The organism is Halomonas sp. B23F22_10, from assembly GCF_043496975.1.
Lineage (GTDB): Bacteria > Pseudomonadota > Gammaproteobacteria > Pseudomonadales > Halomonadaceae > Halomonas > Halomonas smyrnensis.
The window spans coordinates 228,522-284,710 of sequence record NZ_JBIEKF010000001.1 but is presented as its reverse complement, the minus strand read 5'-3'; the positions used below and the strand labels follow the sequence as shown (position 1 = coordinate 284,710).

The window sequence follows — 56,189 nt, the reverse complement described above, 5'->3', positions numbered from 1 at the left end:
GCCACCGGCTGGAACAAGGACGACGCCCTGGTGGCGGTCTCCGCCGGCCTGCTCAACCGCATGCGCCCGGAAGAGGTGCGGGCGGTGCTGGCCCACGAGATCGGCCACGTAGCCAACGGCGACATGGTGACCCTGGCGCTGGTTCAGGGCGTGCTGAACACCTTCGTGATGTTCTTCGCCCGCGTGGTGGCCCAGCTGGTCGACAGCTTCCTGCGCAAGGATGACAACGAAGGCCTGGGCTTCTTCGGCTACTTCGCGGTGGTGATCGTCGCCGAGATCGTGTTCGGCCTGATCGCCTCGGCCATCGTCGCCTGGTTCTCGCGCTTCCGCGAGTACCGCGCCGATGCCGCGGGCGCCAAGCTGGCCGGCAGCGGCGCCATGATCAACGCCCTCGGCCGGCTCAAGGCCGAGACCCAGATGGCCGACCAGATGCCGGACACCCTGACCGCGTTCGCCATCACCACCGGCCAGACCCGCAAGCTGATGGAGCGGCTGTTCGCCAGCCACCCGCCCCTGGACGACCGCATCCGCGCGCTCAAGGAAGCGGCCTACCGGCAGTAAGCGGCAACTCGACTGCGTGAACCGACCGAAGCAAACGAAAACCCGAGGGCCTTGGCCTTCGGGTTTTCTTGTAGCTCGGCGCTTGTAGCTCGGCGCTTGTAGCTCGGCGCTTGTGGCTCGGAGCTAGGCGCTTGTGACCACCCGGAAGCCGGCGGCGGCGAGCGGCGCGGCCAGGGCCGCGGCCGCCGGGCGCAGCTCGACGGCCAGGGTCGAGAACTCCCGACGCAGCGGGTAATTCGCGCGGCAGTCGTCGAAGCCGACCGCCATGCCCTGGCGGCGACTCTCCCGGTGCAGGGCATCGTGGTCGCGGCGCACATCATAGACCGCGCGCATGCACAGCCGCAGCGCCTCCTCCAGCGACAGGCCGCCGTCGAGGGTCAGCGAGGCCAACGGCGGCGCAGGCGACAGGTCCGCCAGGGTCAGCCGCGCCGGCAGGCCGAAGCGCTGGGTCAGCGCCTGATAGATGGCGTGGGTGCCACGCAGCTTGCCGTCGCGGCTGTGGCCGGCGATATGCGGCGTGGCGATCGCCGCCAGGTCGCACAGCGCGGCATCGATGCCGGGCTCGTCCTCCCAGACATCGAGCACCGCCGTGATGTCGCCCCGCCCCGAGAGCCGCGAGCGCAGCGCCTGGCCGTCGAGGCAATCGCCCCGCCCGGCGTTGAGCACCACGGTGCCCGGCGCCAGCTCGGCGATGCGCCGGGCATCGAGCAGGTGCCGGGTGGCGTGGCGGCCGTCGCGCACCAGCGGCGTGTGCAGGCATAGCACGTCGCAGGCGTCGATCAGCGCATCCAGCTCATGAAAGCCCGCCTCGCCCTCCGCCTCGATGCTCTCTGCTTCCACCCTGGGCGGGTCGCAGGCCAGGCAGGCGATGCCCATGGCCTCCAGGCGCGCGCGCAGCCGGCCGCCGACGTTGCCGACCCCGACGATACCGACCGTGCGCTCGGCAAGCGAGAAGCCCTGGCGCTCGGCCAGGGTCGCGAGGCTCGTCAGCACGTAGTCGACTACCGCCTCGGCGTTGCAGCCCGGGGCACTGGCGAAGCCGATGTCGCGCGCGGCCAGGGCCGCCTGATCGACGTGGTCGGTGCCGATGGTGCAGGTGCCGACGAAGCGCAGCTGGGAGCCGGCCACCAGGGCCTCGTCGACGCGGGTGATGGAGCGCACCACCAGCGCATCGGCGCCGCGCACCGTGTCGGCATCGATCTCGCGGCCGGGCACCCGGACCACCTCGCCCAGCGGCCCGAAACAGGCCTCGGCGGCCGGCACGTTGGCGTCGACGACGATTCTCATGGGTCCTTCCTCTCGATTGACTTGTCCATGGAAACTTGTCCATGGAACACAAGGCCTTACAATACAGGTCATGTTACACGAGCGGTGCGCGTCGCGCCGCCGCCGACCTCGGGAGTCGCCGTGATCGTCCGCTGGGAAACCGACCATGACTATGTGCTGGTACATGTCCATCAGGACATGTTCGGCGACTGGATCTTCAGCCGCGCCTGGGGCCAGATCGGCACCCAGTTCGGCGGGCTCAAGCATCGGCTCGCCGACGACCACGGCCAGGCCATGATGTGGCTCGAGGACGAGGCCACCATCCAGACCTCGCGCGGCTTCCACAAGGTACTGGAAGCCGACGATCACAGCCCGGAAGGGCGCGATGCGGTCAACCAGCTGTCGCTGCTCGACCCGCTCTGACCCGCCCCTGACGTCGGCCCGACTTCAACTCGTCCCTCGACGCCTATCCGAGGTAGCGCCGCCCCCGGCGCATCACCGCGCCGACCGGCTTCGACGGCGCCTCGCTCTCACCATCCTGCATCACCTGCCAGGCGTTTTCGTCCAGCCAGCCCCGCGCGGCCAGCCACTCGGCCAGCCCCGCCGGGGAGACGGCGCCCTCCAGCGCCGCCCCCGTCTCGTCCACCAGCACCGGAATGCGCTCGCCGAAGCGCGCCAGCAGCGCCTCGTCGTCGCCGATCTCGACCCGCGTCAGGCGATACTCGACGCCGGCCAGGCGCGAAAGCCCGGCCTCCAGCGTCTCGCACAGGTGGCAGCCGAGCGTGGTGTAGAGCGTCAGCTGGATCATGCCTCGGCGGCATCCCCCTTGTGGCGAATCAGGAAGACGTGATGCAGGTCCGGGCGACGATTGAAGTCCGGGTCGAACGTCTTCGCCGAGATGTCCTCCACCGCGTAGGCCTCGGCCAGCTCGGCGTCGAGCTTGAAGCGGCGCTGGTTGTTGGAGAACACCAGGGTGCCACCGGGCGCCAGCCGCGCCATGGCCAGGCGCACCAGTCGGCCGTGGTCGCGCTGCACGTCCAGGGTGTCGGCCATCTTCTTCGAGTTCGAGAAGGTCGGCGGGTCCATGAAGATCAGGTCGAAGTGGACACCGGCGGTCTCGAGCCACTGGAAGCAGTCGTCGCGCACCACGCGGTGACGCGAGGGATCGAGCCGGTTCAGGGCGAAGTTGTCCCGGGCCCAGTCGAGGTAGGTGTTCGACAGGTCCACGCTGACGCTGTCCGAGGCGCCGCCGAGGGCGGCCTGCACGGTGGCCGTGGCGGTATAGCAGAACAGGTTCAGGAAGCGCTTACCCTGGGCCATCTCGCCGAGCATGCGCCGCACCGGTCGGTGATCGAGGAACAGCCCGGTGTCGAGGTAGTCGCGCAGGTTCACCCACACCCGGGCCGGCCCTTCCCGGACCTCGAAGCGCTCGCCGCTGGCGGCCTGCTTCTGGTACTGGGCGCGACCGCTCTGGCGCTCGCGGCGCTTGACCACCACCCGGCTGGCATCGACCTCCAACTCTTCCGGAATCACCGCCAGCGCCTCGAACAGCCGCTTCTGGGCCTGGCCGGCATCGATCGACTTCGGGGGCGCGTACTCCTGCACGTGCACGTGGTCGCCATAGACGTCGATGGCCAAGGCGTATTCCGGCATGTCGGCGTCATACAGCCGGTAGCAGGTCTCGCCGGAGCGCTTGAGCCACTTCTTCAGCCGCTTGCGATTCTTGGTCAGGCGATTGGCGAACATCTGCGCGCCCTCGGAGCGCGGCGGCGGCGTCGGCGACGCGGCCCTGCCCTCGCCTCCCCCCTGAGCGACCTCAGGCACGTCCATCAGCAGCAGCTTGGCGTCCAGCGGGCCGTTCTTCAGCGAATACTGCTTGTGGGCGCGCAGCCCGGTGCGATGGCCGAGGTCCGGATTGCCGGTGAACAGCGCCAGGCGCCAGCCGGGGAAGGCCTGGCGCGCCCGCTCGCCGAGATCGGCGTAGAGGCCGACCAGCTCGGGCAGCTCGCCGAGACGCTCGCCGTAGGGCGGGTTGGTGATCACGAGGCCCTTCGCCTCAGGGTCGAGATCCTCGGGGCGCTTGAGCTCGGTAAGGCTCGCGCCCTGCAGGGTGATCAGCGCCGGAATGCCGGCGCGCATGGCGTTGGCCTTGGCCGACGACAGCGCCGGCGGGCTCTGGTCGAAGCCGTAGATCCGGCAGCGGCAGCGCTTGCGGCCGATGCTGGCCCGGGCCTCGGCCTCGCGCTTGATCTCCTGCCAGCGGGCCTTGTCGTGGCCGGCCCAGCCCTGGAAGCCGAAGCGCTCGCGATTGAGATTGGGCGCCATGTCGGCGGCCATCATCGCCGCCTCGATCAGCAGGGTGCCGGCGCCGCACAGCGGGTCGACCAGCGGCTGGCCCTCGCGGGCCCGCTCGGGCCAGCCGGCGCGGATCAGCAGCGCCGCGGCCAGGTTCTCCTTGAGCGGCGCGTGGCCCACGTCGCGGCGATAGCCGCGGCGATGCAGGCTGTCGCCGGCGAAGTCGATGCCCAGGGTCAGCCGGCCGCGATGCAGGTGGGCGTAGAGGCGCAGGTCCGGCTGACGGGTATCGACGTTCGGCCGCGGCTGGCCGTCGGCCTGCAGGCGATCGACCACGCCGTCCTTGACGGTCTGGGCGCCGAAGCGGGTGTGGCGAATCTCGGTGGAGCGGCCGTGGAAGTCCACCGCCAGGGTCGCGCCCCGCGGCAGGTGCTCGCCCCAGGCCACGGCGGTCGTGGCCGCGCGCAGCTGGTCGGGGGTCTCGATGCCCTCCTCGCGCACCAGGCACAGCACCACCCGGTTGGCCAGCCGCGACCACAGGCAGGCCCGATAGGCCGTCTCGAGATCTGCCTGGAAGTGCACCCCGGCCAGGGTCGTCTTGCCGGGCGTGGCGCCCAGCGCGGCCAGCTCGTCGGACACCAGCAGTTCCAGCCCCTTGGGACAGGTGGCGAGGAAGGCCAGAGAGTCGGTAGCTCGTCGTTCGGTCATGAGAAATCCATCGGGTGGCTTCAGGCCCGCCACGTCCGCGTGACGCCTGAATGTACGCTTTGTTACAAATCACCTGTCGACGGCATCGACCAGGTTGCGCTATGAATAAAGTGGTAGCTACCAGACAACGCATGCGTTCCTGTCATGAGGGCAAGGACCTGTCGACACAGTACGCGCTGTGCCGTATCGACACCCTCAAGTCACGGTCGTGACGCCCAGAGCGTCGCTGCCATCGGTGCCTTTAGCAAGAGGTAGACCAATGAAACGACAGAAACGTGATCGCTTCCAGCGTGCCTTTGTTCACGGGTACAAGGCGGGTGTCTCAGGTCGTTCCCGCGATGATTGTCCAAACCAGGACATCAACCTAAGAGAGTACTGGATGAGCGGTTGGCGTGAAGGTCGTGGAGACCAATGGTCCGGAATGACAGGGGTCTCCGGTATTCACAAGAACCCCATGGTGATCTGACCCCGATCAGGCAGATCGTCCCTTCGTTCCCCAGACGAACCCAACCTCCCAAGCCCGCGCCCAGCGCGGGCTTTTTAATGCGCCGCCCGCCTCAGCGACGACGGTCGCGCAGCGCCCGGGCGCATTCCCCGACCAGCGCCGGCCCGCGGTAGATGAAGCCGGAATAGAGCTGGACCAGGTCCGCCCCGGCCTCGCTCTTGGCCGCCGCCGTCTCGCCGCTGTCGATGCCACCCACGCCGATGATCGGCAGGGTCGGCAGATGACGGCGCAGCTCGCGAATCACGGTGTTGGAGGCCTCGAACACCGGCCGGCCCGACAGCCCGCCCTGCTCGTCGCCGTGGGTCAGCCCGGCCACCGCCTCTCGCGCGATGGTGGTATTGGTGGCAATCACCGCGTCGATGCGATTGGCCTCGAGGCTGCGCGCCACCAGGGCGACCTCCTCGGCGTCCATGTCCGGCGCGATCTTGACCGCCAGCGGCACGCGACGCCCGCTGTCGCGATCGAGCCGGTCCCCCGCCTCGCGCAGCGTGCCCAGCAGCTCGTCCAGATGCTCGCCGAACTGGAGGTTGCGAAGCCCGGGGGTGTTGGGCGAGGAGATGTTCACGGTGATGTAGTGGGCGTGGGCATGCACCTTCTCCAGGCAGTGGAGATAGTCGTCGACCGCCTGCTCCACCGGCGTGGTCAGGTTCTTGCCGATGTTGATGCCGATCACGCCCCGGTAACGGCTGGCCTTCACCTTGGCGATCAGGTGGTCGACGCCGGCGTTGTTGAAGCCCATGCGGTTGATGATGGCACCGGCCCCGGGCAGGCGGAACAGCCGCGGCTTCGGGTTGCCGTCCTGGGGCTTGGGCGTCACGGTGCCGACCTCGACGAAGCCGAAGCCGAGCGCGCCCAGGGAGTCCAGATGGTCGGCGTTCTTGTCGAGCCCGGCGGCCAGTCCCACCCGGTTGGGGAAACGCAGCCCCATCAGCTCCACCGGATCGTCGACGCGCTCGCCCATGGCCTTCGCCAGGCCGAGGCGGTCCGCCAGATCCAGCCCCGACAGCGCCAGGCCATGGGCCTTCTCGGCATCGAGACGGAACAGCAGCGAACGGGCGAGGGAATACATGGCGGCTCCTGAGACGGCGGCGGAAAATCGGGCGCGAGTATAGCGCAGCCGACCCGCCACGACGAACGCCAATGCCAACGACCGGCCGGCACTTCTTGTATGATGGACTGACCGGACATCGGAATGTCCGACACGGAACAGACCGCGGGCGACGCCGCCCCGCCAGGGAGACGCCATGACCGAAACGACCGAGACGCTGGAACACCGCCTGTCGCGCATTCACCTGGCGCTGGAGAAGGAACACCTGGAATGGGTCGACGACGTGATCGCCGACCTGGAACCCGCCGAGGTCGCGCTGCTGCTGGAGTCGCTGCCGCTCGACGCGCGCATCCGGCTGTGGGAGCGCGTGCCCCAGGAGGTCGATGGCGAGGTGCTGCTGCACGTTCACGACGAGGCGCGCAGCACCCTGATCGACGACATGGACCACGCCGAGATCGTGGCCGCCACCGCCGGGCTCGACACCGCCGACCTGGCCGAGCTGTTCGAGGACCTGCCGCAGCAGGTCGCCGAGGACATGCTGCGCTCCATGGACGAGCTGCAGCGCGCCCGCCTGCAGGAGACCCTGGCCTTCGAGGAGGACTCCGCCGGCCGCCTGATGCGCACCGACACCATCGCCGTGCGCGCCGACGTCAGCCTGGAGACCGTGCAGCGCTTCCTGCGCTGGAAGCAGGAGGTGCCCGACAACACCGACAGCCTGATGGTGGTGGACCGCAACGGCCTGTTCATGGGCGTGCTGCCGCTGGCCCGGCTGGTGGCCAGCGATCAGGAACAGGCCGTGGCCGACCTGATGGACAGCGACGTGGACAGCATCCAGGTGACCATGAAGTCCCTCGACGTGGCCACCCTGTTCCAGACCCACGACCTGGTCTCGGCGCCGGTGGTGGACGGCCGCGGCCTGCTGCTCGGCCGCATCGTGATCGATGACATCGTCGACGTGATCCGCGAGCAGTCCGAGCAGGCGCTGATGAACATGGCCGGCCTCGACGAGGAGGAAGACCTGTTCGCCCCGGTGCTGCCCAGTGCCAAGCGCCGCGCCGTATGGCTCGGCATCAACCTGCTGACCGCCTTCCTGGCCGCCTGGGTGATCGGTCGCTTCGAGGCGGCCCTGGATCAGCTGGTGGCGCTGGCCGTGCTGATGCCGATCGTCGCCAGCATGGGCGGTATCGCCGGCAGCCAGACCCTGACCCTGGCGATCCGCGGCCTGGCCCTGGGCCAGATCAGTCGCACCAACAGCAACTGGCTGCTGCGCAAGGAAGTCGGCATCGCGGTGCTCAATGGCCTGCTGTGGGCACTGGTGGTGGCGGTGCTGGCGGTCATCTGGTTCGGCAGTATCGGCATCGGCGTCATCATCGCCGCCGCCCTGGTGATCAACATGCTCGCCGCCGGCGTCGCCGGCATCGTCATCCCGCTGCTGCTCAAGCGCCTCGGCATCGACCCGGCGCTGTCCGGGTCGGTGGTGCTGACCACGGTCACCGACGTGGTCGGCTTCATGTCCTTCCTGGGCCTGGCCACCCTGTTCCTGCTCTAGCCGCTCGTCGAGAACAGGCGCGTCGCGTTTCGCCCGCGGCGCGCGCTGCCCCTCCACAATGTCGCCGATCAGCGACATACGGCGTCTCCGCCGCGCCACTCTTGCCCGGCACCGTGACACCGCTAGCATAGGCATCACGACAGGCCACCGAGCCAGACGGCCATCGTCGACACAGGAAACGGCTTTGCCCGCACGGATCGTGCAAGACGCAAAAGGAGAGACCCATGTTGACCAAGACAGCGCTCACCAAGACACGCCCCCTGATGATCGCGGCCAGCGCCATCGCCGTGATGGGCATTACCGGCTGCGCCAGCGACAGCGCCTCCATGGAGATGAAGAGCACCGACTACGTGGTGACCGGCCTCGGCGACGATCGCCAGGAAGCCCTGGAAGAGGCCAAGGAGCGCGCCCTGGAGGTCTGCGAGGCTCGCGACCGGGACGAGTTCATCATCCAGGACCAGCAGGTGCTGGGGCCCGACGCCAGCGACGAGAAGCGCGACAAGGCCGAGGCCATGGTGGAAGGCGGCACCGTCAACGAGGACACCAACCTGGCGGCCCTGAACGACGACGGCGAGCACTACAAGGCCATCTGGAGCATCAGCTGCCGCTGATCGCCGCTGTCTCGGCCGACCGGCATCGCAAGGAAGTCACAGGCAGGTAGGCAACAAGAAAGGGCGCCCCGCGGGGCGCCCTTTCTCGTGTCGGCAGGGGTCAGCAGCGTGCGGCCGACCCGACATCGGGTCGGCACGCTGCCTGGCTAGGCCTCGCTGTTGCTCTCGGCCAGGTCCACCAGCTCGCGCACGGCCACGGCGAACAGCGGGAAGCCACCCTGGCTGCCGCCGCCGACCTCCTCGAGCAGGCGTCCCCAGCGCTGGTGCATGCTCTCGTGGAGCGACAGCCAGCGCTCGACGCGCTCGGCGCTGTCGCGCGGCCCCCCTTCCATGCTCAGCACGCTCGAGGTCAGCGCCAGCTGCTGACGCTCGATGTCGTCGCGGAAGGTCTCGCGGGCCTTCACCTGCCAGCCGTCGCGCACCTCGAGCCGCGTGACCTGCTGCAGCAGCCAGGGCAGCTCGAGGCGGGCGCCCACCTCGTAGAACACCTCGGCGACGCGCTGCGGCTTGTCGTCGTTCTGGCGCGCGGCATGGATGATGCCCAGCGCCGCATAGAGGCTGTTGGCCGCGGCCATCGTGGCGGCCAGGGCCTCGGGCACGCCGGCCTCGACCAGCTCCTGGCGCCGCGCTTCCCACTGGGCCTTCTCCTCGCCGCGCAGGCGCTTGCCGATGCCCTCCTGCAGCTGGGCCAGGCGCGGGCCGAAGTACTCGATGGCGTCGCGGGTGCTCATGCTGGTGCGATGGCGCAGGAACCAGCGGGTGGAACGGCGCAGCATGCGCATCAGATCGAGCATCATCGCGTACTGGACGTCGCTGGCCACCTTGTTGTCCAGCGCCTCGACCTGCTCCCACAGCTTGGGCAGCTGGAAGCTGTCGCGGGCGATCACGTAGGCCCGGGCGATATCGGCGCGACCGGCACCGGTGGAGTCCATCAGCCGACGCATGAAGACGATGCCCATGTGGTCGATGATGTCGTTGGCCAGCTGGGTGGCGACGATCTCGCGCTTCAGGCGGTGATCGTACATCTCGTCGCGATAGCGCTCGGCCAGCATGGTCGGGAAGGCGCGTTCGACGAAGCGGATGATGGTCGGATCATCCGGCACGTCGGAGGCGATCAGGTCGCCCTTGAGCACGCTCTTGGCGTAGGAGATCAGCACCGACAGCTCGGGCGGCGTCATGCCCTGTTCCTGCTGGGCACGCTCCTGGAGCTCCTCGTCGCTGGGCAGGAACTCCAGCTCGCGATCGATCTGGCCGGCGGCCTCCAGCTCGCTGATGAAGCGGCGGAAGGGGCCGATGCCCTCGCGGGTCAGTCGCTCGGCCAGGTCGAGGGCCTGGGTCTGGCGATAGTTGTCGAGCAGCACCAGCTCGCTGACCTGGTCGGTCATGTCGGCGAGCAGCTGGTTGCGCTGCTTCTCGGTCATGTCGCCGCGGGCCACCACCTCGTCGATGAGGATCTTGATGTTGACCTCATGGTCGGAGCAGTTGACGCCGCCGGCGTTGTCGATGAAGTCGGTGTAGACCCGCACGCCCCGGGCCGCGGCCTCCATGCGCCCACGCTGGGTGAGACCGAGGTTGCCGCCCTCGCCGACCACCCGGCAGTTGAGCTCGCAGCCGTCGACGCGCAGGGCGTCGTTGGCCTTGTCGCCGACCTGGGCATGGGTCTCGGCGCTGCCCTTGACGTAGGTGCCGATGCCACCGTTCCAGATCAGGTCGACCCGGGAGACCAGCATGGCGCGGATCAGCTCGTTGGGCGACAGCTTGTCCTCGCGGATGCCGAAGGCCTGCTTCATCTGCGGCGTGATGGCGATCGACTTGGCGCTGCGCTTGAACACGCCGCCGCCCTCGGAGATCAGCGACGCGTCGTAGTCCTCCCAGCTCGAGCGCGGCTGCTCGAACAGGCGCTGGCGCTCGGCGAAACTGGCCGCGGCATCCGGGGTCGGGTCGACGAAGATGTGCAGGTGGTTGAAGGCGCCCTTGAGCTGGATCCTGTCGGACAGCAGCATGCCGTTGCCGAACACGTCGCCGGCCATGTCGCCGACGCCGACCACGCTGAACTCGTCCTCCTGGGTGTTGATGCCCAGCCCACGGAAGTGGCGCTTGACCGACTCCCAGGCGCCCTTGGCGGTGATGCCCATCTTCTTGTGGTCGTAGCCGTGGGCGCCGCCGGAGGCGAAGGCATCGCCCAGCCAGTGGCCGTACTCGACGGAGATCTCGTTGGCGATGTCGGAGAAGGTCGCCGTGCCCTTGTCGGCGGCCACCACCAGATAGGCGTCGTCGTCATCGTGGCGCACCACGCGCTCGGGCGGCACCACCTCGCCGCCCACCAGGTTGTCGGTGACGTCGAGCAGCGCACGGATGAAGGTCTGGTAGCAGGCGATGCCTTCCTTCTGCACGGTCTCGCGGTCCGCGCCTTCCGGCATGCGCTTGCAGACGAAACCGCCCTTGGCGCCGACCGGCACGATCACCGCGTTCTTGACCTGTTGCGCCTTGACCAGCCCCAGCACCTCGGTGCGGAAGTCCTCGCGACGATCGGACCAGCGCAGTCCGCCGCGGGCCACCTTGCCGCCGCGCAGGTGCACGCCCTCGACCCGGGGCGAGCAGACGAAGATCTCGAAGGCCGGACGCGGCTTGGGCATGCCGGTGACCTTCGACGGCTCGAGCTTCAGGGCAATGTAGTCCTTGACGCCGCCATCCTCGGTGCGCTGGTAGTAGTTGGTGCGCAGGGTCGCCTGGATCAGCTCCATGTAGCGACGCAGCATGCGGTCGTCGTTGAGGCTCGGCACCTCGTCGAGCATGGCCCGGATGCGCGCCTCGCAGTCGGCGATGTCGTCGCCCTCGGGGCGATCGGCGGGGTCGAAGCGCAGCTCGAACAGGGTCACCAGCTCGCGGGTGATCTCGGGATGATTCACCAGGGTGGTGGCGATGTAGTTCTGCGACATGCCGAAGCGGATCTGCTTCAGGTAGCGCGCGTAGGCGCGCAGCATCGCCACTTCCCGCCAGTCGAGGTTGGCGCCGATGATCAGCCGGTTGAAGGGATCGTTGTCGGCCTGGCCGGTCCAGATGCGCTGGAAGGCCTCGATGAAGGGCTCGCGCATCTCCTGGAGGTTCACCTCCACGCTGGTGTGGTGCTCCAGGGTGAAGTCGTGGATCCAGTACTCGCGGTCCGTGGCGCTGACCTCGTAGGGACGCTCGCCGAGCACCCGCAGGCCCAGGTTCTCCATCATCGGCAGCACGTCGGACAGCGGGATCGAGGCGTCGGGATGGAACAGCTTGAGGTTGACGCCGCTGCCCTCCTCCTCGATCAGCCGGTACAGCGACAGCGCCAGCGGCGCGCCGTCGTCGAGCTCGCCGAGGTGCTGCAGGTCGTAGACCGCGGTGCGGGCGCTGAAGTCGTCTCGATAGCTGGCCGGGAAGGCATCGCGGAAGCGTCCCAGCATCAGGTTGGCCTGCTCCTCGCCGAAGCCCTCGATGGCGGCGTTGAGCAGGTCGTCACGCCAGTTGCGGGCCAGCTTGACCAGCTTGTCCTCGAGGCGCTTGATGTCGTAGTCCGCCGGGCCGTCGCCGTTGAAGCGCAGGATGAACTGGATGCGCGCCAGCACCGACTCGGAGAGATAGGTGTTGAAGTCGCCGAAGGTGGCGTCGAGCTCCTCGCACAGCAGCTCCTGCAGGCGCAGGCGCAGCTCGGTGGAGAACACGTCGCGCGGCACGAACACCAGGCAGGAGAAGAACTTGCCGAAGCGGTCCTCGCGAATGAACAGCCGCACCCGGCGGCGCTCGCGGATGTCGAGAATGCCCAGCGCCGTCTGCGCCAGCTCGTCGACGTCGATCTGGAACAGGTCGTCGCGGGGGTAGACCTCGAGGATCTGCAGCAGCTGCTTGCCGTTGTGGGCCTTGGGATTGAAGCCGGAGATCTCCATCACCGAGCGCAGTTTGCGGCGCAGGATCGGCACGTGGCGCGGCGAGTCGTTGTAGACGGTGGCGGTGAACAGCCCCAGGAAGCGCCGCTCGCCGACGATGTTGCCCTCGGCGTCGTAGCGATCGATGGAGATGTAGTCCGGGTAGGTCGGCCGGTGGATGCGCGCGTGATGGGCGCTCTTGGCGAACGACAGCAGCTGGGGCACCAGCACGAAGCGGTCGCCCTCGACGCCGAGGTCGGTGCGGATGCGTTCGCGATAGCGCGGCTGATCGAGGCGGAACACGCCGAGCTCGCTGTCCTCGACCTTGTCCAGGCGCTGCCGGCTGCCGTCCTCGTGGACCTCGTACTCGTCGTAGCCGAAGAAGGTGAAGTTGTCCGCCAGCAGCCACTCGAGGAAGGCGATCGCCTCCTGGTGATCCTCGACCTCGACCTGCTCGGGACAGCCGGACTCGAGCTCGGTGATGGCCTCGCGCACCTTGTCGCGCATGGGGTCGAAGTCGGCCACCGCGGTGCGCACGTCGCCCAGCACCTCCTGCAGGCTGGCCTCGATCTCCTCGAGCTCGGCCAGGTCGGAGTGGCGATCCACCTCGATGGCGATCAGCGATTCTCGGGTGTCGGAAGCGCCGGGCGTGCCGGGATCGCTCACCCGGGCCAGGCGATGCTCGGCGTCGCGCTCCACCGCCAGCACGGCGTTGTGGATGGCGTGCACGGTCATGCCGCGGCGGTTGAGCTCCACGCGCACCGAGTCGACGAGAAACGGCATGTCCTCGTGCAGCACGGCGATGAAGGTGTGGGTGGACTGCCAGCCATGCTCCTCGAAGTCCGGGTTGAAGACCCGCACCTTGGGCGCGCCGGGATCGAACTGCTGGATGAAGTGCCACACCGAGAGGGTCGCGCCGTAGAGATCGTCGAGGCGACGGTCAGCGAGGTCCTCCAGGGGCACCGCGGCGTAGAAGTACCGCGAAAAGGCCTCGACCGCCTCGGCCTTGCCCTGTTCCAGACGGCTCTGCAGCCGTTCCTCGAGCTGCTTGAGGAGATCCTGACGGCTCTCCTCGTGTGCGACTTGTAGCATCCATCACCTCGACTGCCAGCGGCCGCCTCATGCGGCCGGATCATTGGACCGGATCGACGGGTCCCGGCACGCCGTGACGCGCCTCGACTCGCGAGGCGCCACGGTCCTGGCCAAAGACCTGCATTGCCAACAGCTTACGCCTCTGACACGAAACACCCCAGCCACATGCCGGTTCCCTCATGTCCATGTCGGTTGCGCATCGCCCTTGACAATCCTTCTGGCAGCGAGGCGTCCCTTTCAGGCGGGCCGGACTAGCGGCGCCGCTCCAGCAGGACGCCGCATTCGCAGTGGTGCGTCCAGGGGAACTGGTCGAAGAGCGCGAAGCGCACCACCTGATGGGTGCGGGTCAGGGTCTCCAGGTTGTCGGCGAGCGTATCCGGGTTGCAAGAAATATAGACGATACGCTCATAGTCACTGAGTTGGCGACAGCTGTCCTCGTCGAGCCCGGCCCGCGGCGGGTCGACCAGCACGGTGGAGAAGTCGTAGTCGTCGAGGCCGAACTCGGCGACCCGGCGGCCGCCCTTCTCGCCGCGCAGCGCCTGGGAGAATTCCTCGGCGGACATGCGACCCACGACGGCGTTGTCGACGCCGTTGGCGGCCAGGTTCTCGCGGGCGCTGGCGACCGAGGTGCGCGAGATCTCGGTGGCCAGCACGCGGCGGAAGTTCTCGGCCAGGGCGATGGTGAAGTTGCCGTTGCCGCAGTACAGCTCCACCAGGTCGCGCTCGGCGCTGCCGGCGGTGACGTCCCGGGCCCAGGACAGCATCGAGCGGCAGATCTCGGCGTTGGGCTGGGTGAAGCTGTTCTCGACCTGCTGGTAGACGAGCTCGCGGCCGTCGACGCTGAGCCGCTCCCAGACGTGGTCGCGGGTCAGCACCAGGCGTTGCTTGCGGGCCCGGCCGATGATCATGATGCCCAGCGCCTGCTCCAGCGCGCGGGCCTCGGCCTCCCACGCCTCGTCGAGCTGGCGGTGATAGATCAGCGTCACCAGCGCCTCGCCGGTCAGGGTGGTGAGAAATTCCACCTGGAACAGCCGATGGCGCAGGGTCGGGTTGTCGAGCAGCCGCTCGCGCAGCGCCGGCATCAGCTCGTTGATGCGCCGGCCGGCCACCGGGTAGTCGTCCAGGCGCACCACGGTCTTGTGCTTGGGGTCGTCGGGATCGACCTCGAACATGGCGTAGTAGAGATCGTCGCCCTCGTGCCAGACCCGGAATTCGCAGCGCTGGCGGTAGTGGCTCGGAGGCGACGGATACACCTCCAGCGACGGCGGGTTGAAGCGGTCGAACTGGTCGGTCAGGCGGTCGCGCTTGGCCGCGAGCTGCTCGTCATAGCGGTCGGGGTCGACAACGGGAATGGCCACGGCGGCTCCTGGAAGATGGTCGGTCGAAGGAAATGGTCGAATACGGGCAGAAAAGACGGAAGGTGCGGCGCCCCGAGCGGCATTCGCCTCGGCACGTACGGCCTCAAGGCAGCACGAGCGGGTGCGTCTCGACGAAGCCAAAGCCGGCGAGCCCGCGGGCCAGCGCCGGATCGGGGCCGGTGACCCAGCCCCGCTCGACGGCCGGGCGGCGCTGCGGCGCGGCGATCACCTGGCCGGTGCGCCGGGCGATGGCGTCGCCGGAGTCGACCCAGCGCACCGGATGCGGCACCGCGGCCTCGAGGCTCTCGCGCAGCAGCGGGAAGTGGGTGCAGCCGAGCACCAGGGTATCGAGATCCGGCAGCTCGGCCAGCGGCGCCAGCACCCGGCGCAGCACCTCGGGGTCCGGCGGCTCGCCGGCCACCAGACGCTCGGCCTGACCCACCAGCGGGTCGGCGGCCAGGCGCGTCACCCGGCAATCGCCGGCGAAGGCCTCGATCAGCCGCGCGGTGTAGGGCCGCGCCACGGTGGCGCTGGTGGCGAGCAGGCCGATATGACGGCTCTCGCTGGCCCCGGCGGCGGGCTTGATCGCCGGCACGGTGCCCACCACCGGCACCGACAGCCGCTCGCGCAGGGCGTCGAGGGCCAGGGTGCTGGCGGTGTTGCAGGCGACCACCAGCCCGCAGGCGCCGCTGGCGGCCACCGCCGCCTCGCACACGGCGAGGATGCGCGCCACCAGCCAGTCGTCCTCGCGCACGCCGTAGGGCAGCATGGCGTTGTCGCAGGCGTAGGCCAGGGCGACCTCCGGCAGGCGGCGGCGCAGCGCCTCGACCACCGAGAGCCCGCCGACGCCGGAATCGAACACCAGCACCGGCCCCGTCATCGGCACGCCACCACGCGCTCGCCCCCCGGGCGGGTCGGCACGGGGGGCGAAGTGACACTGTGGAGGATCGAGGCGAACATTGGCATCGCAGGCCTTCCGTCAGACGATGCGGCGCATTCTACCTCAGTGGCGCCGGGACTCGAAGCCATCGCCCGGCGGCGACGACGGGGATCAGGTCACGGGCTCCGGCGCATCGCGCAGCTCGGCGTAGAGCTCGGGATAGGCCTCCTGCAGGCGCTCGAGCTGTGCCGTGGCGCCATCGGGCAGCGCCTCGGCCAGCCGTTCGAGGTCGCCCTCGGCGAAGTGCTCGCGGATCAGCGGGAAGAGCAGCTCGCGCTCGTCGCGCAGATAGGCCCGATGCGCGTCGAGATAGGCCTTGAGGTCGTCGGCGAAGCGATCCATGGGCATGACGGCATCCATGAGGATCATGTCGAGGTCGCCGGAAAGCCGCTTTAACTGGGCCTTGAGGGCACGATAGTTCTTGGCCAGCCGCTCGGTCACCTCCTCGGTCTGAGGGGCCAGCTCCTTCAGGCGCTCGGAGCAGACGCTCTCCAGCGGCTGACTGAAGCCGTCCTGATAATCGAGAATATAATCCACGACTTCCCGCACCAGCTGGAAATTGGGGCGTTCGCCCTCGGCCAGGGTCTTCTGCTTGAGCTGTAGAACGTGCAACATGCGGGCCATGTTGGCATGATCCTGGCGCAGTTGGTTCAGCATGGGCATTGCGGCAGCCTCCTCAATATCGGTCATGGACGGAAGGCACTGGTGTTAGACGCGCCTTCGCCCTCCGGGTTCCTGGCCAATGGCACCGGCCGTCAGGGTTCGCCCACCTCGTTCGGGATCTGGCGATGCCGGGAGCGAATGCCCGACATCGCGTATCCAACATAGCAGCCGTCAGCGAAGGAGTCAGAAATGGACCTGTTCCAGCAGGCCAGCAGCGAGGAGAGGGCCCCCCTGGCCTGGCGCATGCGCCCCCGCCGGCTGGCCGATTACGTGGGTCAACCGGCGCTGGTCGGCCCCGGCAAGCCGCTGCGCCGCATGGCCGAGGGCGGCCCGGTGCGCTCGATGATCCTGTGGGGCCCGCCGGGCACCGGCAAGACCACCCTGGCCGAGATCCTCGCCGAGGAGTCCGGCGCCCATCTCGAGCGCCTCTCGGCGGTGATGGCCGGGGTCAAGGACATCCGCGCGGCGGTGGACCGCGCCCGCAGCGCCCAGGGCCAGGACCGCCCCACCCTGCTGTTCCTCGACGAGATCCACCGGCTCAACAAGAGCCAGCAGGACGCCCTGCTGCCCCATGTCGAGTCCGGCCTGCTGACGCTGATCGGCGCCACCACCGAGAACCCCTCGTTCGAGGTCAACTCGGCGCTGCTGTCCCGGGCCCGGGTGCACGTGCTCAAGTCGCTCACCGACGACGACGTGACCGAGGTGCTCAGGCGCGCGCTCGCCGACGCCGACCGCGGACTGGGCGCCCGCAACATCGCCGTGGACGACGAGGTGCTCGCGCTGCTGGCCCGGGCCGCCGCCGGCGACGCCCGACGCGCCCTGGGCCTGCTGGAGACCGCCTGCGACTTCACAACCGCGGAAGGCAACGGCGAGCGCCTGCCCCGCGAGGCGCTGGAGGACGTGATCGGGCACCAGGCCAGCGCCTTCGACAAGCAGGGCGACCATTTCTACGACCTGCTCTCGGCGATCCACAAGTCGGTCCGCTCCTCGCGGCCGGACGCCGCCCTGCTCTACATCGCCCGCTTCATGCAGGGCGGCGGTGACCCGCTGGACGTGATCCGCCGGCTGACCGCCATCGCCTCCGAGGACGTCGGCAACGCCGACCCCAAGGCGCTGCCGCTGACCATGGCGGCCTGGGACGCCTATCTGCGTCTCGGCGACCACGAGGGCCAGCGCGCCATCGCCCACGCCGCCGTCCACCTGGCGGTGGCGCCCAAGAGCAATGCCGTCGACCAGGCCTGGCATCGCGCCAAGGCATTCGCCGCCGCCCAGCCGCGCCTCGAGGTACCCACCTACCTGCGCAACGCGCCCACCAAGCTGATGGAATCGCTGGGCCACGGCGACGGATACCGCTGGGCCCACGCCGAGCCCAACAGCTATCCCGCCGGCAGCGCCCATAATTGCTGGCCGGACGACGTGCCCCTCGAGCGCTTCTACGAGCCGACCGCCAACGGCCAGGAGAAGCGCTACGGCCAGATGCTGGAGTGGCGCGCCGAGCTCGACGCCCAGGCGGATCGCGGGGAATAGCGGCAAGCGGCACATCCACGGCGTGACACCACCCGAAACACAAGAAAACCCGATGGCCAGGGCCTTCGGGTTTTCTTGTAGCTCGGCGCTTGTAGCTCGGCGCTTACTGCGATTCGCGAATCACGTCGGTGCCTTCCGGCAGCGCCATGTCGAAGCGCGAGTCCTCGACCGAGATGTTCTGCTCGACGTCGTCGAACTCGATGGCGGTGCGCTGGCCGGTGCTGTCGGTCATCTGCAGGAAGCCGAGCCGTTCGCCGTAGAAGGTCAGCTTGAGCTCCTCGAACAGGGTGTCCGGGCTCTTCGGCACCAGTTCGAAGGTCTCGGCGGTGCCCTGCTGGCTGCTGGAGACCTCGTAACTGTCGGTCAGCTGGTCGGCGCTGCCGGACAGCAGCAGCGCCGGCGTGTGGGTCACCCGGTCGTCCAGCGGCTGGACAGTGGCCTGCTGGAGGTCGGGGTCGTAGAGCGTGACCTCGTCGCCGTCGGAGACCACGACCTGCTCATAGGGCGCGTTCACCTCCCAGCGGAAGCGGCCCGGGCGCGACAGCCACATGCGGCCACTGGCCTCCTGCAGGCGCTGGCCGGAGCCGTCGAGGATCTGCTGGTCGAAGTCGGCGACGTAGGTGTCCAGCGGCTCGAGCATGCGCGCCAGCCGCTCGGCGCCTTCGTTGGCCATGGCGGTCAGCGGGGTCAGGGCCACCAGGGCCAGCGCGGCGAAGGATCGTTTCATGGTCATCTCCTGTTTCCCTCAAGGTCTAGGGCATCCTGCCCGTTAAGACTGCACAAGCCGCGGCGGGTTGCCTCCCCGCCGCGGCTTGCATGGTGATTGCACGATCGGCGGGCTCAGTCGCCCGCCGGGGGCGGCGCCAGCACCTCGCGGGCGCCGTTGGTCCCCATGGTCGAGACCACGCCGGCCGTCTCCATCGCCTCGACCAGGCGTGCCGCCCGGTTGTAGCCGATCTTGAAGCGCCGCTGGACCGCCGAGATCGAGGCCCGACGGCTCTCGGTGACGAAGGCCACCGCCTCGTCGTAGAGGGCATCCTGCTCGGCGTCGTCGTCGCCGCCACCGCCGCCCTCGGCTTCGAGGCCGGCCAGGGCATCGGCGGACACGCCACCGGAGAGGATCTCTTCGATGTACTCCGGCTCGCCGCGACGCTTCCAGTCCTCGACCACCCGATGCACCTCGTCGTCGTCGACGAAGGCACCGTGCACGCGGGTCGGCATGCCGGACCCGGCGGGCAGGTAGAGCATGTCGCCGTGGCCCAGCAGGTTCTCGGCGCCGCCCTGGTCGAGGATGGTGCGCGAGTCGACCCGGGAGGAGACCTGGAACGCCATGCGGGTGGGGATGTTGGCCTTGATCAGGCCGGTCACCACGTCCACCGAGGGCCGCTGGGTGGCGAGGATCAGGTGGATGCCGGCGGCACGGGCCTTCTGGGCCAGGCGCGCGATCAGCTCCTCGACCTTCTTGCCGACGATCATGAACATGTCGGCGAACTCGTCGATCACCACCACGATGTAAGGCAGCTTCTCGAGCACCGGCGGCGCCTGGTGCATCTCCCAGGGCTGCGGTTCCCACAGCGGATCGGCGACCTGGGCCCCGGCGCGCTCGGCCTCGTCGAGCTTGGCGTTGAAGCCGGCGATGTTGCGCACCCCCATGGCGGCCATCAGCTTGTAGCGCCGCTCCATCTCGGCCACGCACCAGCGCAGGGCGTTGGCGGCCTCCTTCATGTCGGTGACCACTGGGGCCAGCAGGTGCGGAATGCCGTCGTAGACCGACAGCTCCAGCATCTTCGGGTCCACCATGATCATGCGGACCTCTTCCGGCTTGGCCTTGAGCAGCATGGAGATCAGCATCGCGTTGACCCCCACCGACTTGCCCGAGCCGGTGGTGCCGGCCACCAGCAGGTGCGGCATCTTGCCGAGGTTGGCGACCACGGCGCCGCCGCCGATGTCCTGGCCGAGCGCCATGGTCAACGCCGAGGCCTCGTGCTGGTAGCGGTCGGAGTCGATCACCTCGCGCAGGCGGATCATGGCGCGGTTGGGGTTGGGGATCTCGATGCCCACCGTGGGCCGGCCCGGGATCACCTCCACCACGCGCACGCTCTTGACCATCAGCGAGCGCGCCAGGTCCTTGGCCAGGTTGCTGATCTTGGAGACCTTCACCCCTGCCGCCGGCTTGATCTCGAAGCGCGTGATCACCGGCCCCGGCCAGGTGTCGACCACCTCGGCCTTGACCCCGTACTCGCGCAGCCGGACCTCCAGCAGCTCGGCCATCTCGGCCAGCTGCTCGTCGGTGTAGTTGGGCTGATGGTCCTGGGGCGGCGTCAGCAGGCGCAGGCTCGGCAGCTCGCCTTCGGGCTCGGCGAACGCCTCCACCTCGGCGCCCTGGTTCTGCAGGTGCTCCACGGTCCACAGCGTCGGGCCGTCGGGCTCGTCGGCGGCCTGACGCGCCTGCTCGGCGGTCGCCACCTGCTCGGCGGGCGTCTCCTGAGGGTGCGGCGTCTCGGTCGACCGCGAGGCGGGCGCGGCCGGCATGGAAGACGACGGCAGCGGCGCCTCGTCATCGTCGTCCGGCAGCACCGGGTCGGGGATCACCTCCGGCACGCGGCGCGGCTCGGCCCGCTCGGGCGGCGGCGTCGATGCCGCCTCGCTGAGCTCGCGCTCCGCCGGCGCGGCCGGTTCGGCCGAGGACTCACGGGGAGCCGCCGGCTCGTGAGACGCCTCGGGCGCCTGGGGCTCGGCCGGCTGATTCGGTGCGAGCTCGCGCTCGGCCTGGGCCGAAGGTTCGAGCTCGTCAGACGACCAGGGCGGCGCGGCGGCCTCGGCTGGCGCCTCGGGCGACGGCGTCCCGGATGACGGCCGCTCGACCGTCGACGAGGCGGGCTCGCGCGGCGGCTCGGCCTCCGGTGCCGGCTCGTGGGACCGGGACAACGCGGGCTCCCGAGACTCGGGTGCCGGCTCCTCGTTCTTCTCCTCGTTCTCCTCTCGCTCGCGCGGCACGAACGACTCGTGCCGCGACTCACGAGGCTCGACCGGGGCGCTCTCCCGCGGCGCGAAGGCCTGGGGCGACGGCGCGACGGACTCCCGGGCAGGCTCGGCAGACGAACGCGCCGCTTCGGGCGACTCGCGACGCGGCGCCGGTTCCTCGGCCTTGGGGTCGGGTTCGGACTCGACCACACGGGACGGCGTCGGCGCTGTCGGCCGAGCGTTCTCCGCCGGTGCGGCCGGCGCCTCCGGCTCGGTGGCCCGCAGCGGCATGGCGGCGACGGGCTCGCTGGCCTGGCGCGGCTCGCTGCGCTTGGCGGACAGCGACAGGCTCGGCTCCTGGGCGGTATAGGCCGCCTCCGGGCGCTTCGCCGAGGGTGTGCGCTCGGGCACCTCCCAGGGAATCTCGGTATTGCCGTCGTCGCCGAAGCCGGGCTCGCGACGTCCGCTCTCGGCGGCCAGCGCCGGGGCCGGCTCACGACGCGCCGGCAGCCAGCGGCGCCACCAGGGCGCGCGCTCGGGGATTGCCTCGTCGTCGTGCCCGGGCCGGGGCGAGTCGTCGGCGCTCTTGCCGTCCGGCGAGGCGTCCTTCGCCGGCGCGGGCTCGGCGTCGTCCGCGTCGTCACGCCCGAAGGCGAAGCGCTCGCTGATGCCGGCCCACAGCGAAGTGGCACGCCGACCCAGCTCGTCCATGATGGTCAGCCAGGACCAGCCGCTGAACAGCGGCACGCCGCACAGGATCGCCACCAGCGACAGCAGCGCGGTGCCGCCGGCGCCGACCAGCGGCAGCAGCGCACCGACCAGCCCCTCGCCGAGGATGCCGCCGGCCCCGTAGGGCAGCAGGCTCTCGGGATCGTAGAAGTGCAGCGCACCCAGCGTGGTCGAGCCGAGCAGCAGCAGCATCAGGCCGCCACAGCGCACGGCGAGCGCCGTGGCGTCCCACTCCAGGCGCACCTGACCGGCGCGGATCAGCCACCAGGCGGCGAAGCCGAGCATCGCCGGCCACCACAGGGCACTCCCGCCGAACAGCGAATAGAGCACGTCGGCCAGCCAGGCGCCGATCTGGCCCATCCAGTTGGCCACGTCGGTCTCGGGGCCGCTGCGCGACCAGCCGGGGTCGTCGGGACGAAAGCTGTACAGCGCCAGCAGCAGGAACACGCAGCTCGCCAGCAGCAGGATCACCACGCCCTCGCGCACCGATCCCTGCAACCGCAGTCCGAAGCGTCTGGCCGTTTCCCTGGCAGTCGCCGCGCGTTCGCGTGGCGACGTGGTTGTCTTCTTGGCACTCAAGCTGCCAACCCCCTTGCGCCGAGATGGCGTCTTCCAAATCCAAGGCCGTCAATCATACCGAGCCAGCCGCGCCCGTCACAGGGGGCAGACGACGACTTGAGCCCCGCCACCGCGCCGGTCACACTTGGGCCTCCATGCCCCCGAGGACGTCCGCCCCATGCTGCCCTGGCTTCCCGAGCATCCCGTTCGCTTTCCGCCGGTCGAGTCCGCCCTCGACGACCCCGGCGGCCTGCTGGCCGCCGGCGGCGATCTGAGCCCGGCCTGGCTGCTCAGCGCCTATCGCCACGGCATCTTCCCCTGGTACAGCGAGGGCCAGCCGCTGCTGTGGTGGAGCCCGGACCCGCGCATGGTGCTGTTTCCCGAGGAAGTCCGCGTGCGACGCAGCCTGGCCAAGCGGCTGCGCAACGGCGGCTTCACGGTCACCGGCGACCGCGCCTTCGAGGCCGTGATCCACGCCTGCGCGGCGCCACGTGACGACGAACCCGGCACCTGGATCACGCCCGAGATGGCCCGGGCCTACGCCCGACTGCATGCGCTGGGCGCGGCGCACTCGGTAGAAGTGTGGCAGGACGAGACGCTGGTCGGCGGCCTCTACGGCATCGCCCTGGGACCGGTGTTCTTCGGCGAATCGATGTTCTCGCGAGCGCCCGACGCCTCCAAGGTGGCGCTGGCGTGCCTGGCCCGCACCATGGCCGCCGAGGGCGGCCGGCTGATCGACTGCCAGATGCACACCGCGCATCTGGCGAGCCTGGGCGCCCGGGACATCGCCCGAGCGTCGTTCATCGGCTATCTTGATGAGTGGCTGGACGACGAGATGCCGGCGCCGCGCAGCGACGCCGAGCTCGTCTTTCCGCCGCCGGCATGGTCGTTCGTACGCCTCGACGCCGCGAGACAGATGCCCCCGGGAGCCACAGGAGGCGGCCGCCTTGAGCAGTAACACGCCCCACCAGCCGATTCGCGACCTGCGGTTCTTCCTGACCGTGCCGCACGCCTGCAGCTATCTGGAGGGACGCGAGGCCACCACCCTGTTCCTAGACCCCCAGGAATCGCCGGGCAGCGGCGTCTACGACTCCCTGGCCCCACTCGGCTTCCGGCGCAGCGGGCGCCACCTGTACCGCCCCCACTGCGAGGGCTGCAACGCCTGCGTCTCGGTGCGCATTCCGGTCAGGGGCTTCACCCCCAACCGCACCCAGCGCAAGCTCTACCGCCGTAACGCCGACCTCGAGATCCGCATCCGCCCGGCGCTGTTCGATGCCGAACACTACGGGCTCTACGCCCATTACATCCGCACCCGGCACGCCGACGGCGACATGTACCCGCCCAGCCACGAGCAGTACCGCACCTTCCTGACCCTGAACCAGGACTACGCGCGGATGCTGGAGCTGCGCCTCGACGGCCGGCTGCTGGCCGTGTCAGCCTTCGATCAGCTCTCCCACGGCCTGTCGGCCATCTACACCTTCTTCGACCCGGCCGAGGAGTTCGACCGCCGCTCACTGGGCACCTACGCGGTCCTGGCCCTGGTGGAGCACGCCCGCGCGCTGGGGCTGCCCCACGTCTATCTGGGCTACTGGATCGAGGAGTGCCGCAAGATGGCCTACAAGCAGGCCTTCACCCCCCTGGAACGGCTCGAGGGACGCCACTGGCGGCGCCTGATCCCGACCTGACGTGGCGGCGCTTTTTGCCTTGACGCCCGGCATGCGGCACAATATCGCGCTATCCTGATCGGCACGAGCGGACACACCGCCATTCGTGCCGCCGTTTGTTATCACCAGCGAGGAATTGCCTATATGGCACGCGAAGACCATATCGAAATGGAAGGCGTCGTCGTCGACACGCTGCCCAACACCATGTTCCGGGTCGAACTCGAGAACGGCCACGTGGTGACCGCTCACATCTCGGGCAAGATGCGCAAGAACTACATCCGCATCCTCACCGGCGACAAGGTCAAGGTCGAGCTGACCCCGTACGACCTGTCCAAGGGCCGCATCGTCTACCGCTCTCGCTAGGCCATGCCTGAAAAGTGGCTGCGCTCGGCTATACGGCGTTAACAATCAGCTCAAAGTCCTCATTTACACCCCGGCTTCTCGCTGATTCTTGCCTTGTCTAGCCTTCGCTCGCCGACTTTTCAGACACCGCCTTAGGGCGTGCCAGCAACGCCCTTAGGCCACCCCGCCAGCACGGCTCCCAGACGCACAACGCCCCGTCCGAAGACAGGGCGCTGATGGTTGGCGGGAGCGATCGACGCGCCGCCTCAGGGCGCGTCGGCCAGTTCCGACTCCGATGCCAGGTGCAGCTCGCCGTCCTCCACGCTGACGTGCACCACGCCACCGTGCTCGGCCAGCTCGCCGAACAGGATCAGCTCGGCCAGCGGCTTCTTGAGCCTGTCCTGGATCAGGCGCGCCATCGGCCTCGCCCCCATGTCGGGGTCGTAACCCTTCTCGGCCAGCCAGTCCCGGGCCTCGTCGTCCACGTCGAGCTGCACGCGCTTCTCGTCGAGCTGCGCCTGGAGTTCGATCAGGAACTTGTCGACCACGTTGCGCACCACCTCGGTGGGCAGGGCGTGGAACTGGATGATGCCGTCCAGACGATTGCGGAACTCCGGCGAGAAGGTCTTGCGGATGACCTCCATCGCATCGGTGGAGTGGTCCTGGGTCTGGAAGCCGATCGAGCGCCGCGTGGCCTGCTCGACCCCGGCGTTCGAGGTCATGATCAGGATCACGTGGCGGAAGTCCGCCTCGCGGCCGTTGTTGTCGGTCAGGCGGCCGTGGTCCATCACCTGCAGCAGCAGGTTAAAGACTTCCGGGTGCGCCTTCTCGATCTCGTCGAGCAGCAGCACGCAGTGCGGCTGCTTGGTGATCGCCTCGGTCAGCAGGCCGCCCTGGTCATAGCCGACATAGCCCGGAGGCGCGCCGATCAGCCGCGACACGGTGTGGCGCTCCATGTACTCGGACATGTCGAAACGCACCAGGTCGATCCCCATGATATGGGCCAGCTGGCGAGCCACCTCGGTCTTGCCGACGCCGGTGGGGCCTGCGAACAGGAAGCTGCCCACCGGCTTGTCCGGCGCCTTGAGGCCGGCCCGCGACAGCTTGATGGCCGCCGACAGGCCGTCGATCGCCTCGTCCTGGCCGAACACCAGCATCTTGAGGTCGCGGTCGATGTTGGCCAGCAGCTTGCGATCGGAGCTGGAGACGCTCTTCGGCGGAATCCGCGCGATGGACGCCACCACGGCCTCGACCTGGTCGGTGTCGATGGTGTCGACGCGCACCTCGGGCGGCAGCAGCCGCTGGTGGGCGCCGGCCTCGTCGATCACGTCGATCGCCTTGTCGGGCAGGTGGCGATCGTTGATGTAGCGATCCGCCAGCCGCGAGGCGCTTTCCAGCGCGGCGTCGGTGTACTTGAGGCGGTGGTGCTCCTCGAAGCGCGAACGCAGCCCCTTGAGAATGCGGATGGTGTCCTCCACCGAGGGCGCCATGACGTCGACCTTCTGGAAGCGACGGGCCAGCGCACGGTCCTTCTCGAAGATGCCGCGGAACTCCTGGAAGGTGGTGGAACCGATGCAGCGCAGCTCACCGGAGGACAGCAGCGGCTTGAGCAGGTTGGAGGCATCCATCACGCCGCCCGAGGCCGCCCCGGCGCCGATCACGGTGTGGATCTCGTCGATGAACAGGATGGCGTTGGGCTGCTTGCGCAGCTCCGCCAGCAGCGCCTTGAGACGCTTCTCGAAGTCACCGCGGTACTTGGTGCCGGCCAGCAGCGCGCCCATGTCGAGGGAATAGACGACGGCGTCACCGATCACCTCGGGCACGTCCTCCTCGACGATGCGCTTGGCCAGCCCCTCGGCGATGGCGGTCTTGCCCACGCCGGCCTCGCCGACCAGCAGCGGGTTGTTCTTGCGCCGCCGGGCGAGGATCTGCACCACCCGCTCGAGCTCGTGATCGCGCCCGATCAGCGGGTCGATCTTGCCCATGCGGGCCTGCTCGTTGAGGTTGGTGGCGTAGCCCGTCAGCGGATTGCCGCCCTGCTCGCTGCCGGCCTCCTCGGCGTCCTCGGCCTCGGGTGACGGCGAGCTCTGGCTCTGGCCGTGACCGGCGACCTTGGAGATGCCGTGGGCGATGTAGTTGACGGCGTCCACCCGGGCCACGTTCTGCTGCTTGAGGAAGTAGACGGCCTGACTCTCCTGCTCGGAGAAGATCGCCACCAGCACGTTGGCGCCGGTCACCTCGCTCTTGCCGGAGGACTGCACGTGGAACACCGCGCGCTGCAGGACGCGCTGGAAGCCCAGCGTCGGCTGGGTCTCGCGGTCGGCCTGATCCTCGGGAATCAGCGGCGTGGTGGAATTGATGAAATCCTGCAGGTCGGACCGCAGCTTATCGAGGTTGGCCCCGCAGGCTCGCAGCACGTCCGCCGCCGAGGCGTTGTCGAGCAGCGCCAGCAGCAGGTGCTCCACGGTCATGAACTCGTGACGCTTGGAGCGCGCCACGGTGAAGGCCGTGTTCAGGGTCAGTTCAAGTTCTTTGCTCAGCATGGCAGTCCCCTTCTCGCCGCTTAGGGCTTGCGTCGGATCCTTCTGGGTCCGGCATCATCAACATCGAGCACAAACATCGGCGTTGCAAGTCGCCCCGCCAACGCTGGCGATTTCCTTACTTCGACACGCCGACGCTCAATCCGTTGCCTCGATGTCGCACAGCAGTGGATGCTGGCACTCCCGGGCGTATTCGTTGACCTGATGGCTCTTGGTCTCGGCGATGTCGCGGGTGAAGATCCCGCAGGTCGCCTTGCCCTGGGTATGCACGGCCAGCATGATCTGCACCGCTTTCTCGTTGTCCATGTTGAAGAACGTCTGCAACACTTCCACCACGAACTCCATGGGGGTGAAGTCGTCGTTGTGCAAGACCACCTTGTACATCGGCGGTTGCGCCAGCGCCGGCTCCGACGCCTGTACCGCCAGGTCGTCATCGCCCTCCTCGTCCGGCCCCGGGGGGCGCGTCATGCCGGCATGAACCGACGCGCGCGGCGCCGTCATGCCCTCTTCCTGTGTCTTGAACATAATCTTCACTGTCGCTATCGACAAGCCGGCCGTTGCCGGGCATTCCAACCGTGTTTGGACGCCGGCGTGACGACCGGGTTCATCGGGGTTCGCTCACTGTGCCGTCTTTGTCCGCCGCCAGCAATGCAACGGCCCCCGCCCGGGAACGGGCGGGGGCCGGAACACGTCAGCAACGTGCCTGTCGCGGGGCGGTCGCGCTTAGCGCTCGGCCACCAGCTCCAGGGCCGCGTTGAGGGTGCGGCTGGGGCGCATCACGGCATCGGCCAGCTCGCCGTTGGCGTGATAGTAGCCTCCGATGTCGACCGCCTGCCCCTGCACGGCGTTGAGCTCCTCGACGATGACCGCCTCCTTGGCGGTCAGCTCGGCGGCGAGCTTGCCGAACAGCGCCTTCAGCTCGGCATCCTCGTCCTGGGCGGCCAGCGCCTCGGCCCAGTACATGGCCAGGAAGAAGTGGCTGCCGCGGTTGTCGAGCTCACCGACCTTGCGCGACGGCGACTTGTTGCTGTCGAGGAACTTGCCGTTGGCCTCGTCCAGCGCCTTGGCCAGCACGCGGGCACGGGAGTTGTCGAAGGTCTTGCCCAGATGCTCGAGGGACGCGGCCAGGGCCAGGAACTCGCCCAGCGAATCCCAGCGCAGGTGGTTCTCCTCGAGCAGCTGCTGGACGTGCTTCGGCGCGGAGCCGCCGGCGCCGGTCTCGAACAGGCCGCCGCCGTTCATCAGCGGCACGATGGACAGCATCTTGGCGCTGGTGCCGAGCTCCATGATCGGGAACAGGTCGGTCAGGTAGTCGCGCAGCACGTTGCCGGTCACCGAGATGGTGTCCTCGCCGCGACGGATGCGCTCGAGGGAGAGCTCCATCGCCTCGACCGGCGCCATGATGCGGATGTCCAGGCCGTCGGTGTCGTGATCCTTGAGGTAGGCCTCGACCTTGTTGATCAGCTGGGCATCGTGGGCGCGTTCGGCATCGAGCCAGAACACCGCCGGCGCGCCGCTCTCGCGGGCGCGGGACACGGCCAGCTTGACCCAGTCGCGGATCGGCGCGTCCTTGGTCTGGCACATGCGCCAGATGTCGCCCTCTTCCACCGCGTGCTCGAACAGCACCTCGCCGGCCTCATCGGTCACGCGCACGGTGCCATCGGCGGGAATCTGGAAGGTCTTGTCGTGAGAGCCGTACTCCTCGGCCTTCTGCGCCATCAGGCCGACGTTGGGCACGCTGCCCATGGTGGTCGGATCGAAGGCGCCGTTCTTCTTGCAGTCCTCGATGGTGGCCTGATAGATGCCGGCATAGCAGCGATCCGGGATCACCGCCTTGGTGTCGTGCAGGGCGTCATCGGCACCCCACATCTTGCCGGAATCGCGGATCATCGCCGGCATGGAGGCGTCGATGATCACGTCGCTCGGCACGTGCAGGTTGGTGATGCCCTTGTAGGAATCGACCATGGCCAGGCTCGGGCGCTCGGCGTACAGCGCCTCGACGTCGGCCTCGATCTCGGCCTGCTTGTCGGCCGGCAGCTTGGCCATGGTGGCGTACAGGTCGCCGATGCCGTTGGTGGCGTCGAAACCGACCTCTTCCAGCGCCTCGGCGTGCTTCTCGAGCACGTCGCGGTAGAACTCGTCGACCACCATGCCGAACATGATCGGGTCGGAGACCTTCATCATGGTCGCCTTGAGGTGCAGGGAGAACAGCACGCCCTGGGCCTTGGCGTCGGCGATCTGCTCGGCGACGAAGGCGGACAGCGCCTTGCGGCTCATCATGGCGCCGTCGATCACCTCGCCGGCCAGCACCGGGGTGCGCTCCTTGAGCACGCTGACGCTGCCGTCCTGGCCGACCAGTTCGATCTTGACCGCGCCGTCGGCGCCGATCTCGGCGGACTTCTCGCTGCCGTAGAAGTCACCCTCGCTCATGTGAGCGACGTGGGAGCGGGAACCGGACTGCCACTCGCCCATGCGGTGCGGGTACTTGCTAGCGTAGTTCTTGACCGAGCGCGGCGCACGGCGGTCGCTGTTGCCCTCGCGCAGCACCGGGTTCACGGCACTGCCCTTGACGCGGTCGTAGCGGGCCTTGGCCTCGCGCTCGGCATCGCTGCTCGGCTCGTCCGGATAGTCGGGCAGCGCATAACCCTGGCCCTGGAGCTCCTTGATGGCGGCCTTGAGCTGCGGCAGGGAGGCGCTGATGTTGGGCAGCTTGATGATGTTGGCTTCCGGCGTCTTGGCCAGATCGCCCAGCTCGGCCAGGTGATCGCCCAGCTGCTGCTCGTCGCTGAGGACATCGGGGAACTGCGAGATGATACGCCCGGCCAGGGAGATATCACGGGTCTCGACGGTGATGCCGGCGGAATCGGTGTAGGCGTCGATGATCGGCAACAGGGAGTGGGTCGCCAGAGCCGGCGCTTCGTCGGTCAGCGTATAGATAATCTTCGGCGTTTTGGACATGTGGCGTAGATCTCTCTGGTCACTGCGGTACATGAAACGGATCGAAGCGCACACTCTCGATGTCGGCGACACGGGCAACCAGGGCGACCGCCGCTCGGCGCGATCGCCGACACTCGGCATCGGCCATCCCTCTGAGCGGGTCACGCCAGGCCCGAAAAATGACGAGGGCGCTCCGGCGAGCGTCGCGCAGTATACCAGCCCGCCGCCCACGACGCATGACAGCGATCGTCGCCGATCCCTGCCATCCCGACGCGCCGGGCGGTAAGATACGCCCATGAGCCGCTTATATCTCTTTCACAAGCCCTATCGTGTGCTGTCCCAGTTCACCGACAAGGGCGACGCCGAGGGCGCGCCCCGCGCCACCCTGGCCGACTATCTCGACGTGCCCGGCATCTATCCGGCGGGCCGACTCGACCACGACTCCGAGGGCCTGCTGCTGCTTTCCGACGACGGCGAGCTGATCCACCGCATCAGCCATCCGCGCCACAAGCAGCCCAAGACCTATCGCGTGCAGGTCGAGGGCCGGCCCGACGATGCCGCCCTGGAGGCCCTGCGCCGTGGGGTCGAGCTCAAGGACGGCCCGACCCGGCCGGCCCGGGTCCGCCGCCTCGAGGCCAGCGAGCTGCCCGAGCGCGAGCCGCCGCTGGACCCGAGGCGCCACCCCGACACCTCCTGGCTGGAGCTGGTCATCTCCGAGGGCCGCAATCGCCAGGTGAGACGCATGACCGCCCATGTCGGGCACCCCACCCTGCGCCTGGTGCGGGTGGCGATCGGCCCCTGGTCGCTCGACGGCCTGGCCCCCGGCGAATGGCGCCGCGAGACCCTGCACGCGCCCGCGCCGCCCTCGAACCGTCGCGACACCGGCCGCCGGGACGCCGGCCGCCGGAACGGCAAGCCACGCCCCGGCGGGAGGACGCGCCGATGAGTCGCTGGCATCCCCTCGTCACCGTGGCCACCGTGGTCGAACGCGCCGGACGCTTCCTGATCGTCGAGGAAGACCGGGGCGGGCCGCACACCGTCTTCAACCAGCCCGCCGGGCACCTGGAACCGGACGAGCGCATCCAGGACGCCGCCCTGCGCGAGCTGCGCGAGGAAACCGCCTGGCAGGTCGGTCTCAGCGACTATCTGGGCATCTACGTCTACCGGGCGCCGGACGGCACCACCTTCCACAGCCACGGCTTCTACGGCATGGCGCTGGCCCGGCTGGGCAACGAGCTGGACCCGGCGATACAGGCCACCCACTGGGTGACGCTGGAGGAGCTGGAGGCGCTGGAACGCCTGGGCCGGCTGCGCAGCCCGCTGGTGCTGCGCCGCGTGCGCGACGCCCTGGCCGGGCGCTTCTATCCCATGGACGTGATTCACGAACGATAACCGCGCAAGCCGCCCAGAGACGACGCCGATGGCGCTCGAAGCGCGCCATCGGTGTCGTGTATAATCCCGCCCATTTGCGACCACCCCAATCCGAGAGCGTCATGACAGCCACCCAAGGCAAGGTGATCGTCGGCATGTCCGGCGGCGTCGATTCCTCCGTCTCCGCCCTGCTCCTGCTCGAGCAGGGCTATGAGGTCGAGGGCCTGTTCATGAAGAACTGGGACGAGGACGACGGCACCGAATACTGCACCGCCAAGGAAGACCTGGCGGACGCCGAGGCCGTGTGCGCCAAGCTCGGCATCACGTTGCACACCGCCAACTTCGCCGCCGAGTACTGGGACAACGTCTTCGAGCACTTCCTGGCCGAGTACCAGGCCGGGCGCACGCCGAATCCGGACATCCTCTGCAACCGCGAGATCAAGTTCAAGGTGTTCCTCGAGTACGCCGAGATGCTCGGCGCCGAGCGCATCGCCACCGGCCACTACGTGCGCGGCGGCCACGCCCGCGGCGAGCTCGACGGGGTCGAGCGCCCGCGGCTGTTCAAGGGGCTCGACGCCAACAAGGACCAGAGCTACTTCCTACACGCCGTGCCCGAGACGGCCATCGCCCGCACCCTGTTCCCGGTCGGCGAGCTGGAGAAGCCCGAGGTCCGCGCCCTGGCCGAGCGCCATGACCTGGTGACCGCGCGCAAGAAGGACTCCACCGGCATCTGCTTCATCGGCGAGCGCCGCTTCCGCGACTTCCTGCAGCAGTACCTGCCCGCCCAGCCCGGCACCATCGAGACCCCGGACGGCGACGTCATCGGCGAGCACATGGGCCTGATGTACTACACCCTCGGCCAGCGCCAGGGGCTCGGCATCGGCGGGCTCGCCAACTACTCCGACGCGCCCTGGTTCGTGGCCGACAAGGACCTCGAGCGCAACGTGCTGGTGGCCGTGCAGGGCAAGCATCACCCGCTGCTCTACACCGACAGCCTGGCCACCGAGCCGATGGACTGGGTCGCCGGCGAGCCGCCAGCCGCCGAGGGCCGCCTCACCGCCAAGACCCGCTACCGCCAGGAAAACGTGGCCTGCCGCTTCGAGACCACCGAGGACGGCGGCGTGCGGGTGCGCTTCGACGAGCCCCAGCGCGCCGTGACCCCCGGCCAGTCGCTGGTGCTCTACGACGGCGAGATCTGCCTGGGCGGCGGCGTGATCAAGGCCATCTGGAACGCCGAGGAGCGCGCGCGATGAACGGCACCACGCCCATTCACCGCGCCCCCGACTCGCCCGTCGCCCGCCAGGCCCTCGCGCTGGCCGGGGTCTTCCAGGCCGCCAGCCAGGTCGACCAGCTGGCCCGCACCGGCCAGGTCGACCAGCGCGCCTGGGAGACCCTGATCCACGCCACCCTGGACACCGACCCGGCCAGCTTCGAGGCCATCTACGGCGGCCATCCCAACAACCTGCGCCAGGGCATCGAGACCCTGGAGGGCATGCTGGGCCGCCGCCAGGCCAACCCGGTGGTGATGCGCTATGGTTTCTCGCTGCTGATGCTGATGAGCAAGCTGAGAAACGACGCCGACATGATGGACACCCTGGGCACCCGGCTGACCCGCATCCAGGGCCAGGCCGAGCACTTCGGCGAGACCCACGAGAACGTGGTCGCCAGCCTCGGCGAGGCCTACCAGGACACCATCTCCACCTTCAAGAGCCGGATCGTCGTCCAGGGCGATCCCTCGCTGCTGCAGAGCCGCATGATGCCCGAGCGCGTGCGCGCCTGCCTGCTGACCGGCATCCGCTTCGCGCTGCTGTGGCACCAGCAGGGCGGCCGCCGCTGGAAGCTGATGTTCCAGCGCGGCGCCCTCAAGAAGGCCCTGGACGAGCTGAACTGATTTCCCCCACTGATTTCTCCACCACGCCACCCGGAATGCGACCATGCAGCCCAAGTCACTCCCCCTGACCGCCCTCACCGCCCTCTCTCCCGTCGACGGCCGCTATGGCAGCAAGGCCGAGGCCCTGCGCGAGCACTTCAGCGAGTTCGGCCTGATCCGAGCCCGCGTCATCGTCGAGGCCCGCTGGCTGCAGCGCCTGGCCGAGCAGCCGCAGATCACCGAGGTGCCGCCGCTCTCCGCCGGGGCCACCGCGGCACTGGACGCCATGGTCCGCGACTTCTCCGTGGAAGATGCCGAGCGCATCAAGGACATCGAGCGCACCACCAACCATGACGTCAAGGCGGTCGAGTACTTCATCAAGGAGCGCATTGCCGAGACGCCCGAGCTGCACGCCATCACCGAATTCGTGCACTTCGCCTGCACCAGCGAGGACATCAACAACCTGTCCCACGCGCTGATGCTGCGCGGCGGCCTGGATGCGCTGCTGCCGGTGATGCACCAGGTGGCCGACGAGGTGGCCCGCCTGGCCGAGGAACACGCCGACCAACCGATGCTGTCACGCACCCACGGCCAGACCGCCAGCCCCACCACCCTCGGCAAGGAGATGGCCAACGTCGCCTACCGGCTGCGTCGCCAGCTCAAGCAGATCGAGAGCGTGGAGCTGTTCGGCAAGATCAACGGCGCCGTGGGCAACTACAACGCCCACCTGGCGACCTACCCGGAGGTCGACTGGGAAGCCAACGCCCGCACCTTCGTCGAGGGCCTGGGCCTGACCTTCAACCCCTACACCACCCAGATCGAGCCGCACGACTACATCGCCGAGCTGTTCGACGCCGTGTGCCGCTTCAACACCGTGCTGATCGACTTCGACCGCGACGTCTGGGGCTACATCTCGCTGGGCTACTTCAAGCAGAAGACCGTGGCCGGCGAGATCGGCTCCTCGACCATGCCGCACAAGGTCAACCCGATCGACTTCGAGAACTCCGAGGGCAACCTGGGGCTGTCCAACGCCGTGCTGGGTCACCTGGCCGAGAAGCTGCCGATCTCCCGCTGGCAGCGCGACCTGACCGACTCTACCGTGCTGCGCAACCTGGGCGTCGGCATGGCCTACGCGCTGGTGGCCTACCAGGCCTCGCTGAAGGGCATCGGCAAGCTCGAGGCCAACCCGGCCCGCCTGGCCGAGGATCTCGACAACAGCTGGGAAGTGCTGGCCGAACCGATCCAGACCGTGATGCGTCGCTACGGCATCGAGAAGCCCTACGAGAAGCTCAAGGAGCTGACCCGCGGCAAGCGCATCGACCAGGCCGGCTTCGCCGCCTTCATCGACACCCTGGAGCTGCCGGCCGAGGTGAAGGGCGAGCTCAAGCAGCTGACCCCGGCCAACTACATCGGCAACGCCGAGGCCCAGGCGCGCAACCTGTAAGCACCCGGCCGGTCAGCCGAACAGGGGCGGACATCGTAGCGATGCGATATCTACCCGGGGACGCTGACACCAGCGCAGCCGCGCGCGTGGCTCGCCAGGGATGGCGAGCCGGCTTCACCCGTGAGGGATTATGTTGTGAAGCGACGCGCAGGCGGCGAGCCCAGTGTCAGGGTTTCGTTCCCGGGATCGCGAGCACGAGGCCCGACTCTTAATCAGCCACGCCCCTCGTCAGCCGGCCACCACATGCTAGTATCCCGACAGGCGCCACTCGGCGCCTGTCGCCGTTTCATCCCTTCGCGAGCGCGAGCCTCATGTCACGACAGTCCCGAGACGAACCCCTCACCCTGCTCGGCGGCCGCACCGCCGCCGACTTCCTGCGCGACCACTGGCAGCGCCGGCCGCTGCTGATCCGAGGCGCCATCCCCGACTTCCAGAGCCCGCTCGAGCCCGACGAGCTCGCCGGCCTGGCCTGCGAGGACAACATCGAGGCGCGCCTGGTCGAGGAGCAAGGCCCCGACGGCCCCTGGCAGGTCAGCCATGGCCCCTTCAGTGATGCCACCTTCGCCCGCCTGCCGGAGCGGGACTGGACCCTGCTGGTCCAGGCCGTGGACCACTACGTGCCCGAGGTCGCCGAGCTGCTCGAGACCTTCGACTTCCTGCCCGGCTGGCGCCTCGACGACATCATGGTCAGCTACGCCCCGCCGGGCGGCAGCGTCGGCCCCCACGTCGACCAGTACGACGTCTTCCTGCTCCAGGCCAGCGGCCAGCGCCGCTGGCAGCTCGGCGGCAGGGTCGACGACGACGCCCCGATCCTCAAGGGCATCGACCTGCGCATCCTCGAGACCTTCGAGGTCGAGGCCGACGCCGACTGGGTGCTGGAACCGGGCGACATGCTCTACCTGCCGCCGGGCTGGGCCCATCACGGCGTCAGCCAGTCCAGCGACTGCATGACCTTCTCGGTAGGCTTCCGCGCCCCCTCCGCCGACGAGGCCGTGACCTCCTACGCCGACTACATCGGCGAGCAGCTGCCGCCCTCGCTGCGCTACGCCGATGCCGGCATGACGCCGCCCGCCGACGCGAGCGAGCTCGATGACGCGGCTCTCGAGCGCATGCGCGCACTGATCCTCGAGACCCTGGACGACCCGGCCCAGCTGGCCCAGTGGTTCGGCCGCGTGATGACCCAGCCCAAGTACGTCGACCAGCTGGTGGCCAGCGAGACGCCCACCGACCCGGACGACCTTGTCGCCGCACTACAGGACGGCGAGACGCTGGAACGCCCGCCCGGCTCGCGCTTCGCCTGGCGCGCGCTGGACGACGCACGCGCCACCCTGTTCGCCGACGGCGACGGCGTCGAGTGCTCGATCGCCCTGGCCCGCGCCCTGGCGGGCGGCGAGCCGGTCGACGCCGAGCTGCTGGCCTTCGACGACGCGCCGCGCGTGCTGACCCACCTGCTCGACGCCGGCAGCCTGGCCTGGTGGAACGACGAAGAAGAATGAACACGGAGGAGTGAGCGCATGAGCACCAGCGTCGAGATCCGCGAGGGCGACTGGCAGACCCTCGGCGAGGCGGCCGGCGAGATCCGCCGCGTCGTCTTCATCGAGGAGCAGGACGTGCCCAGGGACGAGGAATGGGATGGCCGCGATCCCGAGTGCCTGCACTTCCTGGCACTGGCCGACGGCCGCGCCCTGGGCACCGCCCGGCTGCTGCCCAACGGCCATATCGGCCGCGTCGCCGTGCTCGCCGAGGCGCGCGGCCTCGGCATCGGGCTGGCGCTGATGGAGGCGGCGATCGCCGCCGCCCGCCAGCGCGGCCTGCCCGCCGCCGAACTCGCCGCCCAGACCCATGCCCTGGCGTTCTACGAGCGACTCGGCTTCGAGGCCTTCGGCGAGACCTTCATGGAGGCCGGGATTCCGCACCGCAACATGGCGCTTCGCCTCGACGCCTGAGCGTTTTTCCCTTCCGTTTTCCGTCCCCACCGGGAAACCCGACTACAGGAATGGCGATTCCCGCCCCCGTCCTGTAGTCGGACTACAACCCTCGCTGCCCCCAAGGATCAATTGTTGAGCCGCGCCATGCCGGCCCATAGTGATATCCAAGGCGAGCGAGGGACGCCCGGCATCGACGCTTGTGCCATGTCGTCGCCGGGCACCTTCCTCTCTCGACGAGGTTCGACCAACACCCTAGAGACAGACTCGGGAAAGCGGACGAACCTGAAAGCGCTTCGCGGTCGCAGCATGAGGCTTCGTCGACACCAGACGGCAATCGCGCCGAGACGAGACCGGGCGACCTTCCCCCTGAAGGCAGAGAGGATGGCTCCATGGCAACGTTTCAAGATCAACTCAAGACCCTGGCCCAGCTGCGCGAAGGTCAGCGTGGCAAGTGGGACAACATCACCCCCGAGCATGCCGCCCGGCTGCGCGTCCAGAACCGCTTCCAGACCGGCCTGGACATCGCCCGCTACAACGCCCGGATCATGCGCGAGGACATGGCGGCCTACGACGGCGACACCGCGAAGTACACCCAGTCGCTGGGCTGCTGGCACGGCTTCATCGGCCAGCAGAAGATGATTTCCATCAAGAAGCACTTCGGCCACACCAAGGGCCGCTACCTGTACCTGTCGGGCTGGATGATCGCCGCCCTGCGCTCCGAGTTCGGCCCGCTGCCCGACCAGTCGATGCACGAGAAGACCAGCGTGCCGGCGCTGATCGAGGAGCTCTACACCTTCCTGCGCCAGGCCGACAGCTGGGAGCTCAACCACCTGTTCCGCGACCTGGAAGCGGCCCGCGAGGCCGGCGACAGCGCCCGGGTCGCCGAGCTCGAAGGCAAGATCGACAACTTCGAGACCCACGTGGTGCCGATCATCGCCGACATCGACGCCGGCTTCGGCAACGCCGAGGCGACCTACCTGCTGGCCAAGAAGATGATCGAGGCCGGGGCCTGCTGCCTGCAGATCGAGAACCAGGTCTCCGACGAGAAGCAGTGCGGCCACCAGGCCGGCAAGGTCACCGTCCCGCACGAGGACTTCATCGCCAAGCTCAATGCCGTGCGCTACGCCTTCCTGGAGCTCGGCGTGGAAGACGGCGTGATCGTCGCCCGCACCGACTCCCTGGGCGCCGGCCTGACCCAGAAGATCGCCGTCAGCCACGCGCCGGGCGACCTGGGCGACCAGTACAACGCCTTCCTCGACGGCGACGAGATCGCCTCCGCGGACGACATCGCCAACGGCGACGTGGTGATCAAGCAGGACGGCAAGCTGGTCAAGGTCAAGCGCCTGGCCTCCGGCCTCTACCAGTTCAAGCCTAACACCGGCGAGGACCGGGTGGTGCTGGACTGCATCACCAGCCTGCAGAACGGCGCCGACCTCTTGTGGATCGAGACCGAGAAGCCCCACGTCGGCCAGATCAAGGGCATGGTGGACCGCGTGCGCGAGGTCTGCCCGGACGCCAAGCTGGTCTACAACAACTCACCGTCCTTCAACTGGACGCTGAACTTCCGCCAGCAGGTGTTCGACGCCTGGGAGGCCGAGGGCCGCGACGTCAGCGCCTTCGACCGCGCCGACCTGATGAACGCCGAGTACGACGCCACCGAGCTGGGTCGCCAGGCCGACGAGTGGACGCAGAACTTCCAGCGCGACGCCGCCCGCGAGGCCGGCATCTTCCACCACCTGATCACCCTGCCGACCTACCACACCGCGGCCCTGTCCACCGACAACCTGGCCAAGGGATACTTCGGCGACGAAGGCATGCTGGCCTACGTGGCGGGCGTGCAGCGCCGCGAGATCCGCGAAGGCATCGCCACCGTCAAGCACCAGGACATGGCCGGCTCCAACATCGGCGACGACCACAAGGAGTTCTTCCACGGCGAGGCGGCGCTCAAGGCCGGCGGCAAGGACAACACCATGAACCAGTTCGGCTGATCGAGCGCCGCGACGACACGGCGACAGGACCCTCGGGGAGGCTTCGGCCTCCCCTTTTTGCTGCTGGCCCGCCCGACGCGCGCGCCTCTGGCGCCGTCTACTGCCCTGTGTCCCTCGCCGCTTGGCTCTCGTTCCGCGACCCGCGAATCGCGCTTCTGAAGGATGCCGACAACAAGCGCGACGATTCTTACACGATGTAGTCGGGTTACAACGCCGGCTGCGGCCAAGGAGGCATGGTCGATTCTGCCGTGCTGCACCATAGTCAACTCACAGCGCAGGACAACGCGTCGCTACCCCGACCGGCGACCTGCTCTGAAAGCTACAACGAAGGCGCTTTCACGATGATCCAGGCGCCGTAGGCGATGGTCTTTCCAAGCTTGTGACCACTTCGCGACTGCAGCACCGGGCGCTTACCCGGCCCGGCATGAGTAGCAAACGCCCATCACGCCATCGACGATGGCCACCGCACGAGGTGTTACACATGAACTGCATCGAACTGAGCCACCAAGCCGACCTCATTGCCAGCACGTTCAGCAAGCAGGAACTCGCCAAGCTGGTGCTGGCCCTGAAAGGCAACCGGGAATCCCTGCAGCACGCCGTCGAGGTGATCGACACCGTCGACAGCCGCGCGGGCTACTCCCTCGACGATGCCTGGGACGAGGTACTGACCGGCGACACGACACAGCTCGAAGAGGAGTGAGGCGGAAAGGAAGTCGCCTGGAGCGGAATGACTCGCCTTCCCGGTACCTGGCTTGACTAGCCATTGCCCATCCCGCTCGGCGGGGTGGGCTTTTTCATGCCCGACGGCGTCGAATGACGCGATGCCCTTCGCCGCTGCACCTCTTCGCCTTTCACTGGTCAAAGCTTCCATCCACAGGCAGGCTATCAGGCAAAGGCGAGCGCGCCCGCCGCGCCATGCCCACGGAAGCCATACGGCGAGACGCCCCCGGCGTCGCTCACCGACTCGCAAGGAGGTCACCCATGAAGCGTTTTCTTCCCCTCGTCGCCCTCGGCGCCCTGACCCTGGCGGGCTGCGCCAACACCTCGCCCTACTCGGGCAACGTCTACACCGGCAATCAGGCTCAGGTCGCGCAGAACGTGAGCGTGGGCACCATCACCGCCATGCGGCGGGTGCAGATCCAGGCCGACGATCAGAACAGCGGCGCACTCGGCGGCCTCGGCGGCGCCGTCATCGGCGGCCTGCTGGGCAATCAGATCGGCGGCGGCTCGGGCCGGACCCTGGCCACCGCGGCCGGCGCCATCGGCGGCAGCGTGGCCGGCAAGAAGTTCGAGGACAGCGCCAACCGCACGGATGCCTGGGAGCTCGAGATCCGCAAGCAGACCGGCCAGACCGTGGTGGTGGTGCAGAAGGCCGACCAGCCGTTCCAGGTCGGTCAGCAGGTGCGCCTGATCGGCACCGGCAGCCGCGTCAGCGTGGCGCCCTACTGAGCCCCGACGATTCGACCACGCCCAACGCAAAAGGCCCGCGGCAGACGCCGCGGGCCTTGTCGATCGCAGGCGATGCCTTCCTCAGTGGAAGTTGGCCTTGCGCATCGCCCAGCACGCCAGCTTGCCGCCCACCAGCGCGATCACCGCGATGATGATCAGCGTCAGCAGCAGGTCCACCGGCCGCACGATGGCGGTGGCGCCCAGCACGGCGATGGCCGGGCTCCAGACCCAGCGGTCGTCGTCGCTGCGCAGCACGGCGGGAATCAGCTTGTCGAGCCCCGCGCTGACAGAGGCCTCCCAGCGGCTCAGGCACAGGAAGAGGATCACGGCAAAGGCGATCAGCCAGATGACGGTCACGGTCATGGAGGGTCTCCAACAGGGAACGAAGGACAAGGGGAATAGATGTCGCAGCAAAGGGTATCCCTGCCTTCGGAAGCACGCAACCACGGGACATGGCGTGAATCGCGCTCAGGATCGTCCCGGGCAAGCTGAAAAATCTCCTTGCGCCACTGACAGTCCCCGGGAAGCCACGTTACCATGCGCGCACACGCACTCATCGATAGGTTCATCATGCAAATCGCACAGAACGCCGTTGTGGCCTTCCACTACACCCTGACCAATGACGCAGGGGAAGTGCTGGACAGCTCGGAAGGCCGTGAGCCGCTGACCTACCTCCACGGCGCCGGCAACATCATCCCGGGCCTCGAGAAGGAAATGGAAGGCCGTGCGGCTGGCGACAAGCTCCAGGCCAAGGTCGCGCCTGAAGAAGGCTACGGCGAAGTCCAGCCGCAGCTGGTGCAAGAAGTCCCGCGCGACGCCTTCCAGGGCGTCGAGAGCATCGAGCCGGGCATGCAGTTCCAGGCGCAGACCCAGGGCGGCCCGCTGATGGTCACCGTGACCCAGGTCGAAGGCGACACCGTCACCGTCGACGGCAACCACCCGCTGGCCGGCCAGACCCTGAACTTCGACGTCGAGATCGCCGAAGTCCGCGAGGCCAGCCAGGAAGAGGTCGAGCACGGCCACGTCCACGGCGAAGGTGGCCACGAGCACTAAGCTCGCCGCCAGCCAGGACGAAAGAGGGGCAGCCCATGGGCTGCCCCTTTTTCATGCCCGCCCGATACCTGCCAAGCGGTCAGCCGCCCCGACTCACTCCGAGGCCGGCATCGCCTTGAGGGTCAGGTAGCCGCCTGCCAGCCGGGTCGCGGTGGTGATCAGGCAAGCCGCCGCGAAGAGACCGGCTAACAGCGGAAAGTGCGCCGGCCACAGGCAGAAGCTCACCAGCGCCAGCACCGTCTCGGTGCCCTCGGTGAGGCCGTTCAGATAGTAGAAGGCCTTGCGCGGAAAGCGCGGCCGGTCCAGCGCGTGGCGGGCGGCCATGATGGCGAAGGCCAGGAAGGAGGTGCCGGTGCCGATGAAGGCGAACAGCAACAGGCTCGCGGCCAGGGCGTTGGCCCCCGGATCGGCCAGGGCGAAGCCCAGCACCACCGCCGCATAGAAGACGAAGTCCAGGCCGATGTCGAGAAAGCCCCCGGCATCGCTGTCATGATCGGTCAGTCGCGCCAGGGTACCGTCCAGGCCGTCGCCCAGCCGGTTGAGCAGAATCGCCACGAGCGCCGCGCCGTAGGCCTCCATGGCCAGCAGCGGTAGCGCCAGCATCCCGACCGCGAAGGCCGCGACGGTCACCTGGTCCGGCCGCACGCCGGCCGTCGCCAGCCCCCGGGCCAGCCATCTCAGCGGCCGCTGGGTCAGCGGCATGGTCCAGCGATCGAGCATCAGGCCTCCCTTTTCTCATTCGCACCGTGCTTGTCCGACGGCTCGCTTCCCGTCGCATCGCGATCCGCCCTGCCCGGGGCGTTCGACGCCTGCCCCTTGCCGCGTCGCCAGGCGAAGTAGCGCTGAAGCCAGCCCAGCACGCGCTCCGGCTTGTGGGCGTTCTTCCATACGCCCGCCGTGGCCTTCACCGCCTCGCTGTGGGTCGGGTAGGGATGGATGGTGCCCAGCAGCTTGTTGAGGCCGATGCCATGGGTCATGGCCAGGGTGAACTCGGCCAGCATCTCCCCCGCCCCCGGACCGACGATGGTCGCGCCCAGCAGGCGGTCGCGACCGGGGACGGTCAGCACCTTGACGAAGCCGCGGGTCTGGCCCTCGGCGATGGCCCGGTCCAGCTCGCTCAGCGGGTAGTGGGTCACCTCGACCGCCACGCCCTGCTGCTCGGCCTCGCGCTCGTTGAGGCCGACCCTCGCCACTTCCGGGTCGGTGAAGGTCACCGCCGGCAGGGCCCGGTAGCTCACGCGGAAGCGCTTGAACTCGCCGAACAACGCATTGACCGTGGCGTGCCAGGCCTGGTGGGCGCTGGCGTGGGTCAGCTGATAGGGACCGGCGACGTCGCCACAGGCCCAGACATTGGGCAGCACGCTCTGCAGCGCCTCATCCACGGCCAGGGTGCCGTTGGCACGCGTCTCGACCCCCAGCGCCTCGAGGCCCAGCCCCTCGACGTTGGCCTGGCGCCCCACCGCCACCAGCAGGTGGCTGAAGGGCAGCCGCTCGAGGTGCGCCTCGCCGTGGTCGTCCTGGTACTCGACCTCCAGCAGGTGTCCGCCGTGATCGTCGGGCAACACCCGCCGCGCCCGGGTGGCGAGGCGTACCGCGACCCCCTCCTCGGCGAGGCCCGCCTCGACCTCATCGGCCACGTCGCGATCCTCCCGAGGCAATAGCTGCTCGCCCATCTCGACGAGCGACACTCGACTGCCCAGCCGGGCGAAGCTCTGCCCCAGTTCGCAGCCGATCGGTCCGCCGCCCAGCACCACCAGCCGCTCGGGGAGCGCCTCGAGCCGCCAGAGGTTGTCCGAGGTCAGCACCTCGATGGCCTCGAGCCCCGGCAGCGACGGCACCCGGGGACGAGCCCCGCTGGCGATGATCACGTGGCGCGTGGTGATGACCCGCTCCGTCTCGCCCTCGCGGATCCGCACCCGCCAGGGGTCGTCGAGGACGGCGTCGCCGGCGATCACCTCCACCCCGAGCCCCTCGTAGCGCTCGCGACTGTCGTGGGGCTCCACCTCGCGGATGGCCCGGTGGACGTGATCCATCACCGCGCGGAAGTCCACCTCGGGCTCGCCGGCGGTGACGCCGTAGCCCGGCGCCTCGCGGATCTCGCGGGTGAGACGGGCGGCGCGAATCAGCGCCTTGGAGGGGACGCAGCCGGTGTTGAGGCAGTCGCCGCCCAGCCGGTGACGCTCGACCAGCGCTACCTTCGCCTTCACCGCCGAGGCGATGTAGCTCGCGACCAGCCCCGCCGAGCCTCCCCCGATCACCACGACGTCCTGATCGAAGCGGGCCGGACGCGCGAAGCGACGCGTCAGCTGGCGCCGCTTGCCGATGGCCACCAGGCCCCGGGCCAGCCAGGGGAAGAGGCCGATCAGCACGAAGGAGCCGATCAGGCCCGGCGAGAGGATGCCACCCAGCGACTCCAGCTGGCCGAGCTGCCGGCCCGCATTCACGTAGACCGCGGTGCCGGGCAGCATGCCCAGCTGGCTGACCCAGTAGAAGGTGGTGAGCCGCATGCGGCTCAGGCCCAACACCAAGTTGATCACGAAGAAGGGAAAGAGCGGGATCAGCCGCAGGGTGAAGAGATAGAAGGCCCCCTCGCGCTCGATCCCCGCGTTGATGCGCGAAAGCTGGGCAGCGAACCGCCGCTCGAGCGGCTCGCGGGCCAGGGTGCGGGCGATCAAGGCGGCCAGGGTGGCGCCCAGGCTGCTGGCGAACGAGATCAGCAGCAGCCCCCAGCCGAAACCGAACAGCGCGCCGCCGAGCAGCGTCAACAGCACGGCGCCGGGCAACGACAGCGCCGCCATGGCCACGTAGATCAGGAAGAAGCCACCGGCCACCGTCAACGGGTCCTCGGCCAGCCAGGCCTGGAAGCGAACCTGCTCGGCCTTGAGGTTGTCGAGTGTCAGTGCCTGATCGGCACCAGAAAGAAAGAAGCCGGCGAAGACGAGGGCAATGAGGCACAGCAGTATCAGGCGTCGCTTGGTCAAGTGGGTCTCCCTGTTCCATGGTGGGGTATCGCGTCTTGAGTCGACGCCACCCCGCTCTCCTTACATCCGGTTCCACTACATCGTGTAAGGACGGACGGCCATGGCCGACTACCCTACACGCTGCCCTTAACGAGGTCTTTCATGATGACAGTCAACACGCTCCTTCGCCCTGCCGCCCTGCCCTTGCTGCTCCTCGCCTCCGGCCTTTCGGCCCCCGCCTGGAGTGCCGACGGCGACGCCCCCGACACGCAAAGCGCGATATTCGGCGGCGGTTGCTTCTGGTGCGTGGAGCAGGCCTACGACAAGGTCGACGGGGTGGTGGCGACGATATCGGGCTATTCCGGCGGGGAGGTCGAATCGCCCAGCTACGAGCAGGTCTCCGCCGGCGACACCGGCCATATCGAGGTGGTGAAGGTCGAATACGATCCCGATGTGGTCGACTATCGCGCCCTGTTGCACGTGTTCTGGCGCAACATCGACCCCTTCACCGTGGACCGCCAGTTCTGCGACCGGGGCCGTCCCTATCAGAGCGCCCTCTTCCCGATGGACGCCGAGCAGCGCGCCATGGCCGAGGCCAGCCGCGACGCCGTGGCCGAGCGCTTCGATCGCGAAATCGGCGCCGAGATTCTCGACTTCGAGGCCTTCTACCCGGCCGAGGACTACCATCAGGACTACTACGAGAAGAACCCGGTGCGCTACAACTTCTACAAGTCGGCCTGCGGACGTTCCGACCGCCTCGCGGAGGTCTGGGGCGACGAGGCCGAAGCCTCCGCCATGCCCTGAGTCGACGGCTCGGCGGCTGCCCTGCGTCGCAGCCGCCAGGCCAGCGTCAGGGTCACCATCAGCACCAGGCCGCCGCCCACCAGGACTCCCGGCCATGCCCCCGCGCGCCAGAACGGCTCGAGCCACAGGCCACCGAGGCTCGCCCCCAGGTAGTAGAAGACCAGGTAGAGGGCCGAGGCGCTGCCGCGCGCGCGCCGGGCCCGTCGACCCACCCAGCCCGAGGCCATGGAGTGAGCCAGGAAGAAACCGAAGGCCGCGAGGGTAAGCCCCACCAGAATGACCGCCAGGGAGGGTGCCAGCGTCATCGCCATGCCCGCCGCCAGCAGCAGCGTGCCAAGCGCCATGCAGGTCGGCGGCGCGGCCCGCCTTGCCAGACGCCCGGACAGCGAGGACCCCAGGGTTCCGCCCAGATAGGTCAGGAACAAGAGCCCCAGCCAGCGCGCATCCAGCGAGAAGGGCGCGGCCGACAGCCGAAAGGTCAGGTAGCTGTAGAGGTTGATGAACACCAGGAAATTGAGCCCGCCCAGCAGATAGGCCCCGCGTAGGTCGGGCTGGCGCAGATGGCCGGCCAGATCGCCGAGCGCCTCGCTCAATCGGAAGCGTCGCGGCGCGAAGCCCCGAGCCGACGGCAGCAACCGCCAGAACAGCGCCACCCCGACCAGCGTCAGGCTGCCGACCGTGAGAAAGCTTGCCGGGATCCCGGCCACTTCCGCGACCCAGCCGCCGATCACGCGACCGGCGATGCCGCCCAGCGAGTTGGCGGCGATGTAGAGCCCCACCGCCGGCAGCATGGCCGAGCGCTCGAACTCATCGCCCATCCAGGCGATGGCCACCGCCGGCAATCCCCCCAGCACGAAGCCCTGCAGCACACGCAGGCTCAGCAGCACCTCGAAGTTCGGCGCCAGCCCCTGGACCAGCGACAGCCCACCGGCCGCGAGCAGGGTCAGGCGCATGATGCCGCCGCGGCCGATGGCATCGGACAACGGGCCGAAGACCAGCAAGGCCGCGGCCAGCGACAGCGTCGCCAACGACATGGCCAGGTTGGCGACCAGGGTCGAGACGCCGTGCACCCGATGAAGCTCGGGCAGCAACGGCTGCACCGCGTAGAGATTCAGGAACACGAGGAAGGATCCCAGGCTCAGGGCCAGGGTCGCGCGCCACCAGGCGCGACTGTGAGCGTCGATCATGAGGGCCTCCGGTTGGCCGACCATGATCGAAGGCGCACAATGATAAGCCAAGCAGAAGTTAATGATCGAACTCATCGGATTGTCTTATGGCCCTGCCCTTCGACCTGCGCAGCCTCGGCGTCTTCCTGGCGGTGGTGGACCAGGGCGGCTTCAGCGCCGCCGCCCGTTCGCTGCACCTGGTCCAGTCCGCGGTCAGCCAGACCGTCGCCAACCTGGAGCATCGCCTCGAGCTCACCCTCTTCCACCGTCACGAACGGCGTATCGGCCTGACCGCCGAGGGCGAAGCGCTGGTCGAGCACGCCCGCGACCTGCTGGCCCGGGCCGAGGCGGCCGAACTGGCCATGCGGGAGCTGCACGGGCTGGTGAAGGGCGAACTGCGCATCGGCATTCCCTCAATGCTGGGCTCCTACTATTTCCCGCCGCTGCTGATGGGCTTCAAGGAACGCCATCCGGGCATCCGGCTGACGGTGGTGGAGGCCGGCGCGCGCCGCCTGCAGCGCATGATCGCCGCGGGCGAGCTGGACCTGGGCGTGGTGATCGACGACGGCGAGAGCCGCCATCTGACGCGGCGACCGCTGGCCCGGGAGGAGATGGTGGTGTGCGTGCCCCGGGAGCATCCCTTCGCCGGGCGGGATCACGTCACGCCCGAGGCCTTCTTCGCCGAGCCGCTGGTGCTGTTCCAGGACGGCTACTTCCATCGCGAGTTCATCGACGCCCTGGCGCGTGACACCGGCGCCAGCGCCAATGTGGCCTTCGAGTCGAACCTGATTCCGCTGACCAAGGCCATCGTGCGCCAGGGCTACGGCATCACCACCTTTCTCAGGCGCGTGGTCGAGGAAGCAGAGCTGGCGGCGGTGCCCTTCGACCCGCCGGCCTGGCTGGCGCTGTCGCTGGCCTGGAAGGAAGGCGCCTACCTGTCCCGGGCGGAACAGGCGTTCGTGGAATTCGCGCTGGAGAACCGCTAGGGCGAGGCCTCAGCCCTCGCCGCGATCGTACTGGATATCGTCGAGGCGCTGGGCCAGATGCACGTCGTCCAGCGGGCGGCGCGCCTGCCAGTAGTAGTGGCGCCAGTAGCGGTTGTCGAGGGAGGAGATCTTGACGCCGCGGGAGGTCGAGGCGTGAAGGAAGCGCCCCTGTCCCACGTAGATGCCGACGTGGTGGTAGTAGCCGGGCGGCTGGAAGAACACCAGATCGCCGGGCCGCAGGGCGTCGCGCGACACCGACTCGCCCTCGCGGAGCTGCTGGGTGGTGGTGCGCGGCAGCTCCAGGCCGAAGGCCTCGGCGAACACGCGCTGCACCAGGGCGGAGCAGTCGATGCCGCGGCGGGTGGTGCCGCCGAGCCGGTAGGGGGTGCCGAGCCAGCGTTCGTGCTCGTCGAGCAGCGCCTGGCGCACCTGGGCCGGCGGCGGATGACGCAGCCCTCGCAGCTCGAGGACAGGATTGTCGACCGGCGACATCTGACCGGGCAGCCCCGGCATGTCACGGGCGAAATAGTCGTCCACCGGCGCCTTCGTGCCGCCGCTGCCGGCACAGCCGGTCAGCAGCAGCAGCGTCATGCCTGCGAGTGAAGCGCGACTCCAGGTCGGCATCCCTGTTCCCCTTCCCGTCCTTGAACACCAGTGATCATCGAGCCGGCCAGTGCCGGCAATCACGCATCATACCCAGCGCGAGGGTTTAATGCAGCTGTCGGCCGTCACCGGGAAGCGTGTCCACGTGCATCGGCGCCCAGTGACGCGGGCGCGCGCCGGGGAAATCCAGGCTCGCCCAGGCACCGGCCATGGGGGGCGCGGCGGACAGCCAGCTCACCAGCGCCTGTCGGAAGCCGCCGAGGAAGGCCTCGCGCTCCGGCGTCTCGCCCATGAAGAAGGAGAAGCCGGCGAGCAGGCCGCGGGCGTACTCTTCCCAGCCGCCGTAGTGACGAGCGGCCAGGGCGTGGGCCCGGCCCAGGAAGGCCAGGAAGTCGCTCTCCGTGAGCCAGCCGAGCTGGCGTCCGGCGATCGCCAGGTCCACCGCCTGGGCCAGATCCCAGGCGGTCATGTCGAGCTCGTTGCAGCCGTCCTCGCCCTCCCGCACGCGGATCAGGCGCAGCAGATGGTTGCGCTCCTCCTCGCTGCACTCGCCGGACTCCAGGGTGGCGATCTCCGACAGCAGCCGGCTGCGGTTGAGCGTGTAGGGAGCATAGTTGATCTGGTATTCCTGGCGGTCGCCCGCCTCCAGCAGGTAGTCCACGAAGTCGGTGAGCTCGGCGGCCGTATGCAAGGCGTAGTGGCCGTCGACCCACTCGCGGATCGAGGCGCACTCGCGCTCGCTCTCCGGCTGGGGCAGGCTCCAGGCCGGGCTGTTCAGCGGCCCCACCAGCGCCATGGCGGTGAAATGCGACAGGCTCGGCCGTGGACCGGGCTCCTGCCACTCGCCGCCGGTCCAGTCCAGCCAGTGGAACAGGCTGCCGGGATCGTCCTGGTGCCAGCGGATCTCGGCCACCAGCGACGGCTGCTCGGGCTCGGGCAGCAGCGCCTCCCACTGCGCCCAGGCCGCCAGCAGGCGCCGCGGGCTGGTGTAGAAGCGGCTCAGCGACCCGTGCAGGGCCCGGGTCAGCTCCGCCAGCCGAGCGCTATCGAACAACCCGCTGTCCATGGCCATCTGCAGGTGAAACGCATACTTCTCGGCCATGTGAATGGTCGCCGCGTGGCGGCTGGCCTGGCCCAGGGCATCGCGGTCGGCCAGGTCCTGCTTGCCGGGCCGGCCGAACGGCGTGGCGGCCGTCGACAGGGCGCCGTGGGCGCCGTCCGCCGCCAGCTGGTTGAGATGATGCGCCTGGGCCGGCAGCCAGTAGCGCGAGAGCGCCTCCGGGCCCTCGTCGGCGTGCAGGTCGAGGGTCTCGGCGAGATAGCGGCGGGCGTCCTGCCGGCGCGTCTCCGGCAGCGTCGGCGCCACGCCCTGGCGCAGCGACAGTTCCGGCTCGCGCACCGCGGCCAGCGCCAGCACCCAGTGCCCGGGATCGCGTCGCCAGTCGCGCATCGCCCGACGCGAGGCCTCGAGCTGAGCCTCGTCGACGACCTCCCCCAGCGGCGTGCGCCAGGGGCTGACCGGCGACTGCAGCAGCAGCGCCCAGTCGGCGTCGAAGGCGCCGCGCAGATCGCGGGCCTCGAACAGGCTGCGGCCGCGCTGATAGGCGCGGGCCAGCGCCACCCAGTCGCTGTAGCGATGCATCGCGAGATCGGCGCCGTGAAGCGCGAAGTGGCGCGCCTCCTCGTCGCTCAGCCAGCCGAGGCACAGGCCGGCCCAGGCCAGATCGACCAGGCGCAACCAGTCCCAGGCCGCCCACTCCAGCGGCTCGCCGCTCTCGACCATGGTCAGCAGCACGCGACCGGCCGACTGGTCGCGGGGCGCCAGCCCCTCCCACCAGGCCCGGCGCTCCTCGGCGGCCGCCGACAGCAGGCGGGTGGCGTCCAGGTCCCAGGCCTGACGATCGCCCTGGGAGGCCAGCCACAGCAGCACCCGGATCAGCTCGTCGCGGCCCTGGATCTGCCAGGCCTCGGTCAGCCAACCCTCGACGCCCTGCCAGTCGAGGGGCGCGGCCCGCGCCTCGAGCACGGGGCTGAAGGCCGCGCGCAGCCGCCATACCCGGTCGGCCTCGTCGTCCGGCCACAGCGGCTGCTCGCGGCGCGAATCGGCCAGCCACTCGTGCATCATCTCCCAGGTGACGCCCTCGCCCTGACGCTCGAGGGCGGCCAGGGCGTCGCAGGCCTCGCTGAAGCCGTCGTCGCCCTGTACCCAGCCCACGGCGCTGCGCGCGCGGCACAGCGCGTCCAGCCAGGCATCCAGACCGTGGTAGCGGCTGCCGATCTCCTCGGCGAGACGCCGCGCCCAGGCCCGGGCACGATCCGCGCCGAGCCAGCCGGCGGCGCCGGCCAGGGCCGCGAGCTCCAGCGCCGCGAGCAGGCGCGTCGGATCGGCCTCGCCGCCGGCGCCGAACGCCTCCAGCAGGCGCCAGCCCAGCTCGCTGCGGTCGACGACCCCCAGCCCCTCCAGACGCGCCTCGGCCACCTCGGCCTCCAGCGTCAGGGGATCGGGAGCGAAGGCCCAATCACACAGCACCAGCTGCTGGGCCCACCAGGCATTCAGGGGATCGACCAAGGCTCACCTCGCCACACAAGCAAACGTTCGAATCGGCGCCTAGGCGCCGCGGGGAATTTGGCGACATAGTGTAACGGAAAGCGCCGCCAACGCCGATGCTCGAAAGCGTTCGCGGGGGAAGTCGTATCGGGGCTTGGCGCGGTGTTTTAAATAATGCACACTCGTCAATCATAACACTCCCCGAGGGATTACCGATGTTTTCCGAAGGCGACCTGCTGATCGACAAGGCCTACGTGGCCGGCCAGTGGCGCGAGACCGAACGCCGCTTCCCCGTGACCGACCCCGCCACCGGCGAGGTGCTGGCCGAGGTGGCGGACCTGACCGCCGATGACGCCCGCGACGCCGTGGCCGCCGCCGACGCCGCCTGGCCGGCCTGGCGCCGCCAGACCGCCAAACAGCGCGCCGCCCTGCTGCGCGGCTGGTACGAGCGCATCATGGCCCACCAGGAGACCCTGGCACGGCTGATGACCCGCGAACAGGGCAAGCCGATCGGCGAGTCCCGCGGCGAGGTGGCCTACGGCGCCAGCTTCGTGGAGTACTACGCCGAGGAAGCCAAGCGCGTGGCCGGCGAGACGCTGCCGGGCCACGGCGCCGACAAGCGCATCCTGGTGATGCGCGAGCCGATCGGCGTGATGGCCGCGATCACGCCGTGGAACTTCCCGCTGGCGATGATCACCCGCAAGTGCGCCCCGGCCCTGGCCGCCGGCTGCCCGGTGGTGATCAAGCCCGCCGAGGCCACGCCGCTGACCGCCCTGGCACTGGCCAGGCTGGCCGAGGACGCCGGCTTCCCGGCGGGCGTGATCAACGTGGTGACAGCGGCCCGCCCGGCCGAGATCGGCGAGGTGCTGACCACCGATCCCCGCGTGCGCAAGGTGTCCTTCACCGGCTCCACGCCGGTCGGCAAGACGCTGCTGGCCCAGTGCGCCGGCACCGTCAAGAAGGCCTCCATGGAGCTCGGCGGCAACGCGCCCTTCATCGTCTTCGACGACGCCGACCTGGACGCCGCCGTGGAAGGCGCCATCGCCTCCAAGTTCCGCAACGCCGGCCAGACCTGCGTGTGCACCAACCGCTTCCTGGTGCAGGACGGCGTCTACGACGCCTTCATCGAGAAGCTGGCCGCGCGCATGGCCGAGCTCAAGGTCGGCAACGGCCTCGAGGAAGGCGTCTTCCAGGGCCCGCTGATCAACGCCGCGGCGGTGGACAAGGTCCAGTCGCACATCAGCGATGCCCTCGAGCACGGCGGGCGCCTGGTATGCGGCGGCGAGCCCCACGCCCTCGGCGGCTCCTTCTTCCAGCCGACCCTGATCGCCGACGTCACCGCCGAGATGAAGGTGGCCACCGAGGAGACCTTCGGCCCGCTGGCGCCGGTGTTCCGCTTCCACGACGACGAGGAAGCGATCGCCATGGCCAACGCCACCGAATTCGGCCTGGCCGCCTACTTCTATGCTCGCGACTACCAGCGCATCTGGCGCACCATGGAAGGGCTGGAATACGGCATGGTCGCCGTCAACGAGGGCCTGCTCTCCACCGAGCTGGCGCCGTTCGGCGGCGTCAAGGAATCCGGCCTCGGACGCGAGGGCTCGCGTCACGGCCTGGATGAGTACACTGAACTAAAATACGTCTGTGTCGGCGGGCTCTGAGGCCCTATCGCTCTCTCAACAGGAGTCGTCTCCATGAACAACGCACAACTCAACGAGCTCAAGCAGCGCTATGTCGCCAGCGGCGCCGCCAGCCCGGCCACCCAGTTTGCCGACCGGGCCGAGAATGCCCTGATCTGGGACGCCGACGGCAACCGCATCATCGACTTCGCCGGCGGCATCGGCGTGCTCAACATCGGCCATCGCCATCCCAAGGTGGTGCAGGCGGTCAAGGACCAGCTGGACAAGGTGATGCACACCTGCCAGACCGTGATGCCCTACGAGGGCTACGTGAAGGTGGCCGAGAAGCTCAGCCAGGTGACCCCGGTGCGCGGTCACGGCAAGGTGATGCTTGCCAACTCCGGGGCCGAGGCACTGGAGAACGCCGTCAAGGTGGCACGCGCCGCCACCGGCCGCGACAACGTGATCTGCTTCACCGGCGGCTATCACGGCCGCACCTTCATGACCATGGCCATGAACGGCAAGGTCGCGCCCTACGCCACCGACTTCGGCAGCATGCCGGGCAACGTCTTCCGCGCGCCCTACCCGGTGCCGAGCGAGGGCGTCAGCGACGAGGACGCGCTGCGCGGGCTGAAGATGGCGCTGAAGACCGACGCCAATCCGAAGGACACCGCGGCCATCGTGCTCGAGCCGGTGCTCGGCGAAGGCGGCTTCCATGCGGCGTCGCCGGGCTTCCTGAAGGCCGTGCGTGAGCTGTGCGACGAGCACGGGATGCTGATGATCGTCGACGAGGTGCAGTCGGGCTTCGGCCGCACCGGCAAGCTGTTCGCCATCGAGCACAGCGGCGTCGAGCCGGACATCATCACCATGGCCAAGAGCATGGCGGACGGCATGCCGATCTCCGCCCTGGTCGGCACCGACAAGGTGATGGACGCCTCCGGCGGCAACTCGCTGGGCGGCACCTACACCGGCAGCCCGGTGTCCTGCGCCGCGGTGCTGGCGGTGCTGGAGGTGTTCGAGGAAGAGAATATCCTCGACAGGAGCCTGGCCCTGGGCGACAGGCTCGGCGCGCGCTTCGACCAGTGGGAGCAGGCCTTCGACTGCGTGGTGAACGGCCGCCACCTGGGCGCCATGGCCGCCTTCGATCTGGTCGCGGCCGACGGCAGCCCGGACGCCGACCTCGCCGGCGCGCTGTGCAAGAAGGCCCGCGAGAAGGGTCTGATCCTGCTGTCCTGCGGCCTGTGGGGCAACACCATCCGCTTCCTGATGCCGGTGACCATCGAGGACGAGGTGCTGGAAGAAGGCTTCTCGATCATCGAGGCGTGCCTGAAGGAGCTGGTCGGCAGCCAGGCCACCGCCACCGCCTGATCCTGCGCCAGCCCCGAACGCACGCCGCCCGGCCAGCTGGCCGGGCGGCGTGTTTCTGCGCGGGCCTGTCGGCGCGCTGAGCGCCTCGGGTCAGGCCTTCTTCACTTTCGCGATCACCCACAGCAATACCACCGCGCCGACGATGGCGGTGACCAGCGAGCCGATAAAGCCCCCCGCTTGCAGGCCCAAGAGACTGAAGAGGCCACCGCCGACCACTGCGCCGACGACCCCCACCCCGATATTGCCCAGCAGGCCGAAGCCGCCGCCGCGCATGATGTTGCCGGCGATCCAGCCCGCCAGTCCGCCGATGATCAACCAGGCGATGATGCTCATGGATATCTCCTTTTCCACTTCCTTGGGATGTGCCTGCCAGACTGCCGGCAGGCGGCGTCATAACGCAAGCTCAGAACGATGATCCGGGCCGGGCCAGGAAGGCCCGCTCTTCCTCGGTCGAGGCTCGCCCGAGGGCGGCGTTGCGATGCGGATAGCGGCCGAAGCGCTCGAGGATGTCGCGGTGCCGGCGCTCGGCGCGCAGGCTGCCCTCCAGGCCGGGCTGCTCGAACAGCCGCTGCGCCTCGTCGTGAACGGCCAGCGACTCGCTGTGCATGTAGGGCATATAAAGGAAGGCTCGCTCGCGTGCCGCAAGCGCTGCGTCATCCCCGGCGGCGACCGCCTCCCGGGCGAGTGCCAGTGCCCGGGCGTCGGCGGCATAGGCCTCGGCGCCGTCGCGATGAAGATGGCGCGAGAACTGATCCAGCACGATGATCTCGGCCAGCCGCCCGCGTGCCGTCTGCCGCCAGTCGCCGAGCTCGCCGCGGCGGGCGGCCTCCAGGGTCGTGGCGAAGCGGCGGCGCACCTCGTCATCGAGGGCGCTGTCCTTGCGGAACCACTGCGCCGGCGTCAGCTCCTCGAACCAGAAGGCGAGCACCTCGCCTGCAGTCTGGCCTACCATGGCGTCGCTGCCTCCCTGTGGCGGCGGGGTGGATATGCTCCCAGCATAGCAGCCCGCTCTCGATACCCGAACGACGCCCGATAACGCCCGGAGCCACCATGACCGCCTATCAGCTGATCTCGATGCTCGGCTATGCCTTCCACCTCGTCGGCCTGCTCGTCTGCCTCGGCGGGCTGAGCCTGGCCCGCCGGCCACGGCATCGCCGGCTGGGCCGGCTGCTGGCCGTCGCGGGATTCGGGATCGCCGCGACCCCACTGCTGGCGCAGCTGTTCGGCTGGGTGGAACCGACGCCGGCGGGCGTGGTGCCGCCTTCCTGAAAAAGGACTACTAACCGTTAGACGAAAGGCGTATGGCATGGGCAAGGCAGTCCCCTAGACTCCCCCGATCACTGTCGTAAGGTTAGCAAGAAAAACACGGCCCCCACGCGGCGACAACGCCAATGTGCGCCAGACATTAAGGATTTTTCCGATATGCACGCCCTCACCCTCGGCTCCTTCCTGTTCTTTACAGGTCTGGTGGCCTTCCTTACCTGGCGGATCACCCGCCGCGACGACCATTCCAGCACCAACGGCCTGTTCCTGGCCGGGCGCAGCCTGACCTTCCCGCTGATCGCCGGCTCTCTGCTGATGACCAACCTCTCCACCGAGCAGATGGTCGGCCTCAATGGCGCCGCCTTTGCCGATGGCCTGAGCGTGATGGCCTGGGAAGTGGTCGCGGTCATCGCCTTGGTGATGCTGGCGCTGTTCTTCCTGCCGCGCTTCCTGCGCAGCGGCATCGCCACAGTGCCCCAGCTGCTGGAGATCCGCTTCGACAAGGGCACGCAGCGCATCGCCAACGTGATCTTCCTGCTCGCCTATGCGGTGATCCTGCTGCCGATCATCCTCTACTCCGGCGCCATGGGCCTGCAGGGCATGCTCGACCTGCACGGCCTGACCGGTATCGAGTCCGACACCACCCTGCTGTGGCTGACCGTATGGCTGGTGGGCCTGATCGGCGCGGTCTATGCCCTGTTCGGCGGCCTGCGTACCGTCGCCGTGTCCGATACCCTGAACGGCATCGGCCTGCTGGTCGGCGGCTTCGTGATCGTCTACTTCGGCCTGCAGGCCGTCAGCGACGGCAATGGCGTGCTGGCCGGCTGGGACATCCTCAAGGAATCCCAGCCCGAGCGCCTGAACTCCATGGGCCGCGAGGACCAGCAGGTGCCCTTCGCCACCCTGTTCACCGGCGTGTTCCTGATCAACGTCTTCTACTGGACCACCAACCAGCAGATCATCCAGCGCACCTTCGCCGCCAAGAATCTGGCCGAGGGTCAGAAGGGCGTGCTGCTGACCGGCCTGTTCAAGCTGCTCGGCCCGCTGTATCTGGTACTGCCCGGCATCATCGCCTATCAACTGTATGCCGATCAGGGCATCCAGGCCGACGAGGCCTACGGCCACCTGGTGTTCAACGTCCTGCCGCCCTACCTCACCGGCTTCTTCGCCGCGGTGATGGTCGGCGCCATCCTGTCGTCGTTCAACTCGGCGCTGAACTCCACCACCACCCTGTTCAGCCTCGGCGTCTACAAGGGCGTGCTCAACAAGGACGCCAGCGAGGAGCAGGTGGTGCGCGCCAGCAAGACCTTCGGCTGGATCATGGCCCTGATCGCCATGACCATCGCCCCGTTGCTGGCCGGCCAGGAGAGCCTGTTTGGCTACCTGCAGAAGATGAACGCCATCTACTTCATCCCGCTGCTGGCGGTGGTGCTGGTCGGCCTGCTGACCAAGCGCGTGCCGGCCCTGGCGGCCAAGATCGCCCTGGTGGGCGGCTGCCTGCTGATCTTCGCCGGCTACTTCATCCCACCCTTCGACCGGCTGCCGCAGGTGATGCACGAGTTCCACTTCGTCGCCTCGGTGTTCGTGCTGCTGGTGGTGGCGATGCTGGTGATCGGCAAGCTGCGTCCGCGCGCCGAGGCCTGGGTCCACGAGGACAGCGGCGCCGTCGACCTGACCCCGTGGAAGGGCGCCGTGCCCGCCGGCATCGCGCTGGTGGTGCTGGTGATCGCCATCTACGCGGCCTTCGCCTGACGCCACGCCGGTTCCCCCGCCCCATGACGACGCCCCGCCCCGTGCGGGGCGTCGTTGTTTCGAGCCACGCCATGTCTCGATCGGTGGGAAACGGGGCGTTGTGGACACCGCCGCCGCTTTCATCGCCGCCACGGCGTCCCGCCGTCGGTCTATCATGAGCGCTGCGGCGCTCGCCCCGTCCCCCTCGAGGAACCTGCCCCATGCCCCTGACCGTTATGCTGCTCTCGCTGTGCCAGGCCCTGCTGGTCAGCGGCAACATCCTGC

Annotated in this window: 48 protein-coding genes (2 of these 48 cut by a window edge); 27 read left to right on the top strand and 21 right to left on the bottom strand. The window is 68.8% G+C overall.

Going from position 1 to position 56,189, the window contains the following annotated elements; all coding sequences use genetic code 11:
* Window positions 1-561 carry the 3' portion of a protease HtpX gene (htpX, locus tag ACGTNF_RS01215; protein ID WP_394600062.1) on the top strand. Its footprint begins 339 nt before the window's first position, so 561 of the gene's 900 nt are visible here — the last part of the coding sequence; the start codon falls outside the window, past its left edge; it ends in the stop codon at window positions 559-561.
* A 123-nt stretch (window positions 562-684) separates the two neighbouring features.
* Here the strand turns inward: htpX and pdxB are convergent, their stop codons facing one another.
* Window positions 685-1,848 (bottom strand): 4-phosphoerythronate dehydrogenase PdxB, encoded by a 1,164-nt coding sequence (gene pdxB, locus ACGTNF_RS01210; protein WP_394600060.1) that lies wholly within the window; start codon window positions 1,846-1,848, stop codon window positions 685-687.
* A 120-nt stretch (window positions 1,849-1,968) separates the two neighbouring features.
* Between pdxB and ACGTNF_RS01205 the strand changes: the two genes are divergently transcribed.
* Window positions 1,969-2,250 (top strand): hypothetical protein, encoded by a 282-nt coding sequence (locus ACGTNF_RS01205; RefSeq protein ID WP_394600059.1) that lies wholly within the window; start codon window positions 1,969-1,971, stop codon window positions 2,248-2,250.
* Between the two features lie 43 nt (window positions 2,251-2,293).
* Here the strand turns inward: ACGTNF_RS01205 and ACGTNF_RS01200 are convergent, their stop codons facing one another.
* Together ACGTNF_RS01200 and rlmKL are read right to left on the bottom strand one after the other, a co-directional pair.
* A complete protein-coding gene (locus ACGTNF_RS01200) occupies window positions 2,294-2,635 on the bottom strand; it encodes a glutaredoxin family protein (RefSeq protein ID WP_394600058.1) in 342 nt (113 codons plus the stop codon).
* The gene (gene rlmKL, locus ACGTNF_RS01195) at window positions 2,632-4,830 is read right to left on the bottom strand and encodes a bifunctional 23S rRNA (guanine(2069)-N(7))-methyltransferase RlmK/23S rRNA (guanine(2445)-N(2))-methyltransferase RlmL (RefSeq protein ID WP_394600057.1); all 2,199 of its coding nucleotides are present in this window, start codon (window positions 4,828-4,830) and stop codon (window positions 2,632-2,634) included. Before rlmKL ends, ACGTNF_RS01200 begins: the two co-directional genes overlap by 4 nt.
* Before the next feature lie 259 nt (window positions 4,831-5,089).
* Here rlmKL and rmf point away from each other — a divergent pair, with 259 nt between their 5' ends.
* On the top strand, window positions 5,090-5,296 hold the full coding sequence (gene rmf / locus ACGTNF_RS01190; RefSeq protein ID WP_083868137.1) for a ribosome modulation factor: 207 nt from the start codon (window positions 5,090-5,092) through the stop codon (window positions 5,294-5,296).
* A gap of 91 nt (window positions 5,297-5,387) precedes the next feature.
* On the opposite strand, the gene ACGTNF_RS01185 is transcribed toward rmf, so the two are convergent.
* Window positions 5,388-6,404, bottom strand: coding sequence for a quinone-dependent dihydroorotate dehydrogenase (locus tag ACGTNF_RS01185; protein ID WP_394600055.1), 1,017 nt, complete (start codon window positions 6,402-6,404; stop codon window positions 5,388-5,390).
* Window positions 6,405-6,579: 175 nt separating this feature from the next.
* Here ACGTNF_RS01185 and mgtE point away from each other — a divergent pair, with 175 nt between their 5' ends.
* Together mgtE and ACGTNF_RS01175 are read left to right on the top strand one after the other, a co-directional pair.
* Window positions 6,580-7,932 (top strand): magnesium transporter, encoded by a 1,353-nt coding sequence (gene mgtE, locus ACGTNF_RS01180; protein ID WP_394600053.1) that lies wholly within the window; start codon window positions 6,580-6,582, stop codon window positions 7,930-7,932.
* Between the two features lie 224 nt (window positions 7,933-8,156).
* Complete coding sequence (locus ACGTNF_RS01175) at window positions 8,157-8,543, top strand: hypothetical protein (RefSeq protein WP_394600051.1); 387 nt, start codon at window positions 8,157-8,159, stop codon at window positions 8,541-8,543.
* Window positions 8,544-8,689: 146 nt separating this feature from the next.
* Here ACGTNF_RS01175 and ACGTNF_RS01170 read toward each other — a convergent pair whose 3' ends face one another.
* From ACGTNF_RS01170 to ACGTNF_RS01155, 4 genes are all read right to left on the bottom strand, one after another.
* Entirely contained in the window at window positions 8,690-13,531 is a 4,842-nt protein-coding gene (locus ACGTNF_RS01170; protein ID WP_394600050.1) for an NAD-glutamate dehydrogenase, read from the bottom strand.
* Between the two features lie 251 nt (window positions 13,532-13,782).
* Complete coding sequence (gene trmA / locus ACGTNF_RS01165; protein ID WP_394600049.1) at window positions 13,783-14,889, bottom strand: tRNA (uridine(54)-C5)-methyltransferase TrmA; 1,107 nt, start codon at window positions 14,887-14,889, stop codon at window positions 13,783-13,785.
* A gap of 103 nt (window positions 14,890-14,992) precedes the next feature.
* Window positions 14,993-15,769 carry a glutamate racemase gene (gene murI, locus ACGTNF_RS01160; RefSeq protein ID WP_394600048.1) on the bottom strand — a complete coding sequence of 259 codons (777 nt, stop codon included), beginning with the start codon at window positions 15,767-15,769 and terminating at the stop codon, window positions 14,993-14,995.
* Window positions 15,770-15,940: 171 nt separating this feature from the next.
* Window positions 15,941-16,486: a hemerythrin domain-containing protein gene (locus ACGTNF_RS01155; protein ID WP_394600529.1), complete on the bottom strand. Its 546-nt coding sequence runs from the start codon at window positions 16,484-16,486 to the stop codon at window positions 15,941-15,943.
* Window positions 16,487-16,681: 195 nt separating this feature from the next.
* Here ACGTNF_RS01155 and ACGTNF_RS01150 point away from each other — a divergent pair, with 195 nt between their 5' ends.
* Complete coding sequence (locus ACGTNF_RS01150) at window positions 16,682-18,019, top strand: replication-associated recombination protein A (RefSeq protein ID WP_394600046.1); 1,338 nt, start codon at window positions 16,682-16,684, stop codon at window positions 18,017-18,019.
* 103 nt (window positions 18,020-18,122) lie between these two features.
* Here the strand turns inward: ACGTNF_RS01150 and lolA are convergent, their stop codons facing one another.
* Window positions 18,123-18,752 (bottom strand): outer membrane lipoprotein periplasmic chaperone LolA, encoded by a 630-nt coding sequence (lolA, locus tag ACGTNF_RS01145; RefSeq protein ID WP_394600045.1) that lies wholly within the window; start codon window positions 18,750-18,752, stop codon window positions 18,123-18,125.
* Between the two features lie 107 nt (window positions 18,753-18,859).
* A complete protein-coding gene (locus ACGTNF_RS01140) occupies window positions 18,860-22,210 on the bottom strand; it encodes a DNA translocase FtsK (protein WP_394600044.1) in 3,351 nt (1,116 codons plus the stop codon).
* Between the two features lie 238 nt (window positions 22,211-22,448).
* Here ACGTNF_RS01140 and aat point away from each other — a divergent pair, with 238 nt between their 5' ends.
* From aat to infA, 3 genes are all read left to right on the top strand, one after another.
* On the top strand, window positions 22,449-23,228 hold the full coding sequence (gene aat / locus ACGTNF_RS01135) for a leucyl/phenylalanyl-tRNA--protein transferase (protein WP_394600043.1): 780 nt from the start codon (window positions 22,449-22,451) through the stop codon (window positions 23,226-23,228).
* Entirely contained in the window at window positions 23,218-23,955 is a 738-nt protein-coding gene (locus ACGTNF_RS01130) for an arginyltransferase (RefSeq protein ID WP_394600041.1), read from the top strand. The genes aat and ACGTNF_RS01130 overlap by 11 nt, the downstream gene beginning before the upstream one ends.
* A gap of 123 nt (window positions 23,956-24,078) precedes the next feature.
* The gene (gene infA / locus ACGTNF_RS01125) at window positions 24,079-24,297 is read left to right on the top strand and encodes a translation initiation factor IF-1 (protein WP_013332816.1); all 219 of its coding nucleotides are present in this window, start codon (window positions 24,079-24,081) and stop codon (window positions 24,295-24,297) included.
* A 245-nt stretch (window positions 24,298-24,542) separates the two neighbouring features.
* Here infA and clpA read toward each other — a convergent pair whose 3' ends face one another.
* The 3 genes from clpA to ACGTNF_RS01110 all read right to left on the bottom strand — a co-directional run bounded on the left by clpA (window position 24,543) and on the right by ACGTNF_RS01110 (window position 29,774).
* Entirely contained in the window at window positions 24,543-26,819 is a 2,277-nt protein-coding gene (clpA, locus tag ACGTNF_RS01120; RefSeq protein ID WP_016855970.1) for an ATP-dependent Clp protease ATP-binding subunit ClpA, read from the bottom strand.
* 135 nt (window positions 26,820-26,954) lie between these two features.
* Window positions 26,955-27,317: an ATP-dependent Clp protease adapter ClpS gene (clpS, locus tag ACGTNF_RS01115; RefSeq protein WP_394600039.1), complete on the bottom strand. Its 363-nt coding sequence runs from the start codon at window positions 27,315-27,317 to the stop codon at window positions 26,955-26,957.
* Window positions 27,318-27,539: 222 nt separating this feature from the next.
* Complete coding sequence (locus ACGTNF_RS01110; protein ID WP_394600038.1) at window positions 27,540-29,774, bottom strand: NADP-dependent isocitrate dehydrogenase; 2,235 nt, start codon at window positions 29,772-29,774, stop codon at window positions 27,540-27,542.
* 274 nt (window positions 29,775-30,048) lie between these two features.
* On the opposite strand from ACGTNF_RS01110, the gene ACGTNF_RS01105 reads away from it, so the two are divergent.
* The 10 genes from ACGTNF_RS01105 to ACGTNF_RS01060 all read left to right on the top strand — a co-directional run bounded on the left by ACGTNF_RS01105 (window position 30,049) and on the right by ACGTNF_RS01060 (window position 39,803).
* A complete protein-coding gene (locus ACGTNF_RS01105) occupies window positions 30,049-30,699 on the top strand; it encodes a pseudouridine synthase (protein ID WP_394600036.1) in 651 nt (216 codons plus the stop codon).
* Complete coding sequence (locus tag ACGTNF_RS01100; RefSeq protein WP_394600034.1) at window positions 30,696-31,145, top strand: NUDIX domain-containing protein; 450 nt, start codon at window positions 30,696-30,698, stop codon at window positions 31,143-31,145. Before ACGTNF_RS01105 ends, ACGTNF_RS01100 begins: the two co-directional genes overlap by 4 nt.
* Before the next feature lie 101 nt (window positions 31,146-31,246).
* Entirely contained in the window at window positions 31,247-32,377 is a 1,131-nt protein-coding gene (gene mnmA, locus ACGTNF_RS01095; protein WP_394600033.1) for a tRNA 2-thiouridine(34) synthase MnmA, read from the top strand.
* Window positions 32,374-33,015 (top strand): high frequency lysogenization protein HflD, encoded by a 642-nt coding sequence (hflD, locus tag ACGTNF_RS01090; RefSeq protein ID WP_016855964.1) that lies wholly within the window; start codon window positions 32,374-32,376, stop codon window positions 33,013-33,015. The genes mnmA and hflD overlap by 4 nt, the downstream gene beginning before the upstream one ends.
* A gap of 43 nt (window positions 33,016-33,058) precedes the next feature.
* On the top strand, window positions 33,059-34,438 hold the full coding sequence (gene purB, locus ACGTNF_RS01085) for an adenylosuccinate lyase (RefSeq protein ID WP_394600032.1): 1,380 nt from the start codon (window positions 33,059-33,061) through the stop codon (window positions 34,436-34,438).
* A 311-nt stretch (window positions 34,439-34,749) separates the two neighbouring features.
* A complete protein-coding gene (locus tag ACGTNF_RS01080) occupies window positions 34,750-35,934 on the top strand; it encodes a ribosomal protein uL16 3-hydroxylase (RefSeq protein ID WP_394600031.1) in 1,185 nt (394 codons plus the stop codon).
* Window positions 35,935-35,952: 18 nt separating this feature from the next.
* Window positions 35,953-36,384, top strand: coding sequence for a GNAT family N-acetyltransferase (locus tag ACGTNF_RS01075; RefSeq protein ID WP_394600030.1), 432 nt, complete (start codon window positions 35,953-35,955; stop codon window positions 36,382-36,384).
* Between the two features lie 371 nt (window positions 36,385-36,755).
* Window positions 36,756-38,354 carry an isocitrate lyase gene (locus tag ACGTNF_RS01070; protein ID WP_394600029.1) on the top strand — a complete coding sequence of 533 codons (1,599 nt, stop codon included), beginning with the start codon at window positions 36,756-36,758 and terminating at the stop codon, window positions 38,352-38,354.
* A 481-nt stretch (window positions 38,355-38,835) separates the two neighbouring features.
* Window positions 38,836-39,054, top strand: a complete 219-nt coding sequence (locus ACGTNF_RS01065; RefSeq protein WP_394600028.1) for a hypothetical protein — start codon at window positions 38,836-38,838, stop codon at window positions 39,052-39,054.
* Window positions 39,055-39,335: 281 nt separating this feature from the next.
* Entirely contained in the window at window positions 39,336-39,803 is a 468-nt protein-coding gene (locus ACGTNF_RS01060; protein ID WP_394600026.1) for an outer membrane lipoprotein, read from the top strand.
* Between the two features lie 81 nt (window positions 39,804-39,884).
* Here ACGTNF_RS01060 and ACGTNF_RS01055 read toward each other — a convergent pair whose 3' ends face one another.
* Complete coding sequence (locus ACGTNF_RS01055; protein ID WP_152478559.1) at window positions 39,885-40,166, bottom strand: hypothetical protein; 282 nt, start codon at window positions 40,164-40,166, stop codon at window positions 39,885-39,887.
* A 207-nt stretch (window positions 40,167-40,373) separates the two neighbouring features.
* Between ACGTNF_RS01055 and ACGTNF_RS01050 the strand changes: the two genes are divergently transcribed.
* Window positions 40,374-40,856 (top strand): FKBP-type peptidyl-prolyl cis-trans isomerase, encoded by a 483-nt coding sequence (locus ACGTNF_RS01050; RefSeq protein ID WP_016855956.1) that lies wholly within the window; start codon window positions 40,374-40,376, stop codon window positions 40,854-40,856.
* A gap of 93 nt (window positions 40,857-40,949) precedes the next feature.
* Here the strand turns inward: ACGTNF_RS01050 and ACGTNF_RS01045 are convergent, their stop codons facing one another.
* A complete protein-coding gene (locus ACGTNF_RS01045; RefSeq protein ID WP_016855955.1) occupies window positions 40,950-41,576 on the bottom strand; it encodes a CDP-alcohol phosphatidyltransferase family protein in 627 nt (208 codons plus the stop codon).
* Window positions 41,576-43,837 (bottom strand): dihydrolipoyl dehydrogenase family protein, encoded by a 2,262-nt coding sequence (locus tag ACGTNF_RS01040; protein ID WP_394600025.1) that lies wholly within the window; start codon window positions 43,835-43,837, stop codon window positions 41,576-41,578. The genes ACGTNF_RS01045 and ACGTNF_RS01040 overlap by 1 nt, the downstream gene beginning before the upstream one ends.
* A gap of 141 nt (window positions 43,838-43,978) precedes the next feature.
* On the opposite strand from ACGTNF_RS01040, the gene msrA reads away from it, so the two are divergent.
* A complete protein-coding gene (gene msrA / locus ACGTNF_RS01035) occupies window positions 43,979-44,620 on the top strand; it encodes a peptide-methionine (S)-S-oxide reductase MsrA (protein ID WP_394600024.1) in 642 nt (213 codons plus the stop codon).
* On the opposite strand, the gene ACGTNF_RS01030 is transcribed toward msrA, so the two are convergent.
* On the bottom strand, window positions 44,542-45,807 hold the full coding sequence (locus ACGTNF_RS01030) for an MFS transporter (RefSeq protein WP_394600023.1): 1,266 nt from the start codon (window positions 45,805-45,807) through the stop codon (window positions 44,542-44,544). The two genes, msrA and ACGTNF_RS01030, sit on opposite strands and share 79 nt — an antisense overlap.
* A gap of 86 nt (window positions 45,808-45,893) precedes the next feature.
* Between ACGTNF_RS01030 and ACGTNF_RS01025 the strand changes: the two genes are divergently transcribed.
* Entirely contained in the window at window positions 45,894-46,772 is an 879-nt protein-coding gene (locus tag ACGTNF_RS01025) for a LysR family transcriptional regulator (protein ID WP_394600022.1), read from the top strand.
* A 9-nt stretch (window positions 46,773-46,781) separates the two neighbouring features.
* Here ACGTNF_RS01025 and ACGTNF_RS01020 read toward each other — a convergent pair whose 3' ends face one another.
* Entirely contained in the window at window positions 46,782-47,396 is a 615-nt protein-coding gene (locus tag ACGTNF_RS01020) for a C40 family peptidase (protein ID WP_394600021.1), read from the bottom strand.
* Window positions 47,397-47,481: 85 nt separating this feature from the next.
* Window positions 47,482-49,944 (bottom strand): DUF1266 domain-containing protein, encoded by a 2,463-nt coding sequence (locus ACGTNF_RS01015; protein ID WP_394600019.1) that lies wholly within the window; start codon window positions 49,942-49,944, stop codon window positions 47,482-47,484.
* Window positions 49,945-50,138: 194 nt separating this feature from the next.
* Here ACGTNF_RS01015 and ACGTNF_RS01010 point away from each other — a divergent pair, with 194 nt between their 5' ends.
* Window positions 50,139-51,584, top strand: coding sequence for an NAD-dependent succinate-semialdehyde dehydrogenase (locus ACGTNF_RS01010; protein WP_394600018.1), 1,446 nt, complete (start codon window positions 50,139-50,141; stop codon window positions 51,582-51,584).
* A 33-nt stretch (window positions 51,585-51,617) separates the two neighbouring features.
* Window positions 51,618-52,910, top strand: coding sequence for an aspartate aminotransferase family protein (locus ACGTNF_RS01005; protein WP_152478552.1), 1,293 nt, complete (start codon window positions 51,618-51,620; stop codon window positions 52,908-52,910).
* A 90-nt stretch (window positions 52,911-53,000) separates the two neighbouring features.
* On the opposite strand, the gene ACGTNF_RS01000 is transcribed toward ACGTNF_RS01005, so the two are convergent.
* The gene (locus tag ACGTNF_RS01000) at window positions 53,001-53,243 is read right to left on the bottom strand and encodes a GlsB/YeaQ/YmgE family stress response membrane protein (protein ID WP_016855946.1); all 243 of its coding nucleotides are present in this window, start codon (window positions 53,241-53,243) and stop codon (window positions 53,001-53,003) included.
* A 70-nt stretch (window positions 53,244-53,313) separates the two neighbouring features.
* On the bottom strand, window positions 53,314-53,862 hold the full coding sequence (locus ACGTNF_RS00995) for a DUF924 family protein (protein ID WP_394600017.1): 549 nt from the start codon (window positions 53,860-53,862) through the stop codon (window positions 53,314-53,316).
* 98 nt (window positions 53,863-53,960) lie between these two features.
* Here ACGTNF_RS00995 and ACGTNF_RS00990 point away from each other — a divergent pair, with 98 nt between their 5' ends.
* From ACGTNF_RS00990 to ACGTNF_RS00980, 3 genes are all read left to right on the top strand, one after another.
* Window positions 53,961-54,179, top strand: a complete 219-nt coding sequence (locus ACGTNF_RS00990) for a hypothetical protein (RefSeq protein WP_394600016.1) — start codon at window positions 53,961-53,963, stop codon at window positions 54,177-54,179.
* A 153-nt stretch (window positions 54,180-54,332) separates the two neighbouring features.
* Window positions 54,333-55,925, top strand: coding sequence for a solute:sodium symporter family transporter (locus tag ACGTNF_RS00985; RefSeq protein ID WP_394600015.1), 1,593 nt, complete (start codon window positions 54,333-54,335; stop codon window positions 55,923-55,925).
* A 200-nt stretch (window positions 55,926-56,125) separates the two neighbouring features.
* Window positions 56,126-56,189 carry the beginning of an MFS transporter gene (locus tag ACGTNF_RS00980; protein WP_394600014.1) on the top strand. It continues 1,115 nt past the right edge of the window, so 64 of the gene's 1,179 nt are visible here — the first part of the coding sequence; it begins with the start codon at window positions 56,126-56,128; its stop codon lies off the right edge, out of view.

Excerpts from the sequence above, each read along its gene's own strand:
- pdxB (WP_394600060.1), bottom strand. The coding sequence starts at position 1,848 with ATGAGAATCGTCGTCGACGCCAACGTGCCGGCCGCCGAGGCCTGTTTC.
- ACGTNF_RS01200 (WP_394600058.1), bottom strand. The coding sequence starts at position 2,635 with ATGATCCAGCTGACGCTCTACACCACGCTCGGCTGCCACCTGTGCGAG.
- rlmKL (WP_394600057.1), bottom strand. The coding sequence starts at position 4,830 with ATGACCGAACGACGAGCTACCGACTCTCTGGCCTTCCTCGCCACCTGT.
- rmf (WP_083868137.1), top strand. The coding sequence starts at position 5,090 with ATGAAACGACAGAAACGTGATCGCTTCCAGCGTGCCTTTGTTCACGGG.
- ACGTNF_RS01185 (WP_394600055.1), bottom strand. The coding sequence starts at position 6,404 with ATGTATTCCCTCGCCCGTTCGCTGCTGTTCCGTCTCGATGCCGAGAAG.
- mgtE (WP_394600053.1), top strand. The coding sequence starts at position 6,580 with ATGACCGAAACGACCGAGACGCTGGAACACCGCCTGTCGCGCATTCAC.
- ACGTNF_RS01175 (WP_394600051.1), top strand. The coding sequence starts at position 8,157 with ATGTTGACCAAGACAGCGCTCACCAAGACACGCCCCCTGATGATCGCG.
- ACGTNF_RS01170 (WP_394600050.1), bottom strand. The coding sequence starts at position 13,531 with ATGCTACAAGTCGCACACGAGGAGAGCCGTCAGGATCTCCTCAAGCAG.
- murI (WP_394600048.1), bottom strand. The coding sequence starts at position 15,769 with ATGACGGGGCCGGTGCTGGTGTTCGATTCCGGCGTCGGCGGGCTCTCG.
- ACGTNF_RS01155 (WP_394600529.1), bottom strand. The coding sequence starts at position 16,486 with ATGCTGAACCAACTGCGCCAGGATCATGCCAACATGGCCCGCATGTTG.
- ACGTNF_RS01150 (WP_394600046.1), top strand. The coding sequence starts at position 16,682 with ATGGACCTGTTCCAGCAGGCCAGCAGCGAGGAGAGGGCCCCCCTGGCC.
- lolA (WP_394600045.1), bottom strand. The coding sequence starts at position 18,752 with ATGACCATGAAACGATCCTTCGCCGCGCTGGCCCTGGTGGCCCTGACC.
- aat (WP_394600043.1), top strand. The coding sequence starts at position 22,449 with ATGCTGCCCTGGCTTCCCGAGCATCCCGTTCGCTTTCCGCCGGTCGAG.
- infA (WP_013332816.1), top strand. The coding sequence starts at position 24,079 with ATGGCACGCGAAGACCATATCGAAATGGAAGGCGTCGTCGTCGACACG.
- clpA (WP_016855970.1), bottom strand. The coding sequence starts at position 26,819 with ATGCTGAGCAAAGAACTTGAACTGACCCTGAACACGGCCTTCACCGTG.
- clpS (WP_394600039.1), bottom strand. The coding sequence starts at position 27,317 with ATGACGGCGCCGCGCGCGTCGGTTCATGCCGGCATGACGCGCCCCCCG.
- ACGTNF_RS01110 (WP_394600038.1), bottom strand. The coding sequence starts at position 29,774 with ATGTCCAAAACGCCGAAGATTATCTATACGCTGACCGACGAAGCGCCG.
- ACGTNF_RS01105 (WP_394600036.1), top strand. The coding sequence starts at position 30,049 with ATGAGCCGCTTATATCTCTTTCACAAGCCCTATCGTGTGCTGTCCCAG.
- ACGTNF_RS01100 (WP_394600034.1), top strand. The coding sequence starts at position 30,696 with ATGAGTCGCTGGCATCCCCTCGTCACCGTGGCCACCGTGGTCGAACGC.
- mnmA (WP_394600033.1), top strand. The coding sequence starts at position 31,247 with ATGACAGCCACCCAAGGCAAGGTGATCGTCGGCATGTCCGGCGGCGTC.
- hflD (WP_016855964.1), top strand. The coding sequence starts at position 32,374 with ATGAACGGCACCACGCCCATTCACCGCGCCCCCGACTCGCCCGTCGCC.
- purB (WP_394600032.1), top strand. The coding sequence starts at position 33,059 with ATGCAGCCCAAGTCACTCCCCCTGACCGCCCTCACCGCCCTCTCTCCC.
- ACGTNF_RS01080 (WP_394600031.1), top strand. The coding sequence starts at position 34,750 with ATGTCACGACAGTCCCGAGACGAACCCCTCACCCTGCTCGGCGGCCGC.
- ACGTNF_RS01075 (WP_394600030.1), top strand. The coding sequence starts at position 35,953 with ATGAGCACCAGCGTCGAGATCCGCGAGGGCGACTGGCAGACCCTCGGC.
- ACGTNF_RS01070 (WP_394600029.1), top strand. The coding sequence starts at position 36,756 with ATGGCAACGTTTCAAGATCAACTCAAGACCCTGGCCCAGCTGCGCGAA.
- ACGTNF_RS01065 (WP_394600028.1), top strand. The coding sequence starts at position 38,836 with ATGAACTGCATCGAACTGAGCCACCAAGCCGACCTCATTGCCAGCACG.
- ACGTNF_RS01060 (WP_394600026.1), top strand. The coding sequence starts at position 39,336 with ATGAAGCGTTTTCTTCCCCTCGTCGCCCTCGGCGCCCTGACCCTGGCG.
- ACGTNF_RS01055 (WP_152478559.1), bottom strand. The coding sequence starts at position 40,166 with ATGACCGTGACCGTCATCTGGCTGATCGCCTTTGCCGTGATCCTCTTC.
- ACGTNF_RS01050 (WP_016855956.1), top strand. The coding sequence starts at position 40,374 with ATGCAAATCGCACAGAACGCCGTTGTGGCCTTCCACTACACCCTGACC.
- ACGTNF_RS01045 (WP_016855955.1), bottom strand. The coding sequence starts at position 41,576 with ATGCTCGATCGCTGGACCATGCCGCTGACCCAGCGGCCGCTGAGATGG.
- msrA (WP_394600024.1), top strand. The coding sequence starts at position 43,979 with ATGATGACAGTCAACACGCTCCTTCGCCCTGCCGCCCTGCCCTTGCTG.
- ACGTNF_RS01030 (WP_394600023.1), bottom strand. The coding sequence starts at position 45,807 with ATGATCGACGCTCACAGTCGCGCCTGGTGGCGCGCGACCCTGGCCCTG.
- ACGTNF_RS01025 (WP_394600022.1), top strand. The coding sequence starts at position 45,894 with ATGGCCCTGCCCTTCGACCTGCGCAGCCTCGGCGTCTTCCTGGCGGTG.
- ACGTNF_RS01020 (WP_394600021.1), bottom strand. The coding sequence starts at position 47,396 with ATGCCGACCTGGAGTCGCGCTTCACTCGCAGGCATGACGCTGCTGCTG.
- ACGTNF_RS01010 (WP_394600018.1), top strand. The coding sequence starts at position 50,139 with ATGTTTTCCGAAGGCGACCTGCTGATCGACAAGGCCTACGTGGCCGGC.
- ACGTNF_RS01005 (WP_152478552.1), top strand. The coding sequence starts at position 51,618 with ATGAACAACGCACAACTCAACGAGCTCAAGCAGCGCTATGTCGCCAGC.
- ACGTNF_RS01000 (WP_016855946.1), bottom strand. The coding sequence starts at position 53,243 with ATGAGCATCATCGCCTGGTTGATCATCGGCGGACTGGCGGGCTGGATC.
- ACGTNF_RS00995 (WP_394600017.1), bottom strand. The coding sequence starts at position 53,862 with ATGGTAGGCCAGACTGCAGGCGAGGTGCTCGCCTTCTGGTTCGAGGAG.
- ACGTNF_RS00990 (WP_394600016.1), top strand. The coding sequence starts at position 53,961 with ATGACCGCCTATCAGCTGATCTCGATGCTCGGCTATGCCTTCCACCTC.
- ACGTNF_RS00985 (WP_394600015.1), top strand. The coding sequence starts at position 54,333 with ATGCACGCCCTCACCCTCGGCTCCTTCCTGTTCTTTACAGGTCTGGTG.